This is a genomic window from Pseudomonas sp. NPDC012596 (assembly GCF_042902325.1).
GTDB lineage: Bacteria > Pseudomonadota > Gammaproteobacteria > Pseudomonadales > Pseudomonadaceae > Aquipseudomonas.
Map to the genome: position 1 here is coordinate 284986 of NZ_JBIBEB010000003.1, position 57671 is coordinate 342656.

At 63.8% G+C, this 57671-nt stretch carries 48 protein-coding genes (1 of these 48 running past the window's edge); 18 read left to right on the plus strand and 30 right to left on the minus strand.

Going from position 1 to position 57671, the window contains the following annotated elements:
* Window position 1 precedes the first annotated feature (1 nt).
* A complete protein-coding gene (locus ACFY68_RS05965; protein WP_387524420.1) occupies window positions 2–1156 on the minus strand; it encodes a mandelate racemase family protein in 1155 nt (384 codons plus the stop codon).
* 359 nt (window positions 1157–1515) lie between these two features.
* Between ACFY68_RS05965 and ACFY68_RS05970 the strand changes: the two genes are divergently transcribed.
* From ACFY68_RS05970 to ACFY68_RS05980, 3 genes are all read left to right on the plus strand, one after another.
* Window positions 1516–2241 carry an oligogalacturonate-specific porin KdgM family protein gene (locus ACFY68_RS05970; protein WP_387524423.1) on the plus strand — a complete coding sequence of 242 codons (726 nt, stop codon included), beginning with the start codon at window positions 1516–1518 and terminating at the stop codon, window positions 2239–2241.
* 78 nt (window positions 2242–2319) lie between these two features.
* The gene (locus ACFY68_RS05975) at window positions 2320–3138 is read left to right on the plus strand and encodes an NAD-dependent epimerase/dehydratase family protein (RefSeq protein ID WP_387524426.1); all 819 of its coding nucleotides are present in this window, start codon (window positions 2320–2322) and stop codon (window positions 3136–3138) included.
* A gap of 144 nt (window positions 3139–3282) precedes the next feature.
* On the plus strand, window positions 3283–5826 hold the full coding sequence (locus ACFY68_RS05980; RefSeq protein WP_387524428.1) for an HWE histidine kinase domain-containing protein: 2544 nt from the start codon (window positions 3283–3285) through the stop codon (window positions 5824–5826).
* A 60-nt stretch (window positions 5827–5886) separates the two neighbouring features.
* On the opposite strand, the gene ACFY68_RS05985 is transcribed toward ACFY68_RS05980, so the two are convergent.
* From ACFY68_RS05985 to ACFY68_RS05995, 3 genes are read right to left on the minus strand one after another with little or no spacing between them, the layout of a single operon-like run.
* The gene (locus ACFY68_RS05985) at window positions 5887–6753 is read right to left on the minus strand and encodes a hypothetical protein (RefSeq protein WP_387524430.1); all 867 of its coding nucleotides are present in this window, start codon (window positions 6751–6753) and stop codon (window positions 5887–5889) included.
* 21 nt (window positions 6754–6774) lie between these two features.
* A complete protein-coding gene (locus ACFY68_RS05990; RefSeq protein ID WP_387524433.1) occupies window positions 6775–7527 on the minus strand; it encodes an AAA family ATPase in 753 nt (250 codons plus the stop codon).
* Entirely contained in the window at window positions 7524–8168 is a 645-nt protein-coding gene (locus ACFY68_RS05995; protein ID WP_387524436.1) for an AAA family ATPase, read from the minus strand. Before ACFY68_RS05995 ends, ACFY68_RS05990 begins: the two co-directional genes overlap by 4 nt.
* A 301-nt stretch (window positions 8169–8469) precedes the next feature.
* Here ACFY68_RS05995 and ACFY68_RS06000 point away from each other — a divergent pair, with 301 nt between their 5' ends.
* From ACFY68_RS06000 to ACFY68_RS06010, 3 genes are all read left to right on the plus strand, one after another.
* Window positions 8470–9843, plus strand: coding sequence for an APC family permease (locus ACFY68_RS06000; protein WP_387524439.1), 1374 nt, complete (start codon window positions 8470–8472; stop codon window positions 9841–9843).
* 134 nt (window positions 9844–9977) lie between these two features.
* Window positions 9978–11270 (plus strand): MFS transporter, encoded by a 1293-nt coding sequence (locus tag ACFY68_RS06005; RefSeq protein ID WP_387524442.1) that lies wholly within the window; start codon window positions 9978–9980, stop codon window positions 11268–11270.
* 24 nt (window positions 11271–11294) lie between these two features.
* The gene (locus ACFY68_RS06010) at window positions 11295–12065 is read left to right on the plus strand and encodes a substrate-binding domain-containing protein (protein ID WP_387524445.1); all 771 of its coding nucleotides are present in this window, start codon (window positions 11295–11297) and stop codon (window positions 12063–12065) included.
* Here the strand turns inward: ACFY68_RS06010 and ACFY68_RS06015 are convergent.
* Window positions 12055–12960: a LysR family transcriptional regulator gene (locus tag ACFY68_RS06015; RefSeq protein ID WP_387524448.1), complete on the minus strand. Its 906-nt coding sequence runs from the start codon at window positions 12958–12960 to the stop codon at window positions 12055–12057. The genes ACFY68_RS06010 and ACFY68_RS06015 overlap by 11 nt on opposite strands.
* A gap of 99 nt (window positions 12961–13059) precedes the next feature.
* Here ACFY68_RS06015 and ACFY68_RS06020 point away from each other — a divergent pair, with 99 nt between their 5' ends.
* Window positions 13060–14247, plus strand: a complete 1188-nt coding sequence (locus ACFY68_RS06020) for an MFS transporter (protein WP_346613436.1) — start codon at window positions 13060–13062, stop codon at window positions 14245–14247.
* Window positions 14248–14404: 157 nt separating this feature from the next.
* Here ACFY68_RS06020 and ACFY68_RS06025 read toward each other — a convergent pair whose 3' ends face one another.
* From ACFY68_RS06025 to ACFY68_RS06090, 14 genes are all read right to left on the minus strand, one after another.
* Complete coding sequence (locus tag ACFY68_RS06025; protein WP_387524451.1) at window positions 14405–15394, minus strand: 2-hydroxyacid dehydrogenase; 990 nt, start codon at window positions 15392–15394, stop codon at window positions 14405–14407.
* A 10-nt stretch (window positions 15395–15404) separates the two neighbouring features.
* The gene (locus ACFY68_RS06030; RefSeq protein ID WP_387524454.1) at window positions 15405–16697 is read right to left on the minus strand and encodes an MFS transporter; all 1293 of its coding nucleotides are present in this window, start codon (window positions 16695–16697) and stop codon (window positions 15405–15407) included.
* 63 nt (window positions 16698–16760) lie between these two features.
* Window positions 16761–17711, minus strand: a complete 951-nt coding sequence (locus tag ACFY68_RS06035) for a sugar kinase (RefSeq protein WP_387524457.1) — start codon at window positions 17709–17711, stop codon at window positions 16761–16763.
* A complete protein-coding gene (locus ACFY68_RS06040) occupies window positions 17704–18483 on the minus strand; it encodes an AP endonuclease (RefSeq protein WP_387524460.1) in 780 nt (259 codons plus the stop codon). Before ACFY68_RS06040 ends, ACFY68_RS06035 begins: the two co-directional genes overlap by 8 nt.
* A 67-nt stretch (window positions 18484–18550) precedes the next feature.
* Window positions 18551–19573, minus strand: coding sequence for a LacI family DNA-binding transcriptional regulator (locus ACFY68_RS06045; RefSeq protein ID WP_346613441.1), 1023 nt, complete (start codon window positions 19571–19573; stop codon window positions 18551–18553).
* Window positions 19574–19797: 224 nt separating this feature from the next.
* Entirely contained in the window at window positions 19798–21036 is a 1239-nt protein-coding gene (locus ACFY68_RS06050) for a c-type cytochrome (protein WP_387524463.1), read from the minus strand.
* A 12-nt stretch (window positions 21037–21048) separates the two neighbouring features.
* Window positions 21049–22833: a GMC family oxidoreductase gene (locus tag ACFY68_RS06055; RefSeq protein WP_387524466.1), complete on the minus strand. Its 1785-nt coding sequence runs from the start codon at window positions 22831–22833 to the stop codon at window positions 21049–21051.
* A gap of 3 nt (window positions 22834–22836) precedes the next feature.
* Window positions 22837–23571 carry a gluconate 2-dehydrogenase subunit 3 family protein gene (locus tag ACFY68_RS06060; RefSeq protein WP_387524469.1) on the minus strand — a complete coding sequence of 245 codons (735 nt, stop codon included), beginning with the start codon at window positions 23569–23571 and terminating at the stop codon, window positions 22837–22839.
* Window positions 23572–24089: 518 nt separating this feature from the next.
* Window positions 24090–25373: an OprD family porin gene (locus ACFY68_RS06065; RefSeq protein ID WP_387524472.1), complete on the minus strand. Its 1284-nt coding sequence runs from the start codon at window positions 25371–25373 to the stop codon at window positions 24090–24092.
* A gap of 34 nt (window positions 25374–25407) precedes the next feature.
* Entirely contained in the window at window positions 25408–26724 is a 1317-nt protein-coding gene (locus ACFY68_RS06070) for an MFS transporter (RefSeq protein WP_387524475.1), read from the minus strand.
* A gap of 66 nt (window positions 26725–26790) precedes the next feature.
* Complete coding sequence (locus tag ACFY68_RS06075; protein WP_387524478.1) at window positions 26791–27315, minus strand: gamma carbonic anhydrase family protein; 525 nt, start codon at window positions 27313–27315, stop codon at window positions 26791–26793.
* A gap of 2 nt (window positions 27316–27317) precedes the next feature.
* Window positions 27318–28511 (minus strand): CaiB/BaiF CoA-transferase family protein, encoded by a 1194-nt coding sequence (locus tag ACFY68_RS06080; protein ID WP_346613448.1) that lies wholly within the window; start codon window positions 28509–28511, stop codon window positions 27318–27320.
* A gap of 11 nt (window positions 28512–28522) precedes the next feature.
* Entirely contained in the window at window positions 28523–29431 is a 909-nt protein-coding gene (locus ACFY68_RS06085; RefSeq protein WP_387524481.1) for a hydroxymethylglutaryl-CoA lyase, read from the minus strand.
* Between the two features lie 100 nt (window positions 29432–29531).
* Window positions 29532–30443, minus strand: a complete 912-nt coding sequence (locus ACFY68_RS06090) for a LysR family transcriptional regulator (protein ID WP_387524484.1) — start codon at window positions 30441–30443, stop codon at window positions 29532–29534.
* A gap of 282 nt (window positions 30444–30725) precedes the next feature.
* Here ACFY68_RS06090 and ACFY68_RS06095 point away from each other — a divergent pair, with 282 nt between their 5' ends.
* Window positions 30726–31577 (plus strand): LysR family transcriptional regulator, encoded by an 852-nt coding sequence (locus tag ACFY68_RS06095; RefSeq protein WP_346613451.1) that lies wholly within the window; start codon window positions 30726–30728, stop codon window positions 31575–31577.
* A 97-nt stretch (window positions 31578–31674) separates the two neighbouring features.
* Window positions 31675–32670: an aldo/keto reductase gene (locus ACFY68_RS06100; RefSeq protein ID WP_387524487.1), complete on the plus strand. Its 996-nt coding sequence runs from the start codon at window positions 31675–31677 to the stop codon at window positions 32668–32670.
* Window positions 32671–32709: 39 nt separating this feature from the next.
* Here ACFY68_RS06100 and ACFY68_RS06105 read toward each other — a convergent pair whose 3' ends face one another.
* From ACFY68_RS06105 to ACFY68_RS06120, 4 genes are all read right to left on the minus strand, one after another.
* Window positions 32710–34059 carry an MFS transporter gene (locus tag ACFY68_RS06105; RefSeq protein WP_387524490.1) on the minus strand — a complete coding sequence of 450 codons (1350 nt, stop codon included), beginning with the start codon at window positions 34057–34059 and terminating at the stop codon, window positions 32710–32712.
* 95 nt (window positions 34060–34154) lie between these two features.
* On the minus strand, window positions 34155–34502 hold the full coding sequence (locus ACFY68_RS06110; RefSeq protein ID WP_387524493.1) for an NIPSNAP family protein: 348 nt from the start codon (window positions 34500–34502) through the stop codon (window positions 34155–34157).
* Window positions 34502–36217, minus strand: coding sequence for an FAD-dependent oxidoreductase (locus ACFY68_RS06115; RefSeq protein WP_387524496.1), 1716 nt, complete (start codon window positions 36215–36217; stop codon window positions 34502–34504). Before ACFY68_RS06115 ends, ACFY68_RS06110 begins: the two co-directional genes overlap by 1 nt.
* A complete protein-coding gene (locus tag ACFY68_RS06120; RefSeq protein ID WP_387524499.1) occupies window positions 36214–37041 on the minus strand; it encodes an SDR family NAD(P)-dependent oxidoreductase in 828 nt (275 codons plus the stop codon). The genes ACFY68_RS06115 and ACFY68_RS06120 overlap by 4 nt, the downstream gene beginning before the upstream one ends.
* Window positions 37042–37219: 178 nt before the next feature.
* On the opposite strand from ACFY68_RS06120, the gene ACFY68_RS06125 reads away from it, so the two are divergent.
* Complete coding sequence (locus ACFY68_RS06125) at window positions 37220–38101, plus strand: helix-turn-helix domain-containing protein (protein WP_387524502.1); 882 nt, start codon at window positions 37220–37222, stop codon at window positions 38099–38101.
* Between the two features lie 15 nt (window positions 38102–38116).
* Here ACFY68_RS06125 and ACFY68_RS06130 read toward each other — a convergent pair whose 3' ends face one another.
* The 7 genes from ACFY68_RS06130 to ACFY68_RS06160 all read right to left on the minus strand — a co-directional run bounded on the left by ACFY68_RS06130 (window position 38117) and on the right by ACFY68_RS06160 (window position 47782).
* The gene (locus ACFY68_RS06130; protein ID WP_387524505.1) at window positions 38117–39175 is read right to left on the minus strand and encodes a lipocalin-like domain-containing protein; all 1059 of its coding nucleotides are present in this window, start codon (window positions 39173–39175) and stop codon (window positions 38117–38119) included.
* A complete protein-coding gene (locus tag ACFY68_RS06135) occupies window positions 39165–41624 on the minus strand; it encodes an FtsX-like permease family protein (RefSeq protein WP_387524508.1) in 2460 nt (819 codons plus the stop codon). Before ACFY68_RS06135 ends, ACFY68_RS06130 begins: the two co-directional genes overlap by 11 nt.
* Entirely contained in the window at window positions 41624–42280 is a 657-nt protein-coding gene (locus ACFY68_RS06140) for an ABC transporter ATP-binding protein (RefSeq protein WP_387524510.1), read from the minus strand. The genes ACFY68_RS06135 and ACFY68_RS06140 overlap by 1 nt, the downstream gene beginning before the upstream one ends.
* 622 nt (window positions 42281–42902) lie before the next feature.
* Entirely contained in the window at window positions 42903–43676 is a 774-nt protein-coding gene (locus tag ACFY68_RS06145) for an IclR family transcriptional regulator (protein ID WP_387524513.1), read from the minus strand.
* 69 nt (window positions 43677–43745) lie between these two features.
* Complete coding sequence (locus tag ACFY68_RS06150; protein ID WP_387524516.1) at window positions 43746–45203, minus strand: amidase; 1458 nt, start codon at window positions 45201–45203, stop codon at window positions 43746–43748.
* Complete coding sequence (locus ACFY68_RS06155) at window positions 45200–46510, minus strand: citrate-proton symporter (RefSeq protein ID WP_387524519.1); 1311 nt, start codon at window positions 46508–46510, stop codon at window positions 45200–45202. The genes ACFY68_RS06150 and ACFY68_RS06155 overlap by 4 nt, the downstream gene beginning before the upstream one ends.
* 96 nt (window positions 46511–46606) lie before the next feature.
* A complete protein-coding gene (locus ACFY68_RS06160) occupies window positions 46607–47782 on the minus strand; it encodes a M20 aminoacylase family protein (RefSeq protein WP_387524521.1) in 1176 nt (391 codons plus the stop codon).
* Window positions 47783–48208: 426 nt separating this feature from the next.
* Here ACFY68_RS06160 and ACFY68_RS06165 point away from each other — a divergent pair, with 426 nt between their 5' ends.
* From ACFY68_RS06165 to tssH, 8 genes are all read left to right on the plus strand, one after another.
* Window positions 48209–48448: a hypothetical protein gene (locus tag ACFY68_RS06165; protein ID WP_387524524.1), complete on the plus strand. Its 240-nt coding sequence runs from the start codon at window positions 48209–48211 to the stop codon at window positions 48446–48448.
* A gap of 744 nt (window positions 48449–49192) precedes the next feature.
* Entirely contained in the window at window positions 49193–49942 is a 750-nt protein-coding gene (locus ACFY68_RS06170) for a hypothetical protein (RefSeq protein WP_346615529.1), read from the plus strand.
* Window positions 49943–50006: 64 nt separating this feature from the next.
* On the plus strand, window positions 50007–50540 hold the full coding sequence (gene tssB, locus ACFY68_RS06175; protein WP_387524527.1) for a type VI secretion system contractile sheath small subunit: 534 nt from the start codon (window positions 50007–50009) through the stop codon (window positions 50538–50540).
* A 14-nt stretch (window positions 50541–50554) separates the two neighbouring features.
* Window positions 50555–52057, plus strand: coding sequence for a type VI secretion system contractile sheath large subunit (gene tssC / locus ACFY68_RS06180; RefSeq protein WP_387524530.1), 1503 nt, complete (start codon window positions 50555–50557; stop codon window positions 52055–52057).
* A 32-nt stretch (window positions 52058–52089) separates the two neighbouring features.
* Window positions 52090–52572 carry a type VI secretion system baseplate subunit TssE gene (gene tssE, locus ACFY68_RS06185; protein ID WP_387524533.1) on the plus strand — a complete coding sequence of 161 codons (483 nt, stop codon included), beginning with the start codon at window positions 52090–52092 and terminating at the stop codon, window positions 52570–52572.
* Complete coding sequence (gene tssF, locus ACFY68_RS06190) at window positions 52572–54404, plus strand: type VI secretion system baseplate subunit TssF (protein WP_387524535.1); 1833 nt, start codon at window positions 52572–52574, stop codon at window positions 54402–54404. Before tssE ends, tssF begins: the two co-directional genes overlap by 1 nt.
* Window positions 54368–55438: a type VI secretion system baseplate subunit TssG gene (tssG, locus tag ACFY68_RS06195; protein WP_387524537.1), complete on the plus strand. Its 1071-nt coding sequence runs from the start codon at window positions 54368–54370 to the stop codon at window positions 55436–55438. The genes tssF and tssG overlap by 37 nt, the downstream gene beginning before the upstream one ends.
* On the plus strand, window positions 55435–57671 hold the 5' portion of the coding sequence (tssH, locus tag ACFY68_RS06200; RefSeq protein WP_387524540.1) for a type VI secretion system ATPase TssH. The gene runs 361 nt beyond the window's last position; only the first 2237 of its 2598 coding nucleotides appear in the window; the start codon lies at window positions 55435–55437; the stop codon falls past the right edge of the window. Before tssG ends, tssH begins: the two co-directional genes overlap by 4 nt.

The following is a 57671-nucleotide window of genomic DNA, read 5'->3' on the forward strand; positions in this document are numbered from 1 at the left end:
ATCAGAAGCTGCGCAGCGTGTTGGTTTCGACGTAGTCGAAGTCGATTTCCTCGCCCAGGCCTGGCAGGTCGGACAGGTGCACGAAGCCGTCTTCGTCCATCGGGTCGACCAGGCGTTTGAGGTAGGCCGGCACCTCGTCGTAGTTGAGGAAGGGGTGCAGCAGGCCGCGTTCGTACCAGCTGCAGTTCTTGATCGCACCCACCACCGCCAAGTTGGCCGCGCCGTTGCCATGGATCTCGCAATCCATGCCGAATGACTCGGCCATGTGCGCCACCTTCAAGCACGGTGCGATGCCACCCACGCCAGCGACGCCGGCCCGCAGGATGTCACAGACATCGTGCTTCACCCAGCTGGCCCGGCTCAGGTGCTTGCCACCCAGGCTTTCCGGGCCCAGCACCGGGATGTCCAGCTGGCCGGCCAACCAGGCGTAGGATTCTGCAGAGTCCTCCATCATCGGCTCCTCGAACCAGGCGAAGTCGAGCTTCTCCAGGGCGCGGCCGATGGTCAGAGCCTCGGTGCGGCTGTACCAGTGGTAGCCGTCGATCATCAGTGCGATGTCCGGGCCTACGGCTTCACGTACCGCGGCGCATGCCTTGATATCCATGCTTACGCTGGGGGCAAACGAGACCGGTGGCATCCAGGTGTGCAACTTGATGGCTTTGTAGCCGCGCTTGACCAGGGTCTCGGCAAAGCGGCCGTACTCTTCAGGGGTAGACAACCCGCCGGCAAGCTCATCACCACACATGGTCGAGCCGTAGGCAGGCACCTTGTCGCGGTAGCCACCAATCAGCTTGTGTACCGGCAGGTTCAGCTTGCGCCCGGCCCAGTCCCACAGCGCTTGCTCGACCAGCGCCAGGGCGCGGTCGGTCAACTGGCTGGCGCTGCCGCGCTGCCAGTGCGCGAGGTCGTGCCAGATCTTTTCGCGGTCGAAGGCGTTGGCGCCCACCAGCACTTTGCGCACAAAACCGTCGAGCACATACGGGCGGATCAATTCAGGGGCGCCCAGGGCATACCCTTCGCTGCCGCATTCGGTGCGGATGCGCAGCAAGGCCATCTGGGCCTGGGTCACGTCGCCTGGGTGGGCATGGCCTGCGCTGTCGACGGCGCGGCGGGTGGGATAGGAAAAAACCTGGACGTTTACGGCGGTGATGATCATGGACGTCTGAGCCTTCTTATTGGATTTGTGGCGGGTGAGTCACGCTCTGGCAGCGATCCTACGTCATCATACAACTTTTGAAAAGCACACTTCGAAAACTTTCGCAAAGTGCCAGATCGGTTCACATTTTTGGCCACGCCCTCCCCTCCACGTATAGACAATACGGCCTATAGAGCTCTAGAACAGCGCTCCAAAGCCTGCCTTCCAAGGTCATCCGACAACATCTGAATAAATCGTAGACAACCCTGAAGTCGTACGATAACTTACGCAAAAATTGCCTTGGAGCCCTGCCCTCGACCAACCCGCCACTGACGCCTCACCTCATAACGACCTCGACAAAAACAACAAAAGAAGATCGCATGAACACCACATTCCGCCTGCTCGTTGCTGTCAGTACCCTCGGCCTGTCGTTCCATGCCTGCGCAGACTCGGCCAGCATCAACTACCGCCACGGCTACACCGAAGACGACAGCATCCACTCCGACCGGATCAAGCTCAGTTACAGGAAGGACAGCGGCCTGGGTTTCGCCGCCGAGATCAAATACAAGACCGCTGGCGATCGCGAAGACGTCGCCTACGACAACATGGTCAACAACGGTCACGAGTTCACCATCGACTACAACTACAAGCTCAGCGCCCAATCGACCCTGACGCCCGCGTTCCAGATGGACAGCTCCAAGGACTCCACCACCTACAAGTTCGGCCTCAAGTACAGCTACAAGGTCTCCGACACCTGGTACGTCGCCGGCCGCGTGCGCCAGGATGCGCGCAGCCTGGACCGCGACCAGGTCGACCATGACTGGCCCGACCGTGCCAAGGACAACCAGAACACCACACGCCTTGAAGGCTGGCTGGGCTACACGCCCAAAGGCCCCTGGGCGTTCGAGTACCAGTACATCCACTTCCAGACCGACTACATCCGCTACGACAACAAGAAGAGCGACTACGAACAGAACCTGATCATCAAGTACAAGCTCGACAAGCAGTGGGCGCCGTTCATGGAGGTGGGGGACATCAAGGTCAATGCCTACACCGACGACCGCCAGGCCCGCTGGCGTGTGGGGATCCAGTACAACTTCCTGTAAACCCTGGCCCGGGCAGTCAGCGGATTGCCCCGCGGCAGAACCACGTCATTTACCAACCCTCGACAACAGGCGCCCGCCATGACCACACCCTTGAGCAAACCCTTCAATCGCATCCTGCTGACCGGCGCCGCCGGCGGCCTTGGGCTGATCCTGCGCGAAGCCTTGCAAGCCCATGCACAGGTAGTGCGCGCCTCGGACATCAGCGCCATGGCGCCTGCGGCCGGCGCGCATGAAGAAGTGATCAGTTGCAACCTTGCCGACAAGGCCGCAGTCCTGGCACTGGCCCAGGACGTGGATGCGATCGTGCACATGGGCGGGATCTCCACCGAACGGGCCTTCGAGGAAATTCTCGACGCCAACATCCGCGGTACCTTTCATGTCTATGAGGCTGCGCGCAAACACGGCATCAAGCGGGTGGTGTTCGCCAGTTCCAACCATGTCACCGGCTTCTATCCGCAGGACCAGCAGCTGGATGCACACACCCCGCGCCGCCCGGACTGCTATTACGGGCTGTCCAAGTCGTATGGCGAAGACCTCGCGACCTTCTACTACCACCGCTATGGCATCGAAACCGTAAGCCTGCGCATCGGCTCGTCATTCCCCGAGCCACGCAACCTGCGCATGTTGTCGACCTGGCTGAGCTACCCCGACCTCGTGTACCTGCTGGAGCGTGCGCTGCTCGCAGAAAACGTCGGCCACACCGTGGTGTATGGCGTTTCGGCCAACCGCGAGCTGTGGTGGGACAACCGCTACGCGGCGCACCTGGGCTTCAACCCGCAAGACAGCTCCGAGCGTTTTCGCCCGCAGATGGAACAACTGCCCAAGCCCGCTTCTGATGACCCCAACGCACGGTTGCAAGGTGGCGCATTTACGGCGGCCGGGCCCTTTGACGACTGAGCCTTGAGCGCGGCGTTCAGACGTGGATGACGAAGATTATCGAGCCAGCTAGACTCCGAGGCAGAATGTGACTGTGAACATATCGTTTGCCTGAAATTCGCCGGTCATGCAGGCAGCCGGTCTTCGATCAACCGGCAGGTACCCATGACTTTGCAACCCCACGTCAACTTGACCAACTGTGACCGTGAGCCGATCCAGATTCCCGGCAGCATCCAGCCGCACGGCTGCCTGCTGGCCTGCAACGCCTCGGCAAGCCTGGTATTGCGCCATTCGGCGAATGCCCCGGGCATGCTGGGCGTGACGGGAGGCATAAACGGGCAACGCCTTGAAGCGATCATCGGTACCGAAGCGGCGCACACCCTGCGCAACTCCCTGGCCCGCGTCAAAGAAGGCTCGCGCCCGGCGTTGTCGTTCGGTGTGGTAAGCGCTTGCGGCCAAGCGTTCGATGTGGCTGCGCATGTGTTCAAAGGCACCGCCATCATCGAGTTCGAGCCCTGCGGTTCGAGCATTGCCGAGCCGATTGAGCTGGTGCGCACGGTGATCGCCCAGTTGCGTGAGATTGACCGCAGCGAAAAGCTGGTTGCCGATACTGCCCGGCGTGTGCGCGCCCTGCTCGGCTATGACCGGGTGATGATTTACCAGCTTGGCGCAGACGGTGCCGGCAAGGTCGTAGCCGAAGCCAAGCGCAGCGGCCTTGAGAGTTTTCTTGGGCAGTACTTCCCGGCCTCGGACATCCCCCAGCAGGCACGCGCGCTGTACCTGCGCAACCCGGTGCGGATCATCTCCGATGCCAAGTTCAAGACTGTCCCCATCGAGCCTGTACTGGACCTGTCTGGCGAGCCGCTCGACCTGTCCTACGCCCACCTGCGCAGCGTTTCGCCGATTCACTGCGAATACCTGACCAACATGGGTGTGGGCGCTTCCATGTCGATCTCGGTGATCGTCGACGGCGCACTGTGGGGGCTGATTGCCTGTCACCACTACGCGCCGCGTGTCCTGAGCATGGGCCAACGGGTTGCCGCAGAAATGTTCGGTGAATTCTTCTCGCTGCAGATCCAGACCCTGCAGGCCAGGCAAACCCTCGAGGCCGCCGCGCATGCCCGGCGGGTGCTCGACAACCTGCTGCACGACGCCCACCGCACGCCGGATATCGACGAGCTGCTGCGCGCCCGCCTGCCAGACTTCGAAGCCTTGATCCCCTGCGACGGCATCGGCATGGTGCTGGAAGGGCAATGGACCGCCGCCGGGCTGACTCCGCCCAGGCACGCCATTCCCGGGTTACTGCGCTTTGCCGAGGGTGTCGCGCAAGGCTGCACTTGGGCATCGAATTGCCTGTCCATGGCCCACCCCGCAGCCGAGGCTTATGCCACCGAGGTTTCCGGGGTGCTGATCATTCCGATGTCGCAGCAGCCCAAAGACTACCTTGTGCTGTTCCGCAAAGAGGTGATCGAGACCCTCGATTGGGCTGGCGACCCGAACAAGACCTATGAAAGCGGCCCGCTGGGTGAGCGCCTGACGCCACGCAAGAGTTTCGCCGTGTGGAAACAGACGGTGCACCACCACTCGCTGCCCTGGTCGGCGCAGGACCGCCAGTTTGGCGAGGCCATTCGCGCAGCGATCGTCGAAGTCGCGCTGCACAACAGTGAACTGCTGGCCGAGGAACGTTCCCGGTCGGACGTGCGCCAGCGCATGCTCAACGAAGAGCTCAACCACCGGGTAAAGAACATTCTTTCGCTGATCGGTGCGCTGGTGGCGCACCCCACAGCGGAAAACCAGACCCTCAGCGGCTACGTGGCCACCCTGAAGGGGCGCATCCAGGCGCTGGCACTGGCACACGACCAAGTGGTGCGCGGTGACGGTGGCGGGCGTTTCTCGGCGCTGCTCGAGGCGGAGCTTTCGCCTTACCGCACCGCAGCCGATGCGCTCGAGTTGCGCGGCCCCAACCTGCTGCTCGATGCCCGTGCCTTTTCGGTACTGGCGCTGGTACTGCACGAGCTGGCCACCAACGCCGCCAAGTACGGCGCGCTGTCGCGGGCAGGCGGCAAGCTTTCGGTCACTTGGGCGATCGATGCGGGCGGCGCCTGCGACATCACCTGGTGCGAGAGCGACGGGCCAACCGTGCGCCCGCCCACCCGCAGCGGCTTCGGCTCGGTGCTGATCGACCGCAGCATCCCATTCGACCTCGGCGGCACCAGCGCCCTGGAATACCGGCCCGAGGGCCTGCTGGGGCGCTTCAGAATTCCCGCCAGGCACCTGACCTTGTTGGAGGATGTCGACACCGAGGTGCCTGCAACGGCGCCGGCTCAGCCGCAGGTAGACTGCGCACGGCTGGCCAACGCCTGCGTGCTGATCCTCGAAGACCAGCTGGTGATCGCCGTGGGCCTGGAGCAGATCCTGGCTGATGCGCAGGTCGAGGATGTCATAACCGCAAGTTCCGAGACCGAGGCAATGAATGTGCTCGCCGGCCGAAAACCGGACGTGGCGGTGCTGGATATCAACCTTGGTGCGGGCACTTCGATTGGTGTGGCCGAAGCGCTCACGCAGCTGAACATCCCGTTCCTGTTCGCCACCGGCTATGGCGACAGCGTGATCATCCCCGCGCATCTGAAGCATGTGCCTGTGGTACGCAAGCCTTACGACGCTGCTTCGATCCTGCTTAACCTGGAACAGTTGCTGGTAGGACAGTAAACGCTGACCCAGCCAGGCGCGCAATGCTGATGCCGCGCCCTGCAGCACGGGTAGCAGCTGTCAGCAAACAGGGGTTGGTGGATGGGCAAAGCCATGGCGGATTTGCTCATGTTTCGGGTAGATATCATTCAACGCCCACCACACCGCATTACGAAAAGGCTGCTCGGGGTCGCAGACGTAGTTCAAGACTGCGCGATCCCAGGTTGCTCTGGCATTGCGCAAATCGTTGATGGCGAGGTAATTCTCAATGTTTTCTCGCGCCTCTTTCACGACCTTGAGATGGTTGTTCACCATGTCAATGCGATGGGCGAGATTGAATACCTCGATGGTCATGTCGCCCTTGTCGTCTTGACCGACAACCGTCCACCTCCAGTTGCGAGGATGCGCAGCAGGGTCAACCAACGCCCATTGCAGGTGATCAAGAGGGTTATCGAGCCGTGGGTTGATCAGTAGCGACGACTCGCCTGAATGATCATAGTGCAGTTGGGGAATAATCGCTGGGCAGGGGGTCGCCGGCGCCAGCATTCGCTGAGCCCCCTGGCGCAGCGGAAATTTATTGCCTTTGCTGCCTGAAAAATTACAGCGATTGCATGAGAAAAACAGATTCTCCCAGGTCCACGTCATCCACCAGTAGTGCGTTGCCGCTTTGTACCAGCGCGTGCCACGCTTGTCCTTGGCACCGCCTTTAGGCCGGAAATGCTCTACAGGACTGTTGATGTCATCTACCACTATTTCGCAAAACGCACATTTTTTATGCTGTAACTTGTACAGGTACGGGCGGGCCACTTGATACCCTTCACCCAGCACCTTTGTGAACGCTTTGGCATTGACCCCGTGGTGATTTATAGCCGTGATGGCAAGTGGAAGGTTAACTGCTCGACTGGCCGTTAGCGCCGCGGGCTCAGTGCCTAAGTAAAGCCTGATCATGACATTTCCTTTACGCGACACTCAGTCCTGGGCAGGTGTTCTCGGCACCGGCGCCGCCAGATGATGCACCCCCGCCTTGATGAGTTGCGCCTTTAGCGCCTGCATCTTCTTATCTTGATGATCATTTCTTAGTGGGTTGTTAGCCAGTGCCGTATAGCTTCTGATCGCTTCGCCATGGACATTCAGCGTTAATCTGTCAAGGCCGAAGTATTCACTGAAAAGCTCGGTCCCCGTCATGAGCCGGGGGTCGGGTTGAGTCGAAAGGTCCTGAGGCTTGTCGACCTCGTCCCAGACGCCCGTCTCAGCATCCGGGGTGATCTGCCTCACATCGCCCGTCTGTGGGTCGGCCTGCACCCTGATAATTTCATCAGGTGCCAGGGTTGCCAGGGCAACCGGGCTGTGTGTCGTGGCGATGAACTGCAACTTGGGAAAGGTGTTGCGCAATGCCGGTATGAGTCGCGCTTGCCATTTGGGGTGAAGGTACAGGTCTATCTCATCAATCAACACCAAACCTTCGAAGTCTTCTGGGCTTTTGTCGGCGTTATCGGCCTCAAGCAGGATATGACCCACAAGATCCGCAATCCAGGCGATGGTGGACTGGTAGCCGTGAGCCAGCGCTACAGCGGGGACCTGGACGATATCTGTACCCATTTTCTGGTGAAAGCGGTTCCTCTCGAGCAGGTCAGCCGCTTTGCTGACCCCGCCTTGGCCACGCATTTCGAGGTTATCGATGTCCTCAGGCAAGATATCCGTATTGATGATGGCTCTTTTCAATATTTTCGAATAGGCCAGGGATTTTTTTGCCGCTGCCCAAAGTGACTGAGGAAGCTGGTACTGGTCAGCGGATAGGCGGAGTCAAACAGAGGCTTCATCCGATCAACTGAAGGCCTGACCAGATCCGGAATACGCCCCGCCTCCGGCAGTACACGCTGAACCCCGTAACCGATGACAAACCAGTTCGCCAGTTCTTTGGACCGCGCATTATCCAACGGGTTGTTCTCAGGCAGCGGGAAGTCTTGCTGATACCCATAACGCGCTTTTGCCAATATCGATGTTTCCTTGTGACGCAAGGTGACTTCCGATACCAGTGTAAAGTCGTCGGACTTGCGGTCATGCAAAGGATGGGCCTTGGGGTTGGAACGCGAGGATGGCGTAAAGCCAAACTCCGCCTCGATCTTCAGCTCGGTCTTTTGCCGGCGACCGACCAAGTGTGCAAACGCGCTTCCCGCCAGGTCATTTACCCGCAAACTCCCGGCCGCGGCAAGAGAAATAGCCTGCAAGATACTGGTTTTGCCTGTGCCATTTTCACCAATCAGGACAGTCCACATACGGGGGGAGCCATCAGACTGAGTGAAATTCAACGACAAGTTTTTCAGCCGCCGCAAGTTCTGCACTTTAAGCTTATGTATATACATGGCACATCCTGTTCTGGCCTTTCGATCGCACGGGACTGCTACATACCCGCCTCGGGTTAAGCGCTGGCGAAAATTGCGCTGCCACGACCGCAAACTGCGTAGCATATCATTACACAGCGGTCTCTCGATGCACGAGCCCGAGTCTGCGCAGCTCCCCCAAAAGGGTGATTTCGACGCCCTCGCGAGTGTGGGAGCATTCCCCCAGCCCCACCCCCTAGCTCTGCCCCTGATCAAACGCCACCCACAGTATCGAGCCCGCTCGCATATTGCGGCGTCCTGCATCCAAAACCAGGAGTCAGCAATGCATACAACAACAACTACAGCCCATCCACCCCACTCTGCGTCGCAACCCGATTCCGCCGGCCGCTTCAGAAAATCCATGGGCATGACCGCGCTGGTGCTGTTCGGCCTCGCCTATATGGTCCCGCTCGCTGTCTTCACCACCTACGGGCTGGTAACGCAGATGACCAAGGGGCATTTGCCCACCGCCTACCTGCTGACCCTCGCCGCCATGCTGCTGACCGCCTACAGCTACGGCCGCATGGTTCAGGCACACCCCTACTCCGGCTCGGTCTACACCTACACGCGCAAGGCGTTCGGCAGCCATTTCGGCTTCATCGCCGGCTGGACGTTGCTGCTCGACTACATCTTCCTGCCGCTGCTCAGCTACCTGCTGATCGGTATCTACATGTCCGAGTACTTCCCGGCGGTGCACGCCTGGGTATGGGTGCTGGGGTCCATTGCCTTGGTCACCTTCCTCAACCTGATCGGCATCGAGTCGATCACCCGGGTCAACTGGATACTCGTGGTGGCCCAGCTGGTGTTCATCGTCGTCTTCGTCGCCCTGTCGGTGCGCAACCTGGCCGGGCAGGCCGAGCCGGTCTCGCTGCTGGCGCCGTTCCACCACGACGGCTTCAGCGTGCCGTTGATCATGACCGGTGCAGCGGTGCTGTGCTTGTCGTTCCTGGGCTTTGACGCGGTGTCGACCATGGCCGAAGAAACCAGCAACCCGACCACGCGCATCCCCCAGGCAATCATGGCGGTGTCGGTAATCGGCGGCCTGCTGTTCCTGCTGGTGTCGTACTTCGCGCAGATGGTCTTCCCGCAATGGGCCACGTTCGCCGACCCGGACTCGGCCTCGGTGGATGTCATGCGCCGGGTGGGTGGCGAGCTGCTGGTCACAGGCTTCACCGCCACCTACGTGGCCGGGTGTTTTGCCTCGGCCATGGTGTCCCAGGCCAGCGTGTCGCGGGTGCTGTTCGCCATGGGCCGCGACGGCGCCCTGCCCCGGGTGTTCGGCCAGCTGGCGACGCGCAAGCGCGTGCCGGCCACGGCGATCATGCTGGTCAGCACGCTGTCGCTGGTCGCCCTGTTCATCACCCTCGACACCGTCGCCAACATGATCAGCTTCGGTGCGCTGTTCGCCTTCTCGGCCGTCAACCTGGCGGTGGTCAAGCATTACCTGGTCGACAGCAAGCTGCGGGGTTCGCGCAATTACCTGCTGTATGGCGGCATACCGGCCCTGGGCTTTCTCAGCACGCTGTGGCTATGGAGCAGCCTGTCGAGCATGTCGTTCACCATCGGCCTGTGCTGGATGGGCGCAGGCTTCCTGTGCCTGCTGGGGCTGACCCGCGCGTTCCGCGTGAAACTGCCGGAGCTGCAGATGGCGGATTGATCCAGGCTGCACATCAATCAATGCGAACAATGCAATTCTCATATCAATCACCCTGCCGCACCATGCTCCGCCAATAAGAACCGTGCGCCGTCTCCCGCCGGCGCACGTCACAAAAGCGGTATGGAGTACAGGCAATGACAGCAGCAACCTCCTCCGGCGGTTCCCGGGCCGGTGCAATCTTCCGGGTCACCTCGGGCAATTTCCTCGAACAGTTCGACTTCTTCCTTTTCGGTTTCTACGCCACGCAGATCGCGGCGGTGTTCTTCCCTGCCAGCAGTGAATTCGCATCCTTGATGATGACCTTCGCCGTGTTCGGCGCGGGCTTTCTGATGCGCCCGCTGGGTGCCGTGGTGCTGGGTGCCTACATCGACGAAGTGGGCCGGCGCAAAGGCCTGATCGTTACCCTGTCGATCATGGCCAGCGGCACGATATTGATCGTGCTGGTGCCCGGCTACGAAAGCATCGGCCTGCTCGCGCCGGCGCTGGTGCTGGTGGGGCGGCTGCTGCAAGGCTTCTCGGCGGGCGCTGAACTGGGCGGCGTTTCGGTGTACCTGGCGGAAATCGCCACGCCCGGCAACAAAGGCTTCTTCACCAGTTGGCAGTCTGCCAGCCAGCAGGTGGCGATCATCGTTGCGGCGGCGCTGGGCTTTGGCCTGAACCAGTGGATGGCCCCGGCGATGATCGCTGATTGGGGCTGGCGCGTTCCGTTTTTCGTCGGCTGCCTGATCGTGCCGTTCATTTTCTTCCTGCGCCGTAACCTGGCGGAGTCCGAGGAGTACGCCGCACGCAAGCATCGCCCAGGCATGGCCGAAGTATTCCGCACCCTGCTGCAACACTGGACGACAGTGCTCGCCGGCATGCTCATGGTGGCGCTGACCACCACGGCGTTCTACCTGATTACCGTGTATGCGCCCACCTTCGGCAAGACCGTGCTGCACCTGAGCACCTCCGATGCGCTGCTGGTGACCTTGCTGGTGGGCGTCTCCAACTTCATCTGGCTGCCGCTGGGCGGCGCGCTGTCCGACCGCATCGGGCGCCGCCCGGTGCTGATCGCCATGACCCTGCTGACCTTGGCCACGGCTTACCCGGCGCTGGACTACCTGGTCAACGCGCCCAGCTTCCTGCACATGCTGCTGGTGCTGCTGTGGCTGTCGTTTATCTACGGCCTGTACAACGGCGCGATGATCCCGGCGCTGACCGAAATCATGCCGGTCGAAGTGCGCGTTGCCGGCTTCTCGCTGGCGTACAGCCTGGCCACGGCCGTATTCGGTGGTTTCACCCCGGCGATTTCGACCTTCCTTATCCAGTACACCGCCGACAAGGCAGCGCCAGGTTACTGGATGAGTTTCGCGGCGCTCTGCGCGCTGGGTGCAACGCTGTTCCTCTATCGCCGCGCCAGCGGGCGCCTGCAACCGGCGATGTCTTGAACCTTACTGCCCGAGAACACAACGATGCGTAAATTACTGCAATCCATCGCCTTGCTGGCCAGTGCCGGCCTGGCCACCGCCGCCCAGGCAGAACAACTGCAGGTGATGACCTCCGGCGGCTTCACGGCGGCGTACCAGCTGCTGGGCCCGAAATTCGCTGCAGCCAGCGGCAATACCCTGGAAACGAGCCTCGGGCCGTCGATGGGCAAGGCGCCCGAAGCCATCCCCAACCGCCTTGCCCGCGGCGAAAAGGCCGACGTTGTCATCATGGTCGGCTACGCACTCGATGAGCTGATCAAGCAAGGCAAGGTCGACCCGGCTTCTCGGGTGGAGCTGGCCGATTCGCGGATCGGCATGGTGGTGCGCGCTGGCGCGCCGAAACCGGATATCGGTTCGGTGGAGGCGCTGAAACAGACTCTGCTGGCGGCCAATTCGGTGGCTTATTCGGACAGTGCCAGCGGTGTGTACGTCGAGAACCAGCTGTTCAAACGCCTGGGCATCGAGGACCAGCTCAAGCCCAAAGCCACGATGGTGCCGAAAATCCCGGTAGGCTCGGTGGTTGCCAAGGGTGATTACCAGGTGGGTATGCAACAGGTGAGCGAGTTGCTGCCGGTGCCCGGCGTGAGCTTTGTCGGCAAGCTGCCCGAGGCGGTGCAATCGGTGACACGCTTCGCTGCCGGCATCCCGGTCAATGCGCAGCACCCGCGCCAGGCCAAGGCACTGCTCGACTACCTGGCCTCGCCAGGCGCGCAGCAGGACGTGCAGGCCACCGGGCTGGACTCGGTCAGCCGCTGACGTCAGCTTTCATCTGCACCACCAGGCGCTCCAGCGCCAACGCCGCCGGGGTCAGCGTACGACCCCGGCGCTTGATCAGGCCAACGCTGCGCATGACCACCGGGTCGGTCAACGGTACCCGGGTGAGGATTGGGTGGTCCGCCGCCGGCATCGCCATCAACGGTACGGCGGCAACGCCCAGGCCGGCTTCCACCAGGCCGATCATGGTAGTCACGTGGCGGGTTTCGCAGATGCTCTGGCGCTGCGGCACGATGCCACTGAGCGCCTGATCGAGCAGAAAGCGGTTGCCCGAGGTCTTGCCCAGCGAGATGTAGTCCTGCTGGTAAAACGCCTCCCAGCTGACGCTGCTGCGCCCCGCCAGCGGGTGGTCGCGCCGGCACGCCACCACGTAGCTCTCCTGCACCAACGGCTCGAACTCCACGTCGGCTTCCAGGGTGCCCATGAAACTCACGCCGAAATCCGCCTCGCCATCCACCACCGCGCTCAGCACGTCGTGGGCGCTGGAGTCCAGCACCTTGACCTTGATGCGCGGGTATTGCTGGTGGTAATGGGCGATCACCTGGGGCATGAAGTAATACGCCGCTGACGGCACGCAGGCGACCGTCACCTGGCCAAGGCGCGTCGAGGCCACTTCGCTGATGCCCAGCAGCGCGTTGTCCAGGTCGTCCAGCAAACGCTCGACGCTGGGCATGAAACCCCGCCCGGCCTGGGTCAGGCTGACCTTGCGCGTGGTGCGCTCGAACAGCCGCACTCCCAGCGCATCTTCAAGCTTTTCGATACGCCGGCTCAGCGCCGGCTGCGAGATGCGCACGGCGTCCGCGGCCTTGCTGAAACTGCCTTGGTCGACCACCGCACGGAAGGCTTGCAAGTCGTTGAGGTCGAAATTGATGGCCATGGCGCGCACTCGGACAGGCGGATTGATTCAGCCATTTTATGAGTACAGCGAATTAATGCAAAATGTAACGAGCAAATAACGATTCAGCTAAGGATTCAGATGTCTGTTCAGGAATTACCGCCGCTCACCCGCTCCAAAGGCGATATCGGCAAGATGGAAGCGGCCATGGCGTTGGGCAGTTTTGCCATCGGCACCGGCGAGTTCGCGATCATGGGGCTGATGCCCGACATCGCCAGCAACCTGCAGTTGAGCGAACCCCAGGTGGGCCACGCCATCAGTGCCTACGCGCTGGGCGTGGTGGTCGGTGCACCGGCGCTGGCGATTCTCGGCGCCAAGCTGCTGCGCAAGCACATGCTGCTGCTGTTGATGGCGCTGTACGCGGTTGGCAACCTGGCCACCGCCTTCGCCCCATCGTTCACCAGCATGGTCGCCTTCCGCTTCATCAGCGGCCTGCCCCATGGCGCGTACTTCGGCATTGCCGCCGTGGTGGCGTCGAGCATGGTGCCGACCAATCAACGGGCGGGGGCGGTGGCCAGGGTGATGATGGGCCTGACCCTGGCCATGTTGCTGGGCAACCCGGTGGCAACCTTCCTTGGCCAGTTTTTCGGCTGGCGCTCGGCGTTCATCCTGGTGGGGGTGATCGCGCTGTGCACCATCGCACTGGTGTGGCGCTACGTGCCCCAGCCGCACGATGAGCCGCGCAGCGACCCGCGCAAGGAGCTGCAAGCCTTCACCCTGCCCCAGGTGTGGATGGCGCTGGCGATTGCCTCGATCGGTTTTGCCGGCATGTTCTGTGTGTTCAGCTACCTGGCACCGACCATGCTGCAGGTGACAAAGGTATCGCCGGAGTGGATTCCGTTCGGCCTGGCCGCGTTCGGTGCCGGTGGCATCATCGGCAACATCGCCGGCGGCAAACTGTTCGACCGCCTGCAGTTCCGCGCGGTGGGCATCGTGTTGCTGTGGTCGGCCGCCGTGCTGCTGTTCTTCACCTTCGCCGCGCACTCACTGTGGACGATTCTGCTGGGCATCGGCCTGGTCGGCACCATGATTGCCCTGGCAGCGCCGCTGCAGATCCGCCTGATGGACATCGCCCACGAGGCGCCAAGCCTGGCCGCAGCCTCCAACCACGCTGCCTTCAACCTGGCCAATGCCCTTGGCCCCTGGTTTGGCGGCATGGCGATCAGTGCCGGGCTGGGCTGGACCAGCACCGGCTACATCGGCGCCGCTACCGCGCTGGCCGGGCTGGGTATCTACCTGGTGGCACGGCGCATGAAGGGCGGCCACTAGGCCCAGGGCCCTTCAGCTGACGTTATTGGGGCTGCTTTGCAGCCCATCGCCGGCAAGCCAGCTCCTACAGAGCCCGCGCAGTGCTTGGGGTTTGCGCTGTACCTGTAGGAGCTGGCTTGCCGGCGATGGGCCGCAGCGCGGCCCCAATTCAAGCCTTTTATGCTCCGGTGACCGCTTTCCAGGCACCCTCATTCACCAGGTTCACCGGCCGCTCACCCGACAGCGCACTCAGCAGGTTTTCCACCGCACAGCGCGCCATCGCCTCGCGTGTCTCGAGGGTTGCCGAACCGATATGCGGCGTCGCCACCACGTTATCCAACTGCAATAGCGGCGACGCGTTTGATAACGGCTCCTGCACGAACACATCCAGCCCGGCGGCGCGAATGCGCTTTTCCCGCAACGCTTCGATGAGCGCCGGCTCATCCACCACTCGCCCGCGCGCGATGTTGATCAGAATCGCCTCGGGCTTCATCAGCGCCAGCTCGCGTGCGCCGATCAAACCCTCGGTGCTGGCACTCAATGGCACCGTCAAACAAACGAAGTCCGCTTCGCGCAACAGCGCGTCGAGCTCGCAATAACGCGCACCATAACGCGCGTCCACCTCAGGCTTGGGCCGCGAGCTGTGGTAGAGCACGCGCATGCCGAACCCGGCGGCGCCACGCCGGGCCAAGGCTTCGCCAATGCGCCCCATACCGACGATGCCCAAGGCCTTGCCATGCACATCAGTGCCAAAGTGTGCCGGCCCCAGGTTGGCCTGCCAGTGGCCATCACGCACCCACCCGGCCAGCTCCACCACGCGCCGGGCGCTGGCCAGGATCAAAGCGAAGCCGGTGTCTGCAGTGGTTTCGGTGAGCACGTCGGGCGTGTTGGTGAGCATCACACCGCGGCGCGTCAGCTCGGCGATGTCGTAGTTGTCCACCCCTACCGATACGCTGGACACCACCTGCAACTGCGGCGCCAGGTCCAGCAGGCTGCTGTCCAGCCGCAGGCTGGCACCCAACAGGCCATGGGCGCCGGGCAAGGCATCGCGCAGCCGCGCCAGGCCGTCTGTGCCGGTGGTATCCACCCAGGTCACCTCGGCCTGCTGTTGCAGGCGCGCCAGCAACGCTTCGGGCAGGCGCTTGTAAAGGACGATTCGCTTTTTCATGGTCGGTTTCCTATTGGCTGATTGCCAGGCGCTGGCCACGGGGCTTGGCCTGGCCAGATGTCTGTGTTGTTTTCAGCGCGGCCGTGAGCACCACTGCGGTCAGCAGTGCCCCGGACATGAACAGGTACGAGGCCCCCGGGCCACCGGTCGCACCGTTGAGATAACCCACCAGCCACGAGCCCCCGAACGAGCCGAGCGCGCCCATGCTGTTGATCAACGCCATGGCGCCACCGGCCACGTTGCTGGGCAGGATCTCTGGCACGATGGCGAAGAACGGGCCATAGGGCGCATACATGCACGCCCCGGCCACCACCAGCAGCGCATAGGACGCCCAGAAGTGCTCGGTACCCAGGGCGTAGGAGCCATAGAACGCCAGCGCGGCCACCAGCAGTGGCGGCCAGACAAAGCGCTTGCGCTTCTGCAGGCGGTCCGAGGCCCAGGACACCCCAACCATCGCCAGCACCGCCGCCATGTAAGGCACCGACGCCAACCAGCCGGCCTCGACGATATCGACGTTGGCCGCCTGTTTGAGAATCGACGGCAGCCACAGCACGAAGCCGTACACGCCGATGCTCCAGCAGAAGTACTGCAGCGACAGCACGATGACCTGCGGCGAGCGGAACGCCTCGCGGTAGTTCTTCACCGGCTTGATACCTTGCTGCTCAGCCGCCAGGGCCGCTTGCAGCGCGGCTTTTTCCTGCTCGCTCAACCAGTCGACCTGCGCCGGGCGGTCGGCCACCAGGCGCCACCAGATGAACGCCCAGAGCACCGCCGGCAAGCCCTCGATGATGAACATCCAGCGCCAGTCGAAATGTTTGATCAGGTAGCCCGAAACCACCGACATCCACAGGATGGTCACCGGGTTGCCGAGCATCAGGAAGGTATTGGCGCGCGAGCGCTCGGCACGGGTGAACCAGTGGCACAGGTACACCAGCATCGCCGGCATCACCGCCGCCTCGACTACGCCGAGCAGGAAGCGGATGCCGATCAGCAGGTAGACGTTGCTGATCATCCCGGTCAAGGTCGCCAGGCTGCCCCAGAGGATCAGGCTGACGAAGATCAGTTTCTTCACGCTGCGTTTTTCGGCGTAGATCGCGCCGGGCACCTGGAAGAAGAAGTAGCCGAGGAAGAACAGCGCGCCCAGCAAGGACGACAGCACGGGGGTGATGTTCAGGTCGTTGGCCATGCCGGAGGCTGCGGCAAAGCCATAGTTGGCGCGGTCCAGGTAGGCCAGGCTGTAGGTGATGAAGACGATCGGGATGATGTACCACCAGCGGCGTGGGGCCAGGCTTGTCGATTGCATGATGCGTGCTCCTGAGCTTGTTGTTTTTGTCGCAGCAGGGCCGGCGTACCGGCGATCAAAGTTTCAGGCACTCTTGGCTAACGCGTATGCCTCCAGCTCGTGGCGCAACGGTAAACCTTCCATGTCGCCGCGCGATTGCACGGCGCGGCTGCCGCACCAGTTGCCACGCGCCACCGCTTCGGCCAGCGGGCGGCCTTCGAGCAACCCGCTGACCACGCCGACGGCGAAGGCATCTCCGGCACCGACTGTGTCCACCACCTTGGCCACCGGCACCGGGGCCACACGCCCCTCGCACTGGGCGTTACGGTAGTAGGCACCCTCGCCGCCCAGCTTGATCACCACCTGCTCCACACCGCGCTCGAGGTAGAACGCGGCGATGTCGGCCGGTGCTTGCAGGCCGGTCAGCAAACGGCCTTCTTCAAGCCCCGGCAGCAGCCAGTGCGCCTTCACTGCCAGTGCGTTGACTTCACGCACCATGCTCGTACGGTCGGGCCACAGCGACGGGCGCAGGTTGGGGTCGAAGGAAATGCTGCGGCCCTCGGCGCGCATGCGCTCCACCAGCTCATGAGCCAGCGACCTGCAGCCGGCCGACAGCGCCAGCGGGATACCCGTAGCGTGCAGGTGGCGGGCCTGCAGCAACCCCGGGCTGAGCAACGCGGGCGAAAGGTGGCTGGCAGCGGAGTTGCGACGAAAATACTCCACCACCGGGTCACTGCCATCGTCGCAGCGGCCCTTGAGCTGGAAGCCTGTCGGGTGGCTGGCATCGACCTCCACATGGCTGCAATCCAGCCCTTCCTGGCGCAGGCTGTCGAGCACGAAGCGGCCCAGCGAGTCGTCGCCCACCCGGCTCAGCCAACGCACCCGGAACCCCAGGCGGGCCAGGCCGATGGCCACGTTGCTGTCGGCGCCGGCAATGCGCTTGCTGAACTGGCCGACGCTGGCCAGGTCGCCCACCTGCTCGGCAACGAACATGGCCATGGTTTCGCCAAAACACAGCACGTCATGCTCAAGCATGGCTCACCTCCTCACCCAGGCCGATGCGCGCCAGGTTGTTGACCTGGGCGCGGGTCAGTGCCAGCAGGTCAGCGCCGGCCAGCGGGTATTCCACGGCGCGCACCAGCCCCGGGGTGAATTCATCGAACAGGGTTTCCCAGGCCACCAGGTCGGCAGCCTGCGGCACAACAGCGACCAGGCGGCCACTGGCCTCACGCTGCACGGCCTTGCAATGCACGTAACGCACCCAGCGACCGAGCTGCTGCGCAGCTTGTAACGCAGATTCGCCCTGCCATTGCCAGTTGCCGATGTCGAAGGTCATGCCAAGTGGCAGTACCAGCGCTTCGCTGCGCTGGAAGAACTGCAGCAGCGGCTCGATGCGCCCGCCTTGCGGCGTCTGGTCGTTCTCTACCAGCAATACGGGGGCACCGTCGTGCAACAGCGCCTGCAAGGCCGTCAGGTCGAGCTGGGGGTGATAATGCCCCAGCGACACCTTCAGGGCCACGGCGCCGAACGCCCGTGCCAACGCCAGCTTGGCAGGCAGGCGTGGGTCGAGCTGGCCGTCGGGCGTCCACAGTTCGAGTGGCGAGGAGTACAGGCATTCCAGGCCCAGCGCGTGGCTGGCCGCAGACAGCGCTGCGGCGTCCGGGGCGTCGTCGAACAGCTCTTCGCGCCATTCGACACGGGTTACGCCAGCGGCGGCCAGCAGTTCAAGAAAGCTCTCCTGGCCTTGCTGCCGAACCAGGTCGGCACCGTAGCTGGAAAGGCTGATGGAAACGGGGTTCGCGTGCATTGTTTTTGTCCTTATGAAACCGGTTTCATTTTGATATGAAGCAACGGGCAGCATTGCTGCCCGTGGGTTAATCGCGTGGGTGTGTGGAGCCTCGGATAATCAGGTCGGCCTTGAAGTCGATGCGCCGTGGCGCCCCGCTCTCGCCGCGCAAACGGCCGAGCAGGCAATCGAAGGCAGCAACGCCGATGCGTTCGGTGGGTTGAGCCAGCGCGGTGATCCCGCTGCTCACCAGCGGGTACCAGTCCAGTTCGTCCAGGGCAATCAGGCCGACGTCCTGGAACAGTTGGCAGCCAGTGTCGTGGAGCACGCGGGTCACCGCCAACGTGGCCACGCCGTTGAAGGTGAAGATCGCCTGCGGGCCGTGGCCGTTGCCAGCCAGAAAGGCGCCGAGCCCGGCTTGCAGGTGCGCATCGACTTCAAGCAGTTGCTGACGCATGCCGGCACGGCGGCTGATCGAAGCCGTAAACGCCTGCACCCGCTCAAGGCGGGAGCTGGTGCCGTCTAGCGGTTCGGTGACTGCCAGAATGTCGCGGTAACCACGCGCCTGCAGGTGGTCCAGGGCCTGTTCGATGGCGTCGGCGTTGTCCAGGCCGACCAGGTCGACGTTGAGCTCGGGCAGTTGCCGGTCGACCAGCACCATGGGGATATCCCGCTGCAGGTTCAGCAGTTCGCCCGGATGACGGCCGAGGGTATTCACGATCAGGCCCTCGACGTTGTAGGACTGCAGGGCCACCAGGTGATGGCGCTCCTGCTCGTCGTCGCGGTTGGTGTTGCACACCACCAGGCTGTAGCCATGCTGGCGGCAGGCAGTTTCGACGCCGTGCATCACCGCGACCGAATAGGGGTTGAGGATGTCCGCCACCAGCATGCCGATCAGCCGCGTCTGGCCGCGCTTGAGGCCCCGGGCCATCTGGTTGGGCCGGTAGCCCAGGCGCTCGATGACCTCTGCCAGGCGCGTGGCGGTGGCTTCGGCGAGCAGTTGGCGGTCGCCGCCGATGTAGCGCGACACCGTGGCCTTGGAGACGCCGGCAACACGCGCCACCTCGCTGATGGTCACGCGCTCGCGGGTATGGGCAGGCAGGTCGGTCATTGGGGTCCCTTGTGATTATTGTCGGTGACGTGAATGAAACCGGTTTCAATACATCAAAACCGCGGGGTTTCGTCACCTACCGTTCGTCGGGATTCTAACAGATACCAGTCATTGCCCCGTCGTTGTGGGAGCGGGCTTGCCCCGCGAACCAGGGCAAAGCCCTGGCCATACTCCACCGGTGCTCCGACCGGCGCATTCGCGGGACAAGCCCGCTCCCACAGACATTAGCGAATGGCTTTCACGTCACTGGCCGAGACGGGGTTGCCCTGATTCCCCCAGCTACGACGAATGAAATTCACCACCTCAGCCACTTCCTGGTCGCTCAAGCGCCAGCCGAATGCGGGCATGGTGAAGTTCGACGGCGCGGCGTGGGTCGCTGGCACCGTGCCGCCGGCCAGCACCACATGAATCAGCGAGGTGGCATCGGCCGTCTGCACCACTGGGTTGCCGGCCAGCGCCGGGAACACCCGGGTATAGCCCTGGCCATCGGTACGGTGGCAGGCCGCGCAGTTGTCGATGTACACCGCCGCGCCAGGCTTGCTGTCATCCCCCTTCCACAGCGCCTCTGCCACCTGCTTGTCGTAGACATGCGGCTGGTCGTCCGGGTTGCTTGGCGGCAGCGTCTTCAGGTAACGGGCGATAGCGGTCAAGTCGGCATCGTTCAGGTGCTGCATGCTGTGCTCGACCACATCGCTCATGCCGCCGAACACGGCGCTGCGGTCACTGCGGCCGGTCTTGAGAAACTGCACCAGCTGCTCCTCGCTCCAGCTGCCCAGGCCATCCTTGTGGTCACCGCGCAGGTTCTTGGCGATCCAGCCTTCGAGCGGCGCACTGCCGGCCAGGAACTGCTCACCGTCTGCGGGGCTCAGCGCCTGTTCCTGCATGGTCAACGCCCGCGGTGTGTGGCAGGCACCGCAGTGGCCCAAGCCTTCGACCAGGTAGGCGCCGCGGTTTACCACCGGGTCCGTTTCGGCCGGCGCTTGCCAGGCTTTCACTTCTGGCGCGAACAGGCCACGCCAGATCGCCAGCGGCCAACGCATGCTCAGGGGCCAGGGGATGTCCGTAGCCTTGTTCGGCTGGGCGACGGGCTGCACGCCTTGCATGAAGTAGGCGTACAGCGCACGCATGTCGCCGTCACTGACCCGTGCGTAAGACGGGTACGGCATGGCGGGGTACAGCGTGCTGCCGTCCTTGCCGATGCCTTTGCGCACGGCCAGGTCGAAGTCTTCGAAGCTGTACTGGCCGATGCCAGTGGCGTCGGGCGTGATGTTGGTGGAGTACACGGTGCCGATGGGGGTTTCCATCGGCAGCCCGCCTGCGAACGGCTTGCCGCCCTTGGCGGTGTGGCAGGCCACGCAGTCACCGGCACGGGCCAGGTACTCGCCCTTTTTCACCAGCGCGTCATCGGCCTGTACAGCCATGCTTGCGCCAAACATCAGAGTTGCGATCAACAGTGTCTTCATGTTCATCGCTCCTCAAGCCTGGACCAGCGGGCCGGGGTTTTTCAGGTACTGCTCGCGGATGGCCTTGGCCGACCAGTAGGTCAGCGCCGCCACCAGGCCGGTCGGGTTGTAGCCCAGGCCCTGGGGGAACGCCGAGGCACCCGGCACGAATACGTTGTGCACGTCCCAGCTCTGCAGGTAGCGGTTCAAGGCGCTGGTCTTGGGGTCGGTGCCCATGATCGCGCCACCGTTGAGGTGGGTGGTCTGGTAGCTGGCAGTGTTGAAGTGCTCCTTGACCTTCTTGCCGAGCACGGCGATGGCCTTGGGGTTCATTGCCTGGGCGATCTTGCCGAGCTTGTCGACCATGAACTGGTTCATCTTGATGTCGTTTTCCTGCCAGTCGAAAGTCATGCGCAGCAGTGGCTGGCCGTAGGCATCACGGTAGGTCGGGTCGAGGTCGAGGTAGTTGCTGCGGTACGACTGGTGCGCGCCGTGGGCGTCCATCGACAGTTGGTGGGTGTAGTAGTCGGCGGTGGCCTTCTTCCAGGCGCTGCCCCAGGCGGGGGTGCCGGGTGGGTTGGCGATGCCGGCAATCGGCCGGCTGCCGGCCTGGTTGACCCACATCGGCGAACCGCCGACGAAGCCGTGCGGGCCATGGTCGAAGTTGTCGGCGTTGAAATCGTCGATCGCCACGCCATTGCCGCCGGCACCGATGAAATTGTTGGTGTAGGTGTCCTTGTCGAAGAACGCTTTCACCGTGCCCATGTTCTGGTAGGCGAAGTTGCGGCCCACTACCCCTTCGTTCTTCACCGGGTCGTAGGGCTTGCCGATGCCGGACAGCAGCATCAGGCGAACGTTGTTGAACTGGAAGGCGGCGAGGATGACGATGTCTGCCGGCTGCTCGACTTCACGCCCCTGGGCGTCTATGTAGGTCACGCCGGTGGCCTTGCGCTTGCTGTCATCGAGGTTGACCCGCAGCACATGGGCGTTGGCGCGCAGCTCGAAGTTCGGCACCTGGCGCAGCGCCGGCAGAATGTTCACGTTGGGTGACGCCTTGGAGTACATGTAGCACACGTAACCACTGCAGAAGCCGCAGAAGTTGCACGGCCCCATCTGCGCGCCGTAGGGGTTGGTGTAAGGCCCGGAGGTGTTCGCTGAGGGCAGGTTGTAAGGCTTGTAGCCCAGGCTTGCAGCGGCCTTTTCAAACAGCTTGGCCGACACCACGTTCTTCTGCGACACCAGCGGGAACGGGTTGGAGCGGTCTGGCGCGTAGGGGTTACCGCCCTTCCCTTCACCGACTACCTTGCCATTCACGGTCCACGCCTGGCCCGAGGTGCCAAAGACTTTCTCGGCAAAGTCGAAATGCGGTTCGAGCTCTTCGTAGCTGACACCGAAGTCCTGGATGGTCATGCCTTCAGGGATGAAGCGCTTGCCGTAGCGTTCTTCGTAGTGGCTGCGCATGCGCAGTTCCATCGGGTCTACCCGAAAATGCACACCGGACCAATGCAAGCCGGCGCCGCCCACGCCCTTGCCCGGCAGAAACGCGCCCAGCTGGCGGTTGGGCAGCGCCACGTCGTTGCCACTGTGGCGGATGGTGACGGTTTCTTTCGAGACGTCGACGAACAGCTTCTTGCGCACGCTGTAGGTCAGCTCATCGATGACCTGCGGGTAGCTGCCCTCGGGGTAGGTGTCCTGCATCGGCCCGCGCTCCAGCGCGACCACCTGCAACCCGGCTTCGGTGAGTTCCTTGGCCATGATCGCGCCCGCCCAGCCGAACCCGACGATGACTGCATCGACCTTCTTCATTGCATTGGCCATGCCTTACGCCCTCTCGCCGCGAATCGAAACTGCCGGGAACGGGTACGGCTCGTTGCGCTCGACCCAGTCCATGAAATCTGCCCGGGCACCGGGGAAGCCGATTTGCGTCCAGCCAACCATGCCCTTGTTGCCCCCGTGGATCGGGTCGCAGAAGAAGCCTTCGCGGGTGTTTTGCACCAGCAGGCTGAAAAACACCTTGGCCGGCAGTTGCTCGAAAACGATCTCACCGGCTTCGATCTTGCCGAGAACCTTGTCCCGGGTAGCGCTGTCTTGCTCGGCAAACGTTTTGCCGCTGGCGTTCTTGCACCACGCGTCCGCTGCGGCGATGCCCAGGCGGTAGATCTGTTGCGGGCTGAGTTGCAGCTGGTAGCCAAGCTCGGGGGCGGCGTCGGCCTTGAACGGGCCTTGCATGTACCACTGGGCGCCGGTGGCGTAGGGGGTGTTCATTTGCCGATCGATGAATTCAGCGGCACCCGCCTCCAGCGCACCTGGGCCGAGTTCGTCTGCGGGGATGATGCGCGACACAGCCGCTTGCACGAAGGCCCACTCTTCGGCGGTGAAGAAGGTCGGCTGGTAATTGCCGACAGGTGGTGTGGCCGGCACCTTCGGTTCACGCACCGGTTCGGCCAGCAACTGGCTGGCACCCAGCCCGGTGCTGGCCACGGTGACCACCGGTATCAGGGTCAGGGTTTTGCGCAGGAAATCCCGGCGCGGGTTGTCGGGAGCATGCTCAGGCATAACGAATCCTCATCAGCAATGGGGCGGCCTTGGGGTGCGCCGTCTGGGTTTCGATCAGGGGCGAGGCCCTGAGAAAGCCGCGTAATCTAGCTGGTTCGGAAATGTTTTGAAACCGGTTTCAGTGTGAGGGTTCGCTTGAGGGTTCGCTTGAGGGGTGTGGTGGGTTGGAGATCGAGCGCCGCCCGCGCGGCGCATCGCGGGGTGCTTGCCTAGAGATCTTCAGCGCCCATGAGATCGAGCGCCGCCCGCGCGGCGCTTCGCGGGGCAAGCCCGCTCCCACATTTGTTGCAACGTGCCGTTCCAGTCAGGCCATGGTTGTCCGCCTTGGCGCATGGCTGAAGACAGGTGGGGCGCCGGCAGCACCAGCCGAAACATCGCGTCATGCCAACAAGGCTGACAACTATGGCCTCACAGGCCATGGCACGTTGCAACAAATGTGGGAGCGGGCTTGCCCCGCGAAGCGCCGCGCGGGCGGCGCTCGATCTGCGCATCCCCATAAAACCGCCGCCATACCCCCCTCAAAACTCGACCACATACCCCACAATCACCCGGTTCTCATCCGCTGCATCGGCAAAATTCGAACGCATGCTCGCGTTACGCCAGCGCAGCGACAGGTTCTTCAAAACCCCCGACTGCACCACATAGGTGATGTCCGTGGTCCGCTCCCACTCCGCGCCTTCTCCACCCCGCGCTGCCAGCGCCCTGCCCTTGGCGCTGGCGATCCGCTGTGGGTCGACCTGGTCGCCTTTCACGTAACGCACATTGAACGTAAGCCCGGGGATGCCCAGGGCCACAAAGTTGTAGTCGTAGCGCAGCATCCAGGCACGTTCATTGGCCAAGGCAAAGGTGCTGACTTGCTGTTCGCTGAACAGGTAGGTGTCTGTACCGCCTACATACGCATAGGCCGTATCGCCACTGACTTTCTGATACCCGCCGCTGAAGGTATGGCCCTTGAGGCTGTAACCGAAATTGGTGCTCAAGGTCCGGTTATCCACCTCACCGAGCAACGCCCTGCCCTGTTCCCGCGCATTGAACCAGCGCCATTCGGTAAAGGCTTCGCCCGGACCCAGGCCGGTCCGGTACCTGAACCCTGCATAGTCGCGGCGGAACAGGTCATCCAGCTGGCTGCTGTGCACGCTAAGGGTCAGATGCTTGTTTGGCTGATAATCGGCGCCCAGGTAATAAAGGCGGTCACTGGTCGCCGTCGCTGAATACGCGCCCTGTTGCGCCATCGCCGTCAGGTCCTCGAAGTCGGTCGAGTCGCGCAGCTTGGTCGCATCCACTTGCAGCAAGGTCAAGGTCAGGTTGTCCAGGTCCTTGCTCACCAGCTGTGCCCCGTTGAACCACTGCGGGAACAGCCGGCTGTAGTTGGACGCCAGCAAGGGCAACTGCGGGCTCAGCCCACCTACCTGCAGCTCGGTCTGCGACACTTTGGCCTTGAACGTTGCAACCGCCTTGCCGTAGTCATCCGCCGCGCGCCTGTCGCTGCCCCGTGGCAACAGCCCGGTACCACTGCGCGCTGGGGATGAGTCGAGTTTCAGGCCAAGCATGCCTGCAGCATCCAGGCCGAAACCCAGCACCCCGTCGGTATAGCCGGACTGCCATTTGAGCATGAAGCCCTGGGCCCATTCGCCACGCCGGGACTGGCTGGCGGCAGCACCGTGAAAGTCGCGGTCGAAGTAGAAGTTGCGCAGCTCCAGGCTGCCTTTGCCGTCCTCGACAAAAGCCGCGTGGGCCGATTGCCAGGCGCAGCAGAACACCGCGAGCATCAGCGATGCCCGCCGGGAGGTGGAAGTGGTCATGGGTTTGCCTTGTTATTGTTGTTTTCGGGCGGTTTCAGGCTTTGGGGTTCTTGACGTAGCGCATCACCACCAGGCAGGCCAGCACGATCAGCGGCGCAATCGACAGCATGCCCATGTACGTGCTGCCCGTGAGGTCATTGATCTGCCCCACCATCACCGGCGCCACGATGCCGCTGAGCTGGCCCACGGAGTTGATCGCCGCCGTGCCGGTGGCAATTGCCAACCCCGAGAAGGTCGACTGCGGGATGGTCCAGAAGATCGGGATGGCGATGAACGTGCCCGCCGTGGCCAGCACCAGCGCCGCCATCATCGCCCATGACGAGTCCGAGAACAGGCACGCCAGCAAGTAGCCGACCGCAGCCGCCAGCAGGCAATAGACCAGGTAGCGCTTGCGCTCGCCGGTGCGGTCCGAGCGCCGGGTCAGCAGCACCATGCCGACACAGGCCACCGCATACGGCAGCGCCGACAGCACGCCCACCCACAACATGTCCTGCACACCCGACGACTTGATCAGATGGGGCATCCAGAAGTTCAGGCCGTAGGACGCGGTTTTCACCACGTAATAGATGAACGCCATGATCGCCACCTCACGGGTGAGCAGCACCCGCCACAGCGACCCCAGCACCGGCTTCTGCGCACGCTTGTCCTGCGCCAGGTTTTCCACCAACAGGTCCTTTTCCGCGCGGCTCAGCCATTTGGCCGACTCGATGTCACGGTCGAGCTTCCACAACACCAGCACACCCAGCACCACGCACGGCAACCCCGACATCAGGAACAGCCAGTGCCAACCAGCCAGGCCCAGTACGCCATCCATGGTCCCCAGCAGAAAGCCCGCCGCCGGCCCACCCACCGCGCCGGCCAAGGGCACGGCGAGGAACCATAGCCCATTCATTTTCGCCAGGTGTTTACGCGGGAACCAGCACGCCAGGTAGAACAGGATCGCCGGCCCGAAACCCGCCTCCATCACGCCGATCAGAAAGCGCAGGAAGTACAGCGTGTACTGGGTGTAGGCAAACACCAGCGCAGCAGTGGCCAGCCCCCACGACACCATGATCCGGCAGATCCACGCCGGCGCCCCGTAGCGTTTGAGCCCCAGGCTGCTTGGCACTTCGAACAGCACGTAGCCGATGAAGAACATGCTCGCGGCCAGGCCGTAGGCCGCGTCGCTCAGGCCAAGCTCGGCCTGCATCTGGGTCTTGGCGAAGCTGATGTTGATGCGGTCGAAGTAGGAAAACAGGAAGCAGATGATGGCCAGCGGCATGATGCGCCAGGCCACGCGGCGGTACAGCAGCAGTTCATTGATGTGGCTGTCGTTGCGCTCACGCGCCAGAACACCGGTCAAGGCAACCATGGTGGATCTCCATTCTTGTAATTATTGGAGAGCGGCGGCGCCCCTGTAGGCGCCGCTTGAAAGCTGTTAGCCGATACGCACGAGCTTTTCCTTGTAGGCGGCCCCTTTGCAAACGTAGTCGGCGGCGTTGGCGTGCAGGTGGGCGATGGCTTCAGGCGTCAGCTCGCGCACCACCTTGGCCGGCGCGCCGAGGATCAGTGAATTGTCCGGGAATACCTTGCCTTCGGTGACAATGGCGCCCGCGCCCACCAGGCAGTTGCGGCCAATCACCGCACCATTGAGCACCACCGCCTGAATGCCGATCAGCGCACCATCGCCCACCGTGCAGCCGTGCAGCATCGCCTGGTGGCCGACGGTGACGCCGCTGCCCACGGTCAGCGCAAAGCCAGGGTCGGCATGCAGCACCGCGCCCTCCTGCACATTGCTGTGCTGGCCGATGCGCACCGCTGCGTTGTCGCCGCGCAGTACTGCCTGGGGCCAGATGCTGACGCCCTGCTCCAGGGTCACGTCGCCAATCACCGTGGCCTGCTCGGCAACGAAGGTTTCAGGGTGCAGCGTTGGGGTAAGTGTGTCGTAGCGATAGATAGCCATGCTTAGCGCCCCTGTTCGTCGGTCTTGAGTACGCCCGCCGCGCACAGCTCGGCGATGTGTGCGTCACTGTAGCCAAGCTCGCGCATGACCTTGTGCGTGTGCTCGCCGATGCGTGGTATGGGCCTGCGCGGTTGCAGGCGCTGGCCATCCAGCGACAACGGCAGCAACGGCATCGGCGTGCTGCTGCCGTCCTCCAGGGTCAGGTCGGCCATGCCGCCGCTTTGCTGCAGATGGGGGTCGTCGAACAGCTCTTCCGGGCGGCGGATCGGCGCAAACGGGATGCCGTTGGCCTCAAGCTCCACCGCCAGTTGCTGAGCGTCGACGGTGGCGAATACCTCGGCCAGGTGCGCCAGCAAGCGCGGGCGCTGCAGCACGCGGTCATTGTTGGTGGCCAGCGTCGGGTCATCCCGCAAGGCAGCCTGGCCCAACACCTGGCACAACGCGTTCCACTGCCCTTCGCCCGTGGCGGCCACGAACATCTGCTCACCCCCGGCAAAGGTGAACACGTCGTAGATGGCCCAGGCGCTGATGCGGTTGGGCATCGGCGCTGCGGCTTCACCGGTCACCACGTACTGCTGCATGTGTTGGGCGGCCAGCAGCACGCAGTTCTCGTACAGCGCGCTTTGCACCTCGCGGCCACTGCCGGTGCTGTTGCGTTCGTTGAGCGCGGCGAGCACGCCGATGGCGCCGAACATGCCGCCCATGATGTCGTTCACCGAGCTGCCTGCGCGCAACGGCCGGCCTACCGGCCCGGTCATGTAGGCCAGCCCGGCCATCATCTGCACCACTTCATCCAGCGCCAGGCGGTTGTCGTAGGGGCCACTGAGGAAGCCCTTGTGCGAGGCGTAGATCAGCCGCGGGTTGCGCTGGCGCAATGCGGCGTAGTCGAAACCGAGCTTGTGCATGCGCCCGGGTTTGAAGTTCTCGATGAACACGTCGGCCGTGTCGATCAGTTCCAGTACCGCATCGCGGCCCTGGGGGGTTTCGACGTCGATGGCGATGCACTGCTTGTTGCGGTTGAAGGTGCGGAAAAACCCGGCCCCCGCGCCCAGCAGGCGGCGCGTGCCGTCACCGCGGGTGGGCTCGATCTTGATCACTTCGGCGCCAAGGTCTCCGAGGATCATGCCGCAGGTGGGGCCCATGACCATGTGCGAAATCTCGACGACACGAATGCCGTCCAAGGGGAGGCTGGACATTGTTTAATCCCTTAATAGTTGAGCGGCAGGCCGGCGCGGGCGATAGCGCCATACAGCGGTTCATCGGGCAAGGCGTCGCGCAGCACCTGGCGCGAATCGATCAGGGCCTGCAGGTCGATGCCGGTCTGCAGGCCCATGCTCTGCAGCATGAACACCAGGTCCTCGGTGACGGTATTGCCCGAGGCACCCGGGGCGAACGGGCAGCCGCCAAGCCCTGCCAGCGAGGCGTCCAGCTCGCGAATGCCCTGCTGCACGGCGACCAGGCTGTTGGCCAGGGCCAGACCACGGGTGTCATGAAAGTGCGCGGCACGCAGCCGCTCGCCGGCGATGGCGCGCACTGCCTGGATCACCGTGGCGACCTGGCCTGGGTTGGCGTAGCCGGTGGTGTCGCCCAGCGAAACCAGGTCGCAGCCGGCCTCGATCACCTGGCGGGTCAGCGCGCACAGGTCGCTCAGCGGCACGTCACCCTGGCGGGTGCAGCCGAAGGCCACCGACATGCCGGCAATCACCTGCACGTCCTGCCGGCCCATGTCGTTGCGCAGCTGGCACATGCGCCCCAGCTCCTCGACCATTTCCTGGGGGGTACGGCGTACGTTGGCCAGGCTGTGCGCCGTGCTCACCGACACCGGCGCAACGATGCGATGCGCCCCGGATTCCAGCGCGTCCTGGGCACCGCGCAGGTTGGGGGCCAGCACCGTCACCCGCAAATCCGGGTATGTGAGGGCGTGGGCGACCACTTGCCTGGCATCGGCCATCTGCGGCAGCAGCCGGGGCGGCACGAACGAGGCGACTTCCATATGGCGCACGCCCGCGGCATAGGCGCTGTCGATCCAACGCTGCTTGGCGGCGGTCGGCATGACTGTCTGCAGGCTCTGCAGGCCATCGCGCAGGCCGACTTCGTTGATTGTTATTGTTGTCATCAGGGGCTCTCTGTCTGAAGCGTGCGGCCAGACTAAGAGCAGCGCGACAGGCAGAAAAGACGTCTTTCACGGGCTGATCCATCGTCAGCCACGATGGATGTCAGGGCACGCTTTGCCAGGCGGGGGCCCGCAGTAGCAGGTGGTCCACCAGCCGCCGTGCCGATAGCGACAATGCATGCCGGTCGCGCATGCAGATGACGAACTCGCCCAGCGCCCAGTCATCGGTCAGCGGGATCACCCGCAAGTCGAACAACGGCGCATAGCGCGCCACCGCCTCCTGCGGGAACACTGCCAGGCCCAGGCCGAACTGCACCAGCCGGTACGCGGCGTCGAACGACGACACATAGGAGCGAAAGCGCAGCTCTTTGCCCGCTGCCTCGGCACTCGTGCGCATGAAGTTGTTCAAGGTGGCGAACGCCGACAGGCCCAGGTGCTCGTAGCCCAGCGTTTCGGCAAAGGCAATGCTGCTGCGTGCGGCCAGGGGGTGATTGGCGCTGACCACCACGGCCAGGTGGTCCTGCCGATACGGCACGAATTCAAGGTCGCCGACTGCAGCGGACTGCCTGCAGATGCCTAGGTCGGCATTGCCCTCCGCCACCCCGCGGACCACATCGGCGCTGAAGCGCTCTTCGATGTCGGCCTGGATCAGCGGGTTGTCCAGCATGAAGGCCGACAACTCCTCGGGCAGGAACTCCATGATCGACGACACGTTGGCCAGCACCCGCACATGCCCGCGTGCGCCTTCGGCGTACTCGCTCAGCTCGCTGTCCAGGCGCTCCATGGCCCGGGTCAGGCCACGGGCATGGCGCAGCAGGGCAAGCCCCGCCGGGGTGGGCTCGACCCCGCGCTTGCTGCGCTTGAACAGCGCGGTGCCAAAGCGCGCCTCAATGTCCGAAATACGCTTGCTGACGGCCGACGGCGCCATGAACGCCCGCTCACCGGCACCGGCGATGGTGCCCTCTTCGCAGACCACGATGAACAGGTGCAGGGAAAGGTGATCGAGGGGCTGCATGGCGTTGTCCGGGCTGTAAATGGCAGCAATGCTAGCATCGATTCGGGCCTACTTTGCGGGATCTACGGCCTTGGTCACGGCGTGAAAGTTGATGCAAATCCTGTGGGATCTACTGCCCTGGTCAGGGTGTGAAAGTTGATGCAAATCCTGTGGGAGCGGGCTTGCCCCGCGAACACCGGCGAAGCCGGTGCCATTCACCGCGTCGCCTGCTCCGCGGGGCAAACCCGATCCCACAGAAGTACCCGACGGCTTTATCATGGTGGTCCCTACCTGAGGCCCGCCATGTTCGATTGGGAAGATCTGCGCCATTTCTCCGCCTTCATCAGCCAAGGCTCACTCTCGGCCGCGGCCAAGCAACTGGGCGTCGACCACGCCACCGTGGCCCGGCGCATCGCTGCGCTGGAAGCTGCGCTCAACCTCAAGCTGGTCGACCGCCGCCCCAGGGCCTACGTGCTGACCGAGCATGGCCGCCGAGTGGGCGACTACGCCGAACAGATGACCCAGTCGTCGTTCGCCCTTGAGCACTTCGCCACCGCCGGCCAGCAGCAAGTTGCAGGCGAGGTGGTGCTGGCCGCCCCGCCCGCCCTGCTGGGCAGCATCATCGCGCGGCAGCTGGGCCAGCTGTGCAACCACTACCCGCAACTGCGCCTGAAGCTGGTTGGCAGCAAGTCCCGCGCCTCGTTGGCGCGGCGCGAAGCCGACATCAGCATCGCCCTGGCCCGGCCCACTGAACCGACGCTGGTGGCCAGCCTGCTTGGCTATCTGGATTACCGCCTGTACGCCGCCCCCGGGTACCTGCAAAGCACCCGCGCGCCGCGCTATATCGGCTACGACCAGTCCCAGGCCAAGTCGCCGCAGCAACAATGGCTGCTTGAGCAGACCCACCACCAACCCTTCGTGCTGCAAAGCAACGACCTGCGCATCCAGGCCCAGGCGGCGGCCGGCGGCATCGGCATAGCCTGCCTGCCGGCGTTCATGGCCGAGGAACATGGCCTGCAGGCTACCGGGGATGAAGCGCAGACCATGAGCATCGAGATCTGGCTGGCGGTGCACGAGGATGTGCGCAACACCCCGCGCATAAAGGCCGTTACCGACTTCTTGCAGCAACAGGTCAAACCGCTGCTGCGCTTGTGAATTTCTGCAGAGGTCGCCTGCACCGATACGGAATTTCCGCAACCCCGCAGCCCCGCTAAGCTTCCCTGCATCGCAAACGATCACTGAGGAGAAGCGGATGCAGTACGTCAAGTTGGGCAACACCGGCCTGGATATCTCGAAGCTGTGCCTGGGCTGCATGACCTTCGGCGAACCCGACGCCGGCACCCACCCCTGGACCCTCGGCGAGGCCGACAGCCGCCCGATCATCCGCCACGCTGTCGAGCACGGCATCAATTTTTTCGACACCGCCAATAGCTACTCGGCCGGCACTTCGGAAATCATCCTGGGCAAGTTGCTGAAGGAATTCACCCGCCGAGAAGAAACGGTCATCGCCACCAAGGTGTTCTTCCCGGCCAACATGTGGGAAGGCAGCAACCGCCCCAACGAACAAGGCCTGTCGCGCAAGGCGATCATGGCCAATATCGACGCCAGCCTGACCCGCCTGGGCACCGACTACGTCGACCTGTACCAGATCCACCGCTGGGACTACCACACCCCCATCGAAGAGACCATGGAAGCCCTGCACGACGTGGTCAAGGCCGGCAAGGCCCGCTACATCGGCGCGTCGTCGATGTACGCCTGGCAGTTCGCCAAGGCTCAGCAGGTAGCCGCGAGCAACGGCTGGAGCCGCTTCGTGTCGATGCAGAACTACCTCAACCTGATCTACCGCGAAGAAGAGCGCGAGATGATCCCGCTGTGCCTCGACCAGGGCGTCGGCCTGATGCCCTGGAGCCCGATGGCCCGCGGCCGCCTGACCCGCCCGCACGGCCAGCAGACCGAACGCACGCGTACCGATATTTCCGGGCAGTCGTTCTATGCCAACACCGAGGTGGAAGATGGCCGGGTGATCGACGTGGTCGAGCAGATTGCCAGCGAGCGCGGTGTGCCGATGGCACAGGTGGCGCTGGCCTGGGTGCTGAGCAAGCGCGGGGTTTCGGCGCCCATCGTAGGGGCCTCGAAGGCCGCGCAGCTGGATGACGCGATTGCGGCGCTGGCGTTGACGCTCAGCGCCGATGAGATCGCGCGGCTCGAGGCACCTTACGTGCCGCATGCTGTGACGGGCTTCAAGTAAACAGAAATGGGGTGGAGTACATCTGTACTCCACCCAGCATTACCCCAACGCAACGGCAGCGCGTGCCGCCGAGCGCGCGTGCCACCCCTGCAACAACACCGCCAGCGCTGCCAACCCCGCCGGTATCAGCAGTGATGCGAATACCTGGGCAAAACTCCAGCCCAACGCCAGCATCTGCGCCCCGGCAAATGCACTCATGATCGCCCCGAACCGGCCGATACCACTCATCCAGCTCGCCCCGGTGGCCCGTGCCTCGGTAGGGTAGAACGCAGCCGCCAGGGCATTCATCCCCACGCTTGCCCCATTCAGGCCGAAGCCCACGGCCGAGGCGATGATGCACAGCCCGGTGAAGTCGCCCGCCACCTGGCCAATGGCGAAGATCACCGCACCACTGAACAGGAAGGTGAGCATCAGCACCCGCTGCGGGTTGCACCGGTCCATCGCCCACCCCACCGATATCGCCCCAAGCGGCCCGCCGATCTGGAAGCACGCCGTGACGATGGCCGCCTGTGAAACAGAGAAACCACCGCCCTCCTTCACCAATGTCGGCAACCAACCGCTGAACAGGTAGACCAGAAACAGCGCCAGCACATAGCCCGTCCACAGCATGAAAGTGCCGAAGCGGTAGCGCGGCGAGAGAATGGTGCCGATCGCCCCGCCTGGGTTTGGCGTGGCGGCGGGCACCGCAAAGGTGCTTTCGGGGCCGCAGTGTTCCGGCGCCAGGCGGCGGACAATGGCGCGAATGCGTTGCGGGTCGGCGCCTTTGCTGACCAGGAAGGTCACCGATTCCGGCAAACGCCAGCACAGCAACGGCAGAGCCAGTAGCGGCAATACACCGCCCAGTACCAGCACGCTGCGCCAGCCCAGGTTGGGGATCATCCAGGCACTGACGAAACCGCCGAGCGCCGCCCCCAGCGAGAAACCGCAAAATGCCAGGGTGATCAGCAGCGAGCGGCTGCGAGCCGGCGCGTATTCGCTGACCAACGTACTGGCATTGGGCATTGCTGCGCCCAGGCCGAGGCCGGTGAGAAAACGCAGGGCGATCAGCGTCTCCAGGTTAGGCGAAAACGCCGAGGCCAGCGTCCACACGCCAAACAGCAGCACGCTGCCGAGCAACACCGCCTTGCGCCCGTAGCGGTCTGCCAGTGGGCCGGCGATCAACGCCCCCAGGGCCAGGCCGATCAGCGCAGCGCTGAGCACCGGGCCCAGGCTTTGTGCACCGAGGTGCCATTCACTTTTCAGTTGCGGGGCTATGAAGCCGATGATGGCGACGTCAAGGCCATCCAGGGCGATGATCAAAAAGCCCAAGAAGACTACCCATTTCTGGTAGCGGCCGATGGGTAGCTGGTCGATCAGTTGGCGCACGTCTACGGGGTTGGGGGCTTTCATTTTTTGCCTTGCCTCTTGTTGTTTTTATTCGAGGATGGTGGGGGCCGCGTTGCGGCCCATCGCCGGCAAGCCGGCTCCCACAGGTTTCGCGCTGTCTATGCCGGCGATAGGGGCATCGACTGGCCAAGGCTGTGCAGGTGCACCGGCTTGATGATCCGCGTTTCCTGGGCCACCACCAGGTCCCGCGTAGCCTGCAGGTACGCGGCAAAGTCCGGGTCGGCATCGCGGGCGGCGCTGCGCCGCTCGAAGTCATCCAGGCTCTCATAAGCCCACAGGTGCACCACCTGGTTGAGCGGGCCGATGCTGCTGACGTAAAAACCCAGCGGCGCGCCAAGGTGGCGCAGCAGGATCGGCATCGCCAACTGGTCGAAGGCTTCGAGAAACGCCGCCATGCAGCGAGGGCGGATGGTGTAGATGCGGTGGTCGACGATGGCTTTGCCCATCACGCCACCTCCCGCGCCGAGCCCGCGCTCGCCAGGCCCTGCTCGACACCGGCAAGGTGGCGGCCGGTGATGTAGCCGAAGGTCATGATCGGCCCCAGCGTGATGCCGGCGCCGGGGTAATTGCCGCCCATCATGCTGGCCCGGTCATTGCCTACCGCGTACAGCCCGGGGATGGCCTGGTGCTCGGCATCGAGCACTTCGCCCACCACACTGGTGCGGATACCGTCGAACGTACCCAGGTCGCCCATGATCACCTTCACCGCGAAGTACGGCCCCTCGCCCACCGGTGCCACGCACGGGTTGGGCTGCTGTTGCGGGTCGGCCAGGTAGCGGTTGAAGGTAGTGCTGCCGCGGCCGAACTGGCGGTCTTCGCCCTGCACGGCGCCCAGGTTGTATTCACGCACGCTGCGCTCCAGCCCTTGCGCATCGATGCCCGCCTTCTGCGCAAGCTCGGCCAGGGTGGTGCCCTTGAGCAGGTAGCCATTGCGCAACAGCGGCCCCAGCGGCATGGGCGCCGGTTTGGCGTACCCCAGGCCGTACTTGGCCAGGGTGCGCCGGTCGCAGATCAACCACATGGCGGTTTCGGCCTGGCCCGCGCATGCCTCGATCAACGCCGCGCCCACATCGTGGTACGAGTTCGACTCATTGGTAAACCGCCTGCCGCAGCGCAGCACACCAATCACGCCGGGCTTGTAGCGGTCAAGCAAATGCGGGAAAGCCACCTGCCGGGCGCCCATCGGCACCTTGGACACCGGCATCCAGGCCGCCGCCGCTTGCAGGCGGATATCGACCTGCCCGCCCAATGCTTCGGCCATGCGCGCGCCATCACCGGTATTGCTCGCCGGCACCGGCGAGAAGTGCTCGCCGCCCCGGCGCACATGCGGGTAAGCCTGCTTTAGCCGCTGCACGTCATGGGAAAAACCGCCGCAGGCCAGCACCACACCGCGCCGCGCTTCGATACGCACCTCGCCACCACCCTGCCCGGCCAACGCGCCCACTACCCGCCCGCCCTCGCGCAACAGCTGCCTGGCCGGGGTGCCGGTGAGGATCGGAATACCCAGGTCCAGGGCCGACTTGACCAGCCGTGCGGCCAACGCATTACCGCTGGTAACCTGAGTGCCGCGCCGGTACAAGGCCAGCTCCTTGAAGTGGGTCAACAGGCGCTTGGCGACATACACGAACGAGGTGAACGAACGGGTGACGTTGAAGAAGTGCTTGAGGTCGGCATTCGATGAATTGAACATCATGCCCATGAACGTGATGCTTTCGAGCGGTGGCCGCAGCCGCGCCATGTCGGCGCCCAGCCCGCGGATATCGTAGGGTGCGGCGAGGATCGAGCGGCCGATGTCGACGCCACCCTCGGCCTGCGGATGGTAATCGGGGTACAGCGTGGGGATGAATTTGACCGTGGTCTCACGCTCGAAGAAGTCCACCATCTGCGGCCCGTAGCGCAAGAACGCCTCCACGGCGGGCGCGTCGAAGCAGGCAGCTGTTTCGTTGCGCAGGTAGGCCAATGCTGCCGCCGGGTCGTGGTGCACGTCATGCCGGTTGCCCGGCACCCACAGCACGCCACCGGAAAACGCCGTGGTGCCACCGAAGCAGTCGGCCTTCTCGATGACCAGCACCTCCAGGCCCTGTTGTTTCGCCGTGATCGCGGTGGCCAAACCGCCGGCCCCCGCGCCAATCACCAGCACATCGCAGGTACGCGTGTTCATGCGCGTACCCCTTCGAAACCGGGGCGCGGGATCAGCGCCATGGGCATGCTCTCCAGGCCACCGTCCACGGTCAGTTCGGCACCGTTGATGTAGTCGGCACGCGGGCTGGCCAGAAACAGCACGGCCTCGGCGATGTCTTGAGGCTCGCCGATGCGCTGGTTGGCCGTCATGGCGCTGCGTTGGCGCTCGACCTGCGGGTCGGCGTAGAACGTGGCAGACAGCGGCGTGCGGATCAGCCCCGGGCACACCGCGTTGCTGCGCACCCCGCGCGGCCCCCACTCCACGGCGATCTGCCGCGACAGCATGCCGACCCCGGCCTTGGCCGCACTGTAGGCACCGCTGTTGGGCTGCGGATAGTGCGCGGCGATCGAGGCGACATGCACGATGCGCCCTTGCCCGCGTTCAAGCATCGAGCGGCCAAACGCCTGCGCGCACAGCAGGTAGCCACTGAGGTTGACCGCCAGCACCTGATTCCACTGCTCAAGGCTCAGCGTTTCGAGGGCGCCTGGGCGCAGCACACTGGCGTTGTTGACCAGCACGTCGCAGCGCCCATGCAGCGCCTGCACCTGCGCGGCAGCCTGCTCGACACTGGCCGGGTCGGCGATGTCGCAGGCCAGGGCACTGACCTCGCCGACGCTGTGCTCGCCGAGCGTCGCCGCCAGCTGCAGGCACTTGTCGCCGTCGCGGTCCAGCAACACCACATGGGCGTGCTGTTCGACCAGCGCGGCGGCCAGCGCTGCGCCGATGCCACCGGCCGCCCCGGTGACCACGCACACGGCCGAATCCAGGCCAAGCCAGTGGGAAGAAATCTTGTTGTTATGCATGCTGCTCTCCAGAGTGTCGCTTCATCTGGCGAACAGCCTATGGCCGGTGGGCCTGGCGGCAGAATGGACAAAACCTGCAACCGCCCCCACATTCCCGACAATTTCGCCCACAGCGCCCTGAACCCGGCGCAGGTCTGTGGCACAGTGCCCGGGTAGCGATCAGAACAATTACAAGACCATGATCAAGATCCCCAACTACGCCCTGTATGGCGAAACCGCGCAGCCGGTGTGGCACGAGGCCCTGCATGTGGAGCGGATCTCCCTGCGTTCGGGCGCCTACAACTGGGAGATTGCCGCGCACCGCCACGACGGGCTGCTGCAGTTGCTGTACCTGCAAAGTGGCAGTGGCGAGGTGCTGTTCGACAGCGAGCGCCTGCAGGTGCAGGCGCCGTGCGTGGTCTATGTGCCGGCGCAGGTGGTGCACGGGTTCACCTGGACGCAGCAGGTCGATGGCCAGGTCATCACCGCCGCCCAGCCGCCACTGGAGAGCATCGCCCAGGTGCTGGCGCCGCAGCTGCTGGCACAGATCCGCAAACCCCATGTCATCGCCCTGCCGTTGTGGCGCGACGAGGACGACCCGTTGCTGCCGCTGTGCCGCGCCTTGGGCGAGGAATACCACAACCGCGCCCGCGAGCACGTCGCCAGCAGCATGTCGTTGCTGCTGGCCCTGCTGATCCAGGCGCTGCGCCACGAGCCTGCGCTTGCAGGCGAAGCGCGCCGCCCGGCCTCACGGCGCAGCCAGCAGTTGACCGGGTTTCGCGAGCTGGTGGACATGCACTACCGCGAGCATCGGCCGCTGGGCTTCTATGCCAGCGAGCTGGGCATGACCGTGGCGACGCTGGGGCGGTTGTGCCAGGAGCATCTGGGCATGACGCCGATGCACGTGATCAACGCGCGGTTGGTACTGGAAGCCAAGCGAGGGCTGGGGCATTCGGATGCGAGCGTGAAGGAGATCGCCCATGAGCTGGGCTTTGCCGATGTGGGGTATTTCAGCCGGTTTTTCCGCAAGCAGTGCGGGGTGAGCCCGAGTGCGTTTCGGGGCGGCAAGGCCCGCAGCTAGCAGACGATGCCAGGGTCAATACCCTGTCATTTCCAGATACCCCCGGCCGTTCCCACTGACCCGTACCGGCCCTTCCCAGTACGGAAACCGCGTCCCCATCCAGGCCTGGGGCTCCAGCGCATCGACCTCGACATCTACCTGAATCGACGGCACCGCCACCCGCCAACGCGTCGGCAGCCGCTTGCCATTGGCCAACGTGGTCCAGGCTAACGGCGTCAAGGTGATCTGCTCGCCTTGCAACGCCCGCGAGCGCCCCTGCGCATCGACCCAGGTACCCGCCCGGTAAGGCAGGCCCTGCGCTTCGCGCACCTGAAACAGCATCAACTTCGCACCCTTGGCCAGGTGCAGCGAAAACCAGTCCCAACCGCTTTGCCCCGCCGCCAACGGCTGGCTGCTCCATTCCCGGTCAAGCCATGCCTGGCCTGTGACGGCGATGCGCTGCGCGCCCCGCTCGACCTCGCCGCTGACCGCGTAGAACGGCTGGCTGAAGTAGTACGACGCCTGCCCCTTGCCGGATTTTTCGCTGTAGCCTTGCGCGCCATGCAGCACCAACGGCCGGTCACTGGTCAGCGCCAGGTCATAGCCAAACCCTTGGCCACTGGCGCGCATCTGCAAACGGTCGACACCGGGGCTGCCTTGCAGCGACCAGTCGTTGATCCACGCATGGAACGGTTGGGCTTCGACGCCGGCCTGGCCAACCCCACCCCGGGCCAAGGTTTCACTGACCTGGTGGCCGCCCGGCCCGGTCAGCGCGGCATGGCCCATCCACAGGTTGGGGCTGTGCCAGTCCGCCGTCTCCGGCCCTGGCCGCAAGGCCGAGCGGAACAGCGTCCATTGCACGCCCCAATCGCGGCCCTGTTCATCCTTGAGGTTGGCGGTGACGTACCACCACTCGATACGAAAGCCGTCATGGGCGCCATGGTCGCGGGGAAAGACCAGCGGCGCGCCCGGTACCACTTGCTTGAAGGGCGCCGCGTCGGCGCCCAGGCCTGCAAAACTCTTGGGCTCGGGCGCAGGCGGGTCGCACCCGGCCAGCAACAGGCAGGCCATCAACACCCAGGCTTCAGTTTTCATCGGCGAACTGCCTCAACAGCGCGCTGGGCTGGCTGCGCGCCAGTTGCCACAACGGCCAGGCGCTGGCCAGCATGCTGGTCAGAAGCCCCAGCACGGCCAGCTGCACCAGTTGCGCGGGGAACACATGCCACGGCAGCCGCCAGCCGAACGCCTGCACATTCACCACCGCCACCAGGCACCAGGCCAGCAGCAGGCCTAAAGGCATCGCCAACAACACGGTGAAACAACTGAGCATCAACGTTTGCCCCAGGCTCAGCCACGCAAGCCAGCGGCGTGGCACGCCCAGCGCCCACAGCGGTGCCAATTGCCCCAGGCGGCGTTGGCTCAAGGTCAGCTGGCTGATGAACAGCGCCACCCCGGCCACGCCCAGGGTCAGGCTGTTCAAGGCGGCCGTGACCGCGAAGGTGCGGCTGAATATGTCTTTCGACCAGCCTTTCAGGCGGCTCTGCTCGACGACCTGATTGTCATCCAGGGCGAAGCGTTGCTGCAGTTCGTCCTTCAGTGCGGCGACCTGGCCAGGCCGTACCAACAGGCCCAGCCCAGAAAGGCTCGCGCCCGGCGCGTGGCGGCGCAACCAGTCGGCGTTGACCAGCACATGGCCTTTGGGGTTGCCGTAGTCGGCATAAATGCCAACCACCGTCACCGCCTGCTCAGGCTCGCTCGGCAGGCGTAGCGTACCGCCCACACCGAGCCCGAGGCGGCGGGCCAGCTGCTCGCTGAGCATGGCCCCGCCGCCGGTTGCCAGCGCTTGCCAGGCACCCGGCGCCTGCTGCAGCAACGGCCAATGCTGGCGGTAGAACGGATGGTCGATCACCCCTTGCACCTGCACCGGCCATTGCTGCAAGCGCCAGTCCACCCGCCAGCTCGGCAGTACGGCGCTGATGGCAGGGATTGGCACTAATCGGTCATGAATCTGCTGCGCCTGGTCGCTGTCGCGGGGTGTGACATACAGGTCCGCAGCCAGGCGCTGGTCCAGCCAGCCAATGAAGGTGCGGCGGAAGCCTTCGGTCATGCCGCCGACCCCGACACTGGCGGCCAGCGCCAGCAACAGCGCCATCAACGCCAGGCTCAAGGCCGGCAGTTGCTGGCGGCTGTCGGCAACGAACCACTGCGCCAGCGGGCGCTGGCAATACCGCGCAAGGCCGTTGAGCACGAGTGCCAGCAACCCCGGCAACAGTAGTGCCGCCGCCAGCAGCAGTGCCGCAAGCATGCCGAATGCACTGGGCAGCCCTGTGCCGGCAATGCCGCACCCCAGGGCAACCACCAGCAGCACCGCGCCGACCACCGCCTGGCGCCGCAGCCACGGCACTTGCGCCAAGCGCCAGGCCTGGGGTTGGGCCAATGCCAGCAGCGGCAAGCGGGCCGCCCGCAGCAGGCTGTCGAGCCCGGCCAGCAGCGCGCCCAGCAGGCTGACGGCGATGCCCAGCAACCACCACTGCAGCGGCAAGTGCAGGTGCCCGGCCACCTGCGCCCCGTACAGCCCGCGCAGGCTGGAGGCGAAGTCGGGCAGCATGAGCGCCGCCAGCAGGTACCCCGCTGCCACCCCCGCCACACCGCCGATGATGGCGAACAGGCCCAGCTCCAGCGCCAGGGCCGCAAGCATCACCCGCAGGCTCACGCCGCAGGCACGCAAGGTGCGGATCAGCCCACGCCGCTGTTCCAAGGCCAGGCCAATCGCCGCGTGGGCGATGAACAGCCCGACCACGAATGCCAGCAGCCCCAGGGCTGTGAGGTTGAGGTGAAAGCTCATCGTCAGGCGTTGCAGGTCGGCGTCATCACCCGGCGGCTGCAGCTTCAGGCTTGCGGCGATGGCGGCCGGTAACGGCCGGTCGCTGTCGCTGAGTAGCTGCGACAGTTGCCCTGGCGCCTGGAGCAGCGCCTGCGCCTGGCCGATATCGACCACGATCACGCCGGGCGCCAGCTGCCCGTGCAAGGTAAGCGGCGGTAGCAACTGCCCGGCCGCGGTGCTGATCTGCTCGCCGGGTTGCCTGCCCAGCTGGCGCAGCGTGTCCGGCCCGACCCACGCCTGCCCGGGCGTACCGACGAACGCCTGCAGGTCAAAGCCCTGCACGTCGGCACCAGCGACTGCCATACCGGGTAACAGGCTGAGCGGCTCGATGCCGATCAGCCGCAACGCGACCGGCGGCTCGCCGGCCAGGCGCAAGCGCCCCTCCAGTACCGGCGTCACCTGCCAGCCCAGCCTGCGCAACTGCACATACAGCGCCTGGTCGAAACGCTGCCCAGTGCGCGCCACCAGTTGCGCCCGGGCAGGCCCGGCCAGCACGGCACTGGCCAAGGCATAGTCGTTGCGCGCCTGGGTATTGAGCGCCTGCACGCCGGTCCATAACGCAGTGGCCAGCCATAAACCGGTGAAAATGCTGATGCACTGCAGGCGATGCCGCCACCAATGGCTGCACAGGGCCTGCAAGGTGATGCGCAGGTTGTTCATCAGGCTTGTACCCGGCCCATCTGCAATACACAGCGCCGTTGCAAGCGGGCGGCCAGGCGCTGGCTGTGGGTTACCATCAAGACGCTGCTGCCGGCCTCTTCGACCAGCTGCAACAGCAGCGCCAACACCTCGTCGCTGCTGGCTTCATCAAGGCTGCCGGTGGGCTCGTCGGCGAGCAACAACAGGGGGCGGCTTGCCAGGGCCCGGCCGATGGCAACACGTTGTTGCTGGCCCCCGGACAATTGCTCCGGGTAACGTTGCAGCAACGCGGTCAGGCCCAGGCGGGATGCCAGGTGCGCGCTCCACGCAGGGTCATGGCGCCCTGCCAGGCGCGCCTGGAAGGCCAGGTTGGCAGCAACGTCCAGGCTGCTGATCAGGTTGTATTGCTGGAACACCAGGCCAATGCCCTCACGCCGCCAGCGTGCCAAGGCGGCTTCGCCACGGCCGTCGAGGGGTTCGCCGTCGATCAGGATGCGCCCGCCGTCGGCGCGGTCGAGGCCGGCCAGCAGGTGCAACAACGTGCTCTTGCCGCTGCCGGACTCGCCCATCAGCGCCAGGCTGCTGCCGCGTTCCAGGGTCAGGTCGACCCCACGCAGTACCTCAAGCGGGCCTTGGGCGGTGGCGAACGACTTGCGCAGGTGTTCGACTGCCAGCATTGGGGGGACCTTTGTCGATGGGTGATTATTGCAGTATGGCGGTAAGGTGCATGGCGGTGGATGTTTTGCGTCGATGAGATCGAGCGCCGCCCGCGCGGCGCTTGCCTTGGGATCTTCAGCGCCCTTGAGACCGAGCGCCGCCCGCGCGGCGCTTCGCGAAGCGCTTGCCTTGAGATCTTCAGCGTCTTTGAGATCGAGCGCCGCCCACGCGGCGCTTCGCGGGGCAAGCCCGCTCCCACATTTGTTGCAACGTGCCATGGCCTGATAGGCCATAGTTGTTAGCCTTGGTGGCTCGACGAGGTTTTTCGGCTGGCACTGCTGCCCCCTCACCTGTCTTCAGATCATGCGCCAAGGCGGACAACCATGGCCTGACTGGAACGGCGCGTTGCAACAAATGTGGGAGCGGGCTTGCCCCGCGAAGCGCCGCGCGGGCGGCGCTCGATCTCAAGAGCGCTGAAGATCCCAAGGCAAGCGCCCCGCGAAGCGCCGCGCGGGCGGCGCTCGATCTCATGGGCGCTGAAGATCCCAAGGCAAGCGCTTCGCGATGCGCCGCCCGCGCGGCGCTCGGTTTCACCGGCACCATCAATCGATCAACGAACACCGGGTGGTCAAAAAACACGCCTCAGTTCACCAACGCGCGCTGCACCTCACCCACCGTCCCCGCCAGGCTGTTCAGATGCAAACTCAACACCCTCTCCACCGGCGCCTGGTCCAGCGGCCAATGCAGCGCAATGCTGCCCGCCAACCGCCCCTCCACCCGCACCGGCAAGGCAATCGCGCGGATCAGAAACGGCAACCGCACCGGGTACTCCCAAAACCCTTCGGTCCGCTGCCCAAAGCCTTTGTGCACATCCGCCTCGATATCGCGTAACAGTGCATCACCGCCCACCGGCTCATGCGCTGCCAGGCGCTGCACCTCGTCCGCCGCCAGCTCCTTCAGGCAAGCCCGGCCCATCGCCGAATGAAACAGGCTGGCATGGTGCCCAACGATCTGGCAGTTGACCGGGTAGCGCTTGCGCAGCACCTGCGGGATGGCGCTTTCCATCACCTCCAGCCGCTCACCGTCAAAACACGACAGGTCCGCCACCAGCCCAGTACGCTCGCTTAGCTCAAGCAACAGCGGCGCGGCGCTTTCCACCAGCTGGCGCTTGAAGCGCTGCTGGCGGTCGCCGAACAGGCGCCGGGCGCACAAGCGGTAACGCCGGTCGCTCAGGCCACGGTAAACCCAGCCCTGCTCCTGCAAGGTAGCCAGCATGCGCGACACCGTGGCCTTGGGCAGCGTGGTCAGGTAATGCAGTTCCTCCAGCCCCAGCGCCTGGTGCTCGCCGAGCAACTCGACGATGGCCAGCGCCCGCTCCACCGAGCGCACGCCGCCGCTCTCTGCCGTAGTACCCATGGGTTCGACCTCCCTGTCTGTGCGTGGATGGTCATCATGCCCAGCAAGATACGGGCCTGCCCAGGGTTTTCAGCGCGCCAGCAGGCACATCGGCGGCTGCCGCGCCACCCAGCGGGTCAGCTGCTCATGGGCAAAGGCCAACTGCAGCACGGCATGGTCGGCCTGCGCCGGGCCTATGATCTGCAGGCCCATCGGCAGCCCTGCGGCATTGAAGCCCACCGGCACGCTCATGCTCGGCAGGCCGGCCAGGGTCGGCCCGATCACCACCTCCATCCAACGGTGATAGGTGTCCATCCCCTGCCCGCCGACCACCTTCGGCCACGGCTCGGCTGCGTCGAAAGGGAACACCTGGGCAGACGGCAACAGCAGGTAATCGTAACGCTGGAACAACGTATTCAACGCCTGGTACCAGGCGCTGCGGTCGAGCGAGGCGTTGTAGATGGCCGCTGCCGTCAACCGCAGCCCGCCCTCCACCTCCCACTGCGCCTCGGGCTTGAGCAAGGCGCGCTTGCCGGGGTCGGCGTAGGCCGCACCCAGGTTGCCGTGCACCAGGAAGTGGCGGTGGGTGAGCCAGCATTGCCACAAACGCGCCAGGTCGAAACCTGGCTGGCACGCCTCGACCTCGCAGCCCAACTCGGCGAAGTCGGGCAGCGCCGCTTCGCACAGGCTCAGCACACCGTCATCCATCGGCAGGTAGCCGTCGAAGTTGCCCAGCCACCCCACCCGCACACCCTTGAAATCGCGTTGCAGCCCGGCTGCAAAATCGCGGGGGCCGTCACTCAGTGACAACGGCACCCGAGGGTCATGCCCCGCCTGTACCGACAGCAACCGTGCCACGTCCGTCACCGTGCGCCCCATCGGCCCCTCGGTGGCCAGCTGCTGCATGAACAGCTCCGGCGTAGGCCCATAGGGCACCCGCCCGCGCGAAGGGCGCAAGCCGTACACGTTGTTGAACGCCGCCGGGTTGCGCAGCGAGCCCATCATGTCGCTGCCATCGGCCACCGGCAGCAAGCGCATGGCCAGCGCCGCGGCCGCGCCGCCGCTGCTGCCACCCGCCACCCGGCTGTGGTCGTAGGCATTGGTGGTGGTGCCGAACAGCGTGTTGTAGCTCTGCGACCCCAGGCCGAACTCCGGCACATTGCTTTTGCCAACGATGATCGCCCCGCTCGCCCGCATCCGCGCCACGCTGACGGCGTCGTGCGCCGGCACCTGCTCGGCGAACAGCGGCGAACCCAGCGTGGTGCGCAGCCCTGCCGTGGCCGCCAGGTCCTTGATCGCCTGCGGCATGCCATGCATCCAACCACGCGACGCACCGCGTGCCAGCTCGCGGTCACGTTCATCGGCCTCTGCCAGCAAAAGCTCGCCCTCGCGCAGCGACACCAGTGCATTCACCTGCGGGTTGAAGCGCTCGATATGCCCCAGGTAGGCCCACATCACCTCACGGCACGACAGCTGGCGAGCATGGATCGCCTGGGACAGCGCCTCGGCATCGAGGGCGACGATTGGGTCGATGGCTAACTGGTTCACGGTTTGACTCCAATGTTGAAGGCCACAGGCTTGCCGGCACGCGGCGCCTCTTTAAGGCAATAGGTGCCCAGCAGCGTCAGCAGGCAGGCGAACAGCACGTAGAACGACGGCGCCACCGGGGTGCCGAGCACCTTGCTCAGCCAGGTGACGATCAGCGGGGCGAAGCCGCCGAACACCATCACCGCCACGTTATAGGCCACCGACACGCCGGTGGAGCGCACTTCGATCGGGAACTGCTCGGCCAAGGCAGTGGGCGCCGGGCCGAAGAAACCGCCGATGGCGGTACACAGCAGCAGCTGCATCACCAGCAGGCGTTCGATCGACGGCGCCGCGGCCACCCACACGTACAACGGGTAGACCATCACGAAGAACGCCAGGGTGAAGGCCATCAACACCGGCCGGCGACCGAGCCGGTCCGACAGCGCGCCGGCCAGTGGAATCACCACGGTCATCAGGCCCACAGCCAACATTTGCACCAGCAGCACCTGGTCCAGCGGCAGGCCAAGGTTCTTGTGGGCGAAGGTCGGCATGTTCACCAGCACCACGTAGAACGATACGGTGGCCCCACAGGCCAGCCCCATCGACACCAGCAAGCTGCGCCGATGCTCACGCAGTACCTGCCAGAGGCTCGGCGCCTGGCCCTTGGCCTGCTTGCGCGCTTCGAGGAATTCCTCGGGCTCTTCCATGTGCTTGCGAATCCACAACCCCACCGGCCCGATCAGCAAGCCGATCACGAACGGGATCCGCCAGCCCCAGCTGTCCAGCGCCTGCGGCGTGCACAGGTGGGTCACCAGCGCGACCATCGCCGCCCCCGAAAACACCGCCAGGCACTGCCCCACCAGTTGCCACGAGCCATACAGGCCCTTGCGATGGGCCGGCGCGCTTTCCACCAGAAACGCCGTGGCGCTGGCGTATTCCCCGCCCGTGGCGAAGCCCTGCAGCATGCGCGCGACCACGATCAGCAGCGGCGCCCCCATGCCGATGGCCAGGTAGCTGGGCGCAAAGGCAATCATCGCGATCGACACCGTCATCAGCCGAATGATCAGCTGCATCGCCGCCTTGCGCCCCTTGCGGTCAGAATAGATACCCAGCAGCACGCCCCCCACCGGGCGCATGAAAAAGCCCACGCCGAAGGTGGCCAGAGCCATCAGCAGCGACGCGTACTCGTCGTCGGAAGGGAAAAACTGGCGGGCGATGATGCTCGCCAGAAAGCCGTACACGATAAAGTCGTACCACTCCAGGGCATTACCGATGACCGCCGCGACCACTTGCCGGGTACGCGACGCGCCTGTGTGTGAAGTCTGCATGCGGAACACTCCATCAATCTGTTGGCCAGAAACGCTTCAAGTGATCGCCCAGGCGCGGTCGCGCCCGGGTTCCAGCGGCAGTCGTCAATGAAGGGGTCAGGCGGGCTTGAGCCAGCGCTCGGTCAGCGCGCCCCAGTAGGCGGCGCCGGTCAGCAAGATGTCGTCGTTGAAGTCGTAGGCCGGGTTATGCACCATCGGCCGCTTCTCGCCATTGCCGATGAACAGGTAAGCGCCCGGGCAGCGCTGCAGCATCCAGGCGAAGTCCTCGCTGCCCATCAGCTTGCGGGTGTTGCCGTCCACCGCCTCGGCGCCGAGCAGCTCGACCCCGACCTGGTGGGCGAAGGCGTTTTCTGCGGCATGGTTGACCAGCACCGGGTACGCCGGGCGATGCTCGATGCTGGCGGTGCAGCCATAGCTCTGCGCCTGGCTGACGATGATCGCCTGCACCCGCGCCAAGGTCTGCGCACGCACCTCGGCGTTCAGCGCACGCAAACTCAAACGCAACAGCGCCTGCTGCGGAATCACGTTGGCCGCCTCGCCCGCCTGCAGCGCACCGACCGTCACCACCGCCGCCTCCTGCGCATCGATATTGCGCGCCACCACCGTTTGCAGCGCCATTACCACACTTGCCGCTGCGACCAGCGGGTCGACGGTCAAATGCGGCATCGAGCCATGCCCGCCGACACCTTCGATGGTCACCGTGAGCAAGTCTTGCGAGGCCATCATCGGCCCCTCACGAAACCCCAGGTGCCCCGCCGGCAGCCCCGGCATGTTGTGCATGCCGAATAACGCGTCACACGGGAAGCGCTCCAGCAGCCCATCGGCCAGCATCGCCTCGGCGCCGCCCTGGCCCTCCTCGGCCGGCTGGAAAATCAGCGTCAGCGTGCCATCGAACTGCCGCGTCGCCGCCAGATAGCGCGCCGCACCCAGCAGCATGGTGGTATGCCCGTCATGGCCACACGCGTGCATGCAACCCTGGTGGCGGCTGCTGTAGGCAGCACCGGTGGCCTCGTGGATCGGCAGCGCGTCCATGTCCGCCCGCAAGCCGAGTTTGCGCGTGCTGCTGCCGTTGCGCAGCACGCCGACAACGCCGGTCTTGCCGATGCCGGTGTGCACTTCATAGCCCCAGTCCTTGAGCAACTGGGCGACCAGGGCCGAAGTGCGGCTTTCTTCAAAACCCAGTTCGGGGTGAGCATGGATGTCGTGGCGGATGGCGTGCAGGTCGCTGGCCACGTCGTTGAGCCAGGCCAGGATGTGCTGGTGTTGCTGCATGGGGAATCTCCTCGCGCGGGTGGGTCCCGTTCTTGTTGTTCGCTTTGAGATCACGACGGGGAAGGCAGGTCGTGCGTGGGGACAGATAAGCGCGAGTGGGGCGGGAGTACAACGGAATGTGGTTTCACGTGGTGGAACATCAAATGCGCGAGATACCTGTAGCGGCGGGTAAGCCTGTCGAGTGGCAGCTAGGCTCTACACGAAACACACGGTCATTGTAGGAGCTGGCTTGCCTGCGATCGGCTGCGAAGCAGTCGTAAAATCAGTGTCCGCACAGCGCTGGACAGGGCGCGGAATTGTGCTTCATGTGGTGGAACCGACCTACCAAAAGTGATTGTAGAGCGCGTACCCACACCCCAGCACAGTGAAGCTCAGAATCACCCCCGAAATGCTCCGCCCTTCATAGATATGGCTCCAAGGCACCACATGTACCAGCCGTTCTGGCGGCACGCTTTTCAGAAAGCGGTGGCGGATGATGAAGTAAGTGATGCTGATCAAGGGATAAATGAACAGAGTTATCCCTACGGCATCCATGCCGCCAAAAAGGGCCAGCATCGCTGGAGTGAACAGGTAGGCGCACTTTACCCAAAAATCCAGTTCTACAAGGCGCTCGTGGACTTCGCCGCCGGGATGCTCAGTTTTTTTCTTACGTTTGCTCGTCCTTGAGGGCATTTGACCTTTCCTTTTACCAACTTGTGTGGCTTGCCACGCACCGCCAGCCTCGCAGGCAACACGTAAAGCGGCGAAGCAAGAAGCTTGAGCACATTAGCAAAAATCCCGCCCACAATGTGCCAATCCGTACGCGCCCAGCCCCAGCAAGATGGGAGCCAAGCCAAGTGCAAGCGAGCCCCCTACATCCAACCTCATTGCTGTAGGTAATGGCAAGCGTTGTCACCGTTGCAAAAGCGGGGCAAGTCTTTGAAACCGTGAACATCTGCATTGAAGTCGATGGCCGATAACACTGCCGACCTGCAGGATGTGGCATGCAGCTCCTACACACGGCGAAGTTTACGCTCCCATGCGCCGTATTTCGTCGCATTGCCATCATTGCATGGCCCGCTGTAAAGCGCCTCAGGCAGGATTTGAACGCGAGGAAAATGAGACGTGGATCACTGTTTCAAAAATATTTTCCGATCTAATTTTACAGCCGATTGCCACGTCTAAAACCCCTTGCCTGCGGGGTAAAGCCCTGATTTTACGCGTTCGAAACCCTCGATCGATATCAATGAGACATCATTGCGCTGCATCACAAAGCGGGAAAAAATCGCACGCCTCGCAGGAACTTCTTCCCTAGCGAGGTGCCCTACACGGCATTACTGGCAACACGATATTCATGTGCCAGCACCGAGATTCAAGACCACGTCACCGGCGTATCAGGACGATTCAAAAAGGCTCATGGACGATGTACCGATGACACAGACGTTCGATGTCGAAGCACTGATCCGGCTGCGCAGCCAGACGCGGGCAATTGCCGACGCGCTCAAGGCGCAGGCGTCGGATTACCTCGCTACCATGGCGCCGCTGATTCGTCCGCAGACGCTGTTTGGCGAATACCTGCAGGGCGCGCAGCGCAGCAGCGGGCGCGAAACCCAGGGCCACTTCCAGTCGCTTATCGAACTGTACGAGCGCATCGGCTCGGCCGCGCCGTTCCAGCTGGTCAGCGAGCTGGAAGTGCCGCTCAACCTCATCAGCACCACCCCCGAACTGTTCCCCCTGGAATACGACAAGGCCCTCGCCCCGAGCGGCCAGGTCATCCGCATTACCAGCCCGGTGCGCTGGGTGGTGGGGTTCCAGGGCTTCGAGCTGGCGCGCTTTCGCACGGTCATCAACGACCCCAACCGCAGCAGCGCCGAGCTGTACCGCTTCGTGGTGCACTACCTGGTGCTGTTCTATTGCCTGAGCAAGTCGCCAGGCCTTGGCCGGCTGTTCGAAGGCCTGCGCTTCGGCTTGAGCTTCGAGCGCCTCAAGGGCCTGGGCGACCTGCCCTTCTGCGTCATCAGCTCGCCGGTGCGTTCGGAACTTCCGGACGATTCGGTCATCCGTAGCAGCACGCAAATTGCCGGTAACACCAGCTTCGAAGAGCTGGTGGGCCGCGACAACATTCTGGAAATGAACGACGAAATCCGTCAGCGCCTGCTGGCGACGATCGAAGGTCTGTAACGCGCAGGGCCGGGTAACCGGCCGCGCAATGATTCGCAGCGAACTGCTCGCACTGGAGAACACGATGGCGAAGAAGGAAAGTACCCAGCACAAACTCGACCGCGTTCGCGCGCCCCGGGTCCATATCACCTACGACGTGGACATCGGCGATGCGCTCGAGAAAAAAGAGCTGCCCTTTGTCGTCGGCGTGCTGGGCGACTTCTCCGGCAACCCGCTGGAGCCTTTGCCCAAGCTGAAGGACCGCAAGTTCGTATTCATCGACCGCGACAACTTCAACGGCGTACTCAAGGGCATCAAGCCGCGCCTGACCTACCGCGTCGACAACACCCTGGCCAAAAACGGCACTCAGCTGGGCGTGGAACTCAACTTCAACGCCCTGGAAGACTTCGAACCGCAAAACGTGGTCAAGCAGGTGGAGCCGCTGCGCAAGCTGCTGGAAGTGCGTAACAAGCTGGCCGACCTGCGCAACAAGATGGGCGGCAACGACAAGCTCGAAGAGCTGCTGATGGACGTGCTGCAGAACACCGAAAAACTGAAAACCCTGGGCAAGGAATTCGGTCGCGAAGCCGCTGCCCCCGCTGCCGACGGCAAAGAGTAAGCAGGAGCCAGACGATGACCGACAAGCAAACACTGCCACAACAGGACGCCGACCTGATCGAGGTCGAGCACTTCGCACCGCAACCGTCGCTGCTCGACAGTATCATCTCGGAAAGCCGTGTGGCCCGTTCGGATACCGAACGCAGCCGTACCCGCGACCTGATCGGCGAACTGGTCGGCCAGGTGCTGGAAGGTGAACTGACGCCCAGCAAAGACTTGATCGCCGTACTTGATGCCCGTATCGCCGAAATCGATGCGATGCTCTCCGAGCAGATGAACGAGATCATGCACGCCCGCGAGTTCCAGCAGCTGGAAGCCTCGTGGCGCGGCCTGAAATATCAGGTCGATCAGACCGAGACCAGCACTACGCTGAAGATCCAACTGCTCAACGCGTCGAAGAAAGACCTGGTACGCGACCTCAAGGCCGCCAGCGAATTTGACCAGAGCGCGCTGTTCAAGAAGATCTACGAAGAAGAGTACGGCACCTTCGGCGGTGCACCGTTCGGCATGCTGGTTGGTGACTACGAGTTCAACCGCAACCCCGAAGACATGTACCTGCTCGAAGAGATCTCGCACGTAGCCGCCGCAGCCCACGCGCCGTTCATTTCGGCCGCCTCGCCCGAGCTGTTCGGCTGGGATTCCTTCACCGACATGTCCGGCCCACGCGACCTGGCAAAAATCTTCGACACTGTCGAATACGCCAAGTGGAAGTCGTTCCGCGCCTCGGAAGACTCGCGTTATGTCGGCCTGACCCTGCCACACGTGCTGGGCCGCCTGCCCTATGGCCCGGACACGGTACCGGTGGATGAATTCAACTTCGTAGAGAGCGTCGACGGCCGCGACCACAACAAGTACCTCTGGATGAACGCAGCTTACGCGCTGGGTACCCGCGTGACCGATGCGTTTTCCCGCTACGGCTGGTGCGTCGCCATCCGCGGTGTCGAAGGTGGCGGCCTGGTAGAAGGCCTGCCGACCCACACCTTCAAGACCGATGACGGTGAAGTGGCCCTCAAGTGCCCAACCGAAATCGCCATCACCGACCGCCGTGAGAAAGAGCTATCGGACCTTGGCTTCATTCCGCTCGTTCACTGCAAAGGCACCGATTACGCCGCTTTCTTCGGCACTCAGTCGACCCAGAAGCAGAAGCAATACAACACCGACATTGCCAATGCGAACGCCCGCCTGTCGGCGCAGCTGCAGTACATCTTCGCCACCTCGCGCATTGCCCATTACATGAAGGCGATCATGCGCGACAAGATCGGCAGCTTCGCGTCGCGCAAAGATGTCGAGTCTTTCCTCAATGAATGGCTGGCCGACTATGTGCTGCTCGATGACACCGCCAGCCAGGAAGCCAAGGCCAAGTTCCCGCTGCGCGAAGCCAGTGTCGAAGTGGTTGAAGTGCCAGGCAAGCCAGGTGCCTACAAGGCCGTGGCGTTCCTGCGCCCGCACTACCAGCTCGATGAACTGACCGCCTCGCTGCGACTGGTCGCCGAACTTCCGCAGTCTACCCGTAGCTGATCGACCCTAAGCCAGGAAGGCGTAGTACACCCATGAGCCGTCACTATCAGTTGGTGCCAACGCTGCTGGATCGCTTGCTTGATGATATCCCTCATCAGGCGAGCGAGGCGGTTTCGAAGCGCCTGTGCTCTCTGGCTGACTACAAAGCCAGCCTGATCCGCGACCTTGAGGTACTGGTCAATACCCGCCAGTGCCTAGTCGCCGACCGGCTTGGCAGCCACCCGCAACTGGCCGGCACCATCCTTGAGTACGGCATGCCGGACTTCACCAGCAAAGGGGTGCTCAACCCAGAGGATCGGCGGTTGATCCAAGCCCAGCTGGAGCGTGCTATCAGCGTGGGTGACAAACGCTTTCGGGCAGTACGCGTGCAACTGATGAACCAGCAGGTAGGCCACCGCATGCTGACGTTCAGGGTCGATGCAGTGCTACACCTGCAGGACGCCACCCGCCAGGTGTCCTTCGACGCGGTATTGCAGGTCAATACCCAAGAATACAAAGTGCAGAACCTCAACTGATGCTCGACGACCTGCTGCCTTATTACGAAAAGGAACTCTCGCACCTGCGCTTTCTCGGGCAGGAATTTGCGCGCGAGTACCCGAAAATCGCCTCGCGCCTGCTGATCGAGGGGGACAACTGCGAAGATCCCCACACCGAGCGCCTGATCGAAGCGTTTTCGTTCCTTTCTGCACGCATTCATAAAAAGCTCGATGACGAGTTTCCAGAGATCGTCGAGGCTTTTCTTGAGGTCCTGTACCCGCACTACCTGCGCCCGACGCCGGCCCTGTCGATCGCCGAGTTCTCTGCCGGCAACCGGGCGTCCCTGACGGCGCGCTACGACATTGCCCGGCATACCGAAATCACTTCACGCAGCGTAGAGGGTGTCGCTTGCCGATTCCGCACCTGCTACCCGGTGCAGCTGTGGCCCATCGTCGTGCAGGAGGCCTCGTTTGCCGAGCTCGAGCGCTCGGTATTCAACGGCCACAGCGCCGACCTGGTCGCGCACCTGAAAATTGGCCTGGCGGCGACTACCGACCTGCATTTTGGCCAGTTGGACATCCATTCGCTGCGGTTTTTCCTCGACGGCGAAAGCACGTTGATGCTGCAGCTGTACGAACTTTTGTTCAACAACTTGGCGAAGGCTACCTTGAGCTTTACCGAAAACGGCCAGCGCCGCGAAATCGGCCTGCCTGCCGATGCATTGCGAGCGGTCGGTTTCGAGGCTGCCGATGGCTTGGTGGACTATTCCGCCCGATCGTTCACCGGCTACCGCTTGCTGCACGACTATTTCACCTTCCCCGACAAATTCATGTTCTTCGACCTCGGTGGGCTCAAGCGTTGCCTGGCCGGTAGAGACCTGCAAACGATCGAGATCAATTTCTACTTCGCCCATTACGAACTTGGCGAACGCCTGGTGCGCCTGGCGCAGAACATCGGGCGCAACAACTTCAAACTCGGCTGCACGCCGATCATCAACCTGTTCAAGCAACAGGCCGAGCCGATCAAGCTGACGCACGCCCAGCACGAATATCCGGTCACCCCGGACGTACGCCTGCAAGGCAATGCCGAAGTGGTGTCGATCGATCGGGTGCAGCGGGTGCGTAAACTCGCTGGCAAGGACAAAGTCAGTGATTGCAACCCATTTTTCGAGCCACGCGGCGAGCTGGGGCCTGACGCCTGCTACTGGATCGGCCGTCGCCAACCATCGCGTCGCGGCAGCCAGCCCGGCACCGACATGATGATCCGTGTGGTCGACCGCGAACTGGATCTGATCGACACCAATAGCGACACCTTGAGTATCGCCCTGACCTGCAGCAACCGAGACCTGCCGCAACTGCTCAGCTACGGCGGTAGCCAGAGCGATTTCAGCCTGGACCAGGACGGCGTGGTCGACAGCATCCGCATGCTACGCAAGCCCACTGCCACGGCCCGGGTACCGCTGGGCGATGGCCTGATCTGGCGGCTGGTTTCCCACCTGTCATTGAACCACTTGTCGTTGGTTTCCCAAGGCAAGGAAGTGCTGCAGGAAATGCTCAGCCTCTACAACTACCGGCGTGGGCTGGCCGTACGCAAGCAGATCGGCGGCATTCTTTCGATCAAGAGTGAGCCGGTAGTTGCTCGCATCGGCCACCCGCGGCCGAACTTCGTACGCGGTGTCGGCATTACCCTGGAACTCGACGAAAGCCAGTACATCGGCAGTGGCGTGTTCTTGTTCGGCAAGATCCTGGACCACTTTTTCGGCCAGTACTGCACCGTCAACAGCTTTACCCAACTTACCCTTCGTACCCGCCAGCGGGAAAAGAGAATCGTACAATGGCCAGCCAGAACCGGCGATCAACCCCTGGTCTGATCGACCAGGCACGCGCGGAGCCATACCGGTTCGAGTTTTTCCAACTGGTACGGTTACTGCGCCTGCACTACAGCAGGGCGGGTCGCATAGACCCGGAAACGCGGCCGCACGACGACCCGTTGCGTTTTCGCTCGCAGCTGTCGCTGAACTTCCCGGTCAGTGAAGTCAGCGAGTTGAAGTTCGAGCGGGCCGAACGCACCAATGCCAACGATCAACCGTTGTCGGAAGTGCAGGTTACTTTCATGGGCCTGGTCGGGCCGTCCGGTGTACTGCCACGGCCGTACACCGAGTTGCTGATGAACCGTCACATCCAGCACCGCGATGATGCCGCGCACGCCTTCATGGACCTGTTCTCCCACCGGATGGTCGCGCTGTTCTACCAGGCCTGGCAAAAGTACAGGTTCCACATCGAGCACGAACGCAAGGGCGCCTCGGACTTCGAGCGTTACCTGCTCAACCTGGTGGGGTTTGGCGAGCAAGGGCAGAAACGCAAGTTCGACAAAGCACGCCCAGGGCTGCGCCACGAACTGTTCAGCCACTTCGCTGGCCTGTTCACCCAGCGTCCGCGCAACGCGCAGAACCTGCAGGCAATGCTGTGCTTCTACTTCGGCTTGAATTTCACCCTGCGCCAGTTCGCCGGGCGCTGGCTCAAGCTGGATCCCGAGCAATGTACGCGGCTGGGTCGGCAGAACGCTCAGCTGGGGCAGAGCACGGTCGCCGGTAACCGCGTATGGGACTACCAGTCGTGCGTGCGCATCGAAATAGGCCCGCTGGAACTGGCCGATTATCAACGCTTCCTGCCCGGCACCGACAACCACCGCAAGCTGGTCGAGCTGGTGCGTTTCTACCTCGGCCCCAGCCTCGATTTCGAACTGGCACCACAACTCAAGCCCGAGGCCGTACCCGTTGCCCGCCTGGGCCGCGAAGGCGGTGTGGCACTGGGGTGGCTGGGCTGGCTGAAGCGCCCCGGCAGCCAGGCCAAGCCTGCCCGCTGTGGCATTTTTAGTATTCCTTTTGATGGGGTCTCGCTGTGAACCTTAAGTCCTTGTTTGCCAAGCTCAACGACACCTGCCGCAGTGCCACCGAGAGCGCGGCCGCGCTGTGCCTGGCCGAACGTCACTACGAAGTGGACATCGAACACGTACTGCTGCAACTGCTCGAAGGTGACGACAACGACTTGCGCCCCGTGTTGCGCCATTACGACGTGGTGATCGAGCGCCTGCAGTCTCAGCTGGCTCAGGCACTCGAAGGGTTCAAGACCGGCAACACCCGCACCCCTGCCCTGTCACCGCACATCACTCAGTTGATCGAGCGGGCCTGGGTCCTTGCCTCGATCGAATACGGCACCCAACAGATCCGCAGTGCCTATCTGTTGCTGGCATTGCTCAACGACGCCGAGCTGCGGCGCCTGTTGCTGGCCAACGCGGTCGAGTTGGAAAAGATCAATGTCGACGACCTGCGTGCCAACCTGACGGACCTGATCAGCACCAGTGGCGAAACTCAGCTCACCGCGCCCTTGCCCACCGACACCAGTGCTCAAGCGCCTGTGCGCTCGTCCGGCAAAACACCAGCACTCGACCAGTACACCGTAGACCTCACCCGCAGCGCCCGCGAAGGCCGGATTGACCCGGTTCTGGGGCGCGAGGCCGAGGTACGCCAGATGGTCGACATCCTCACCCGTCGCCGTCAGAACAACCCCATCCTCACTGGCGAAGCTGGCGTTGGCAAAACTGCAGTGGTAGAGGGCCTGGCACTGCGCATTGCCTTGGGCGATGTGCCAACTCCGCTCAAGGACGTCGCCATCCATACCCTTGACCTCGGCCTGCTGCAGGCCGGCGCCGGCATCAAGGGCGAGTTCGAAAACCGCCTGAAATCGGTGATCGAGGAAACCAAACGCAGTGTCCACCCGATCATCCTGTTCATCGACGAAGCCCATACGCTCATCGGCTCCGGTGGCCAGGCCGGGCAGAACGACGCTGCCAACCTGCTCAAACCCGCGCTGGCGCGCGGCGAGTTGCGCACTATCGCAGCCACCACCTGGGCCGAATACAAGAAGTACTTCGAGAAAGACGCCGCACTCGCCCGCCGCTTTCAGGTGGTCAAAGTGGAGGAGCCTGAAGAGGACCAGGCAATCTATATGCTGCGCGGCCTGCTGAACAAAATGCAGGAGCATCACCGCGTGGCGGTGATGGACGACGCCCTGGTTCAGGCCGTGCGCCTGTCCAGCCGCTACATCACCGGCAGGCAGCTGCCCGACAAGGCCGTCAGTGTGCTCGACACCGCTTGTGCCAGGGTGGCCCTGGGCCAAAGTTCGCAACCAGGGCGCCTGGAAGACTGCCTGCGGCTAGTCGAGCACCTGCAGGCTGAAATCAACCTGCTGGAACAGGAACAGCGCAAAGGCAGCGACCACCAGCGCCGACTCGAACAGCTGCACGAGCAAATCGAACAGGCCACCCAGCGCCAGCAACGTCTGAACCTGCAATGGCAGCGTGAGCTGGAGCTGGTGCGCCAGATACACACCCTCAGCGAGGCCAGCGAGGCCGATAATCGCGCCGAGCTGGCTGAATTGCGCAACCAGCTGGCCGATGTGCAAGGCGAAGAACCGTTGGTCCACGCGTTGGTGGATGGCGCGACCATTGGCGAGGTCATTTCAGGCTGGACCGGTATTCCGTTGGGCAAGATGCTGCGCGACGAAATCGACACCGTGCAACGCCTGCCAGAGCTGATGGCAGAGCGCGTGCTAGGCCAGGATCACGCCCTGCTGGAGATCGGCAAGCGGATCAAGATTTCCCGGGCGCGTATGGAAGATCCGAACAAACCCATTGGTGTATTCCTGCTGCTCGGACCCAGCGGCGTGGGCAAGACCGAGACAGCCCTGGCGCTGGCCGACACCCTGTATGGCGGTGAGCGCAACGTCATCACCATCAATATGTCCGAATACCAGGAGGCCCACACCGTCTCCAGCCTGAAAGGGTCGCCCCCTGGTTATGTAGGCTATGGCGAAGGCGGCGTGCTGACCGAGGCGGTGCGACGCAAGCCCTACAGTGTGGTGCTGCTTGACGAGGTGGAAAAAGCCCACCCAGACGTACTCGAACTGTTCTTCCAAGTGTTCGACAAGGGTGTTCTGGACGATGGCGAAGGGCGTGAGATCAATTTCCGCAATACCGTGATCATCCTCACCTCCAACGTCGGTACCGACCACATCATGCGTACCTGCCTGGGTGCCGAACAGCCCCCAGCGCCGGCACAACTGGTCGATGACCTGCG

Coding starts and splice junctions, on each gene's coding strand:
- ACFY68_RS06060 (WP_387524469.1), bottom strand. CDS start 23,571: ATGCCTGAGCATGCTCCCGACAACCCGCGCCGGGATTTCCTGCGCAAA.
- ACFY68_RS06095 (WP_346613451.1), top strand. CDS start 30,726: ATGTTCGATTGGGAAGATCTGCGCCATTTCTCCGCCTTCATCAGCCAA.
- ACFY68_RS05980 (WP_387524428.1), top strand. CDS start 3,283: ATGACTTTGCAACCCCACGTCAACTTGACCAACTGTGACCGTGAGCCG.
- ACFY68_RS06025 (WP_387524451.1), bottom strand. CDS start 15,394: ATGAAAAAGCGAATCGTCCTTTACAAGCGCCTGCCCGAAGCGTTGCTG.
- ACFY68_RS06110 (WP_387524493.1), bottom strand. CDS start 34,502: ATGGGCAAAGCCATCGTCGACCACCGCATCTACACCATCCGCCCTCGC.
- ACFY68_RS06120 (WP_387524499.1), bottom strand. CDS start 37,041: ATGCATAACAACAAGATTTCTTCCCACTGGCTTGGCCTGGATTCGGCC.
- ACFY68_RS06090 (WP_387524484.1), bottom strand. CDS start 30,443: ATGCAGCCCCTCGATCACCTTTCCCTGCACCTGTTCATCGTGGTCTGC.
- tssB (WP_387524527.1), top strand. CDS start 50,007: ATGGCGAAGAAGGAAAGTACCCAGCACAAACTCGACCGCGTTCGCGCG.
- ACFY68_RS05970 (WP_387524423.1), top strand. CDS start 1,516: ATGAACACCACATTCCGCCTGCTCGTTGCTGTCAGTACCCTCGGCCTG.
- ACFY68_RS06155 (WP_387524519.1), bottom strand. CDS start 46,510: ATGCAGACTTCACACACAGGCGCGTCGCGTACCCGGCAAGTGGTCGCG.
- tssE (WP_387524533.1), top strand. CDS start 52,090: ATGAGCCGTCACTATCAGTTGGTGCCAACGCTGCTGGATCGCTTGCTT.
- ACFY68_RS06035 (WP_387524457.1), bottom strand. CDS start 17,711: ATGCTTGAGCATGACGTGCTGTGTTTTGGCGAAACCATGGCCATGTTC.
- ACFY68_RS05995 (WP_387524436.1), bottom strand. CDS start 8,168: ATGTATATACATAAGCTTAAAGTGCAGAACTTGCGGCGGCTGAAAAAC.
- ACFY68_RS06040 (WP_387524460.1), bottom strand. CDS start 18,483: ATGCACGCGAACCCCGTTTCCATCAGCCTTTCCAGCTACGGTGCCGAC.
- ACFY68_RS06000 (WP_387524439.1), top strand. CDS start 8,470: ATGCATACAACAACAACTACAGCCCATCCACCCCACTCTGCGTCGCAA.
- ACFY68_RS06140 (WP_387524510.1), bottom strand. CDS start 42,280: ATGCTGGCAGTCGAACACCTGCGCAAGTCGTTCGCCACCGCCCAAGGC.
- ACFY68_RS06160 (WP_387524521.1), bottom strand. CDS start 47,782: ATGCAGCAACACCAGCACATCCTGGCCTGGCTCAACGACGTGGCCAGC.
- ACFY68_RS05965 (WP_387524420.1), bottom strand. CDS start 1,156: ATGATCATCACCGCCGTAAACGTCCAGGTTTTTTCCTATCCCACCCGC.
- ACFY68_RS06145 (WP_387524513.1), bottom strand. CDS start 43,676: ATGGGTACTACGGCAGAGAGCGGCGGCGTGCGCTCGGTGGAGCGGGCG.
- ACFY68_RS06065 (WP_387524472.1), bottom strand. CDS start 25,373: ATGACCACTTCCACCTCCCGGCGGGCATCGCTGATGCTCGCGGTGTTC.
- ACFY68_RS06005 (WP_387524442.1), top strand. CDS start 9,978: ATGACAGCAGCAACCTCCTCCGGCGGTTCCCGGGCCGGTGCAATCTTC.
- ACFY68_RS06085 (WP_387524481.1), bottom strand. CDS start 29,431: ATGACAACAATAACAATCAACGAAGTCGGCCTGCGCGATGGCCTGCAG.
- ACFY68_RS05975 (WP_387524426.1), top strand. CDS start 2,320: ATGACCACACCCTTGAGCAAACCCTTCAATCGCATCCTGCTGACCGGC.
- ACFY68_RS06115 (WP_387524496.1), bottom strand. CDS start 36,217: ATGAACACGCGTACCTGCGATGTGCTGGTGATTGGCGCGGGGGCCGGC.
- ACFY68_RS06045 (WP_346613441.1), bottom strand. CDS start 19,573: ATGACCGACCTGCCTGCCCATACCCGCGAGCGCGTGACCATCAGCGAG.
- ACFY68_RS05985 (WP_387524430.1), bottom strand. CDS start 6,753: ATGATCAGGCTTTACTTAGGCACTGAGCCCGCGGCGCTAACGGCCAGT.
- ACFY68_RS06170 (WP_346615529.1), top strand. CDS start 49,193: ATGACACAGACGTTCGATGTCGAAGCACTGATCCGGCTGCGCAGCCAG.
- ACFY68_RS06030 (WP_387524454.1), bottom strand. CDS start 16,697: ATGCAATCGACAAGCCTGGCCCCACGCCGCTGGTGGTACATCATCCCG.
- ACFY68_RS06050 (WP_387524463.1), bottom strand. CDS start 21,036: ATGAAGACACTGTTGATCGCAACTCTGATGTTTGGCGCAAGCATGGCT.
- ACFY68_RS06010 (WP_387524445.1), top strand. CDS start 11,295: ATGCGTAAATTACTGCAATCCATCGCCTTGCTGGCCAGTGCCGGCCTG.
- ACFY68_RS06165 (WP_387524524.1), top strand. CDS start 48,209: ATGTACCAGCCGTTCTGGCGGCACGCTTTTCAGAAAGCGGTGGCGGAT.
- tssG (WP_387524537.1), top strand. CDS start 54,368: ATGGCCAGCCAGAACCGGCGATCAACCCCTGGTCTGATCGACCAGGCA.
- tssF (WP_387524535.1), top strand. CDS start 52,572: ATGCTCGACGACCTGCTGCCTTATTACGAAAAGGAACTCTCGCACCTG.
- ACFY68_RS06130 (WP_387524505.1), bottom strand. CDS start 39,175: ATGAAAACTGAAGCCTGGGTGTTGATGGCCTGCCTGTTGCTGGCCGGG.
- ACFY68_RS06020 (WP_346613436.1), top strand. CDS start 13,060: ATGTCTGTTCAGGAATTACCGCCGCTCACCCGCTCCAAAGGCGATATC.
- ACFY68_RS06070 (WP_387524475.1), bottom strand. CDS start 26,724: ATGGTTGCCTTGACCGGTGTTCTGGCGCGTGAGCGCAACGACAGCCAC.
- ACFY68_RS06055 (WP_387524466.1), bottom strand. CDS start 22,833: ATGGCCAATGCAATGAAGAAGGTCGATGCAGTCATCGTCGGGTTCGGC.
- ACFY68_RS06075 (WP_387524478.1), bottom strand. CDS start 27,315: ATGGCTATCTATCGCTACGACACACTTACCCCAACGCTGCACCCTGAA.
- ACFY68_RS06015 (WP_387524448.1), bottom strand. CDS start 12,960: ATGGCCATCAATTTCGACCTCAACGACTTGCAAGCCTTCCGTGCGGTG.
- tssC (WP_387524530.1), top strand. CDS start 50,555: ATGACCGACAAGCAAACACTGCCACAACAGGACGCCGACCTGATCGAG.
- ACFY68_RS06135 (WP_387524508.1), bottom strand. CDS start 41,624: ATGAACAACCTGCGCATCACCTTGCAGGCCCTGTGCAGCCATTGGTGG.
- ACFY68_RS06100 (WP_387524487.1), top strand. CDS start 31,675: ATGCAGTACGTCAAGTTGGGCAACACCGGCCTGGATATCTCGAAGCTG.
- ACFY68_RS06125 (WP_387524502.1), top strand. CDS start 37,220: ATGATCAAGATCCCCAACTACGCCCTGTATGGCGAAACCGCGCAGCCG.
- ACFY68_RS06105 (WP_387524490.1), bottom strand. CDS start 34,059: ATGAAAGCCCCCAACCCCGTAGACGTGCGCCAACTGATCGACCAGCTA.
- ACFY68_RS06080 (WP_346613448.1), bottom strand. CDS start 28,511: ATGTCCAGCCTCCCCTTGGACGGCATTCGTGTCGTCGAGATTTCGCAC.